General features: G+C 71.6%; 52 protein-coding genes. 23 read left to right on the top strand and 29 right to left on the bottom strand.

Going from position 1 to position 50146, the window contains the following annotated elements; all coding sequences use genetic code 11:
• Positions 1–732: 732 nt before the first annotated feature.
• The 3 genes from ACFWEJ_RS02330 to ACFWEJ_RS02320 all read right to left on the bottom strand — a co-directional run bounded on the left by ACFWEJ_RS02330 (position 733) and on the right by ACFWEJ_RS02320 (position 4048).
• Complete coding sequence (locus tag ACFWEJ_RS02330) at positions 733–861, bottom strand: hypothetical protein (RefSeq protein WP_377227591.1); 129 nt, start codon at positions 859–861, stop codon at positions 733–735.
• A gap of 329 nt (positions 862–1190) precedes the next feature.
• The gene (locus ACFWEJ_RS02325) at positions 1191–2783 is read right to left on the bottom strand and encodes a molybdopterin-dependent oxidoreductase (protein WP_377227590.1); all 1593 of its coding nucleotides are present in this window, start codon (positions 2781–2783) and stop codon (positions 1191–1193) included.
• Between the two features lie 401 nt (positions 2784–3184).
• Positions 3185–4048, bottom strand: coding sequence for a LysR family transcriptional regulator (locus ACFWEJ_RS02320; RefSeq protein WP_377227589.1), 864 nt, complete (start codon positions 4046–4048; stop codon positions 3185–3187).
• 95 nt (positions 4049–4143) lie between these two features.
• On the opposite strand from ACFWEJ_RS02320, the gene ACFWEJ_RS02315 reads away from it, so the two are divergent.
• Entirely contained in the window at positions 4144–4995 is an 852-nt protein-coding gene (locus ACFWEJ_RS02315) for a TIGR03620 family F420-dependent LLM class oxidoreductase (RefSeq protein ID WP_377227588.1), read from the top strand.
• Positions 4996–5410: 415 nt separating this feature from the next.
• Here the strand turns inward: ACFWEJ_RS02315 and ACFWEJ_RS02310 are convergent, their stop codons facing one another.
• Both ACFWEJ_RS02310 and ACFWEJ_RS02305 read right to left on the bottom strand, forming a co-directional pair.
• Complete coding sequence (locus ACFWEJ_RS02310) at positions 5411–6589, bottom strand: Gfo/Idh/MocA family protein (RefSeq protein WP_377227587.1); 1179 nt, start codon at positions 6587–6589, stop codon at positions 5411–5413.
• A complete protein-coding gene (locus ACFWEJ_RS02305; protein WP_377227586.1) occupies positions 6586–7557 on the bottom strand; it encodes an aldo/keto reductase in 972 nt (323 codons plus the stop codon). The genes ACFWEJ_RS02310 and ACFWEJ_RS02305 overlap by 4 nt, the downstream gene beginning before the upstream one ends.
• Positions 7558–7704: 147 nt before the next feature.
• On the opposite strand from ACFWEJ_RS02305, the gene ACFWEJ_RS02300 reads away from it, so the two are divergent.
• A complete protein-coding gene (locus ACFWEJ_RS02300; protein WP_377227585.1) occupies positions 7705–8241 on the top strand; it encodes a MarR family winged helix-turn-helix transcriptional regulator in 537 nt (178 codons plus the stop codon).
• Between the two features lie 216 nt (positions 8242–8457).
• On the opposite strand, the gene ACFWEJ_RS02295 is transcribed toward ACFWEJ_RS02300, so the two are convergent.
• Positions 8458–9366 (bottom strand): alpha/beta fold hydrolase, encoded by a 909-nt coding sequence (locus ACFWEJ_RS02295; RefSeq protein ID WP_377227584.1) that lies wholly within the window; start codon positions 9364–9366, stop codon positions 8458–8460.
• Positions 9367–9428: 62 nt separating this feature from the next.
• Here ACFWEJ_RS02295 and ACFWEJ_RS02290 point away from each other — a divergent pair, with 62 nt between their 5' ends.
• A complete protein-coding gene (locus tag ACFWEJ_RS02290; protein ID WP_377227583.1) occupies positions 9429–10028 on the top strand; it encodes a TetR/AcrR family transcriptional regulator in 600 nt (199 codons plus the stop codon).
• A 1-nt stretch (position 10029) separates the two neighbouring features.
• On the opposite strand, the gene ACFWEJ_RS02285 is transcribed toward ACFWEJ_RS02290, so the two are convergent.
• Positions 10030–10296: a hypothetical protein gene (locus tag ACFWEJ_RS02285; RefSeq protein ID WP_377227582.1), complete on the bottom strand. Its 267-nt coding sequence runs from the start codon at positions 10294–10296 to the stop codon at positions 10030–10032.
• 77 nt (positions 10297–10373) lie between these two features.
• Here ACFWEJ_RS02285 and ACFWEJ_RS02280 point away from each other — a divergent pair, with 77 nt between their 5' ends.
• From ACFWEJ_RS02280 to ACFWEJ_RS02270, 3 genes are all read left to right on the top strand, one after another.
• The gene (locus ACFWEJ_RS02280) at positions 10374–11225 is read left to right on the top strand and encodes an enoyl-CoA hydratase/isomerase family protein (protein WP_377227581.1); all 852 of its coding nucleotides are present in this window, start codon (positions 10374–10376) and stop codon (positions 11223–11225) included.
• A gap of 26 nt (positions 11226–11251) precedes the next feature.
• Positions 11252–11611 (top strand): winged helix-turn-helix transcriptional regulator, encoded by a 360-nt coding sequence (locus ACFWEJ_RS02275; protein WP_377227580.1) that lies wholly within the window; start codon positions 11252–11254, stop codon positions 11609–11611.
• Between the two features lie 66 nt (positions 11612–11677).
• Positions 11678–12178: a winged helix-turn-helix transcriptional regulator gene (locus ACFWEJ_RS02270; RefSeq protein ID WP_377227579.1), complete on the top strand. Its 501-nt coding sequence runs from the start codon at positions 11678–11680 to the stop codon at positions 12176–12178.
• Here the strand turns inward: ACFWEJ_RS02270 and ACFWEJ_RS02265 are convergent.
• The 3 genes from ACFWEJ_RS02265 to ACFWEJ_RS02255 all read right to left on the bottom strand — a co-directional run bounded on the left by ACFWEJ_RS02265 (position 12163) and on the right by ACFWEJ_RS02255 (position 15585).
• The gene (locus tag ACFWEJ_RS02265) at positions 12163–13401 is read right to left on the bottom strand and encodes a low temperature requirement protein A (RefSeq protein ID WP_377227578.1); all 1239 of its coding nucleotides are present in this window, start codon (positions 13399–13401) and stop codon (positions 12163–12165) included. The genes ACFWEJ_RS02270 and ACFWEJ_RS02265 overlap by 16 nt on opposite strands.
• 6 nt (positions 13402–13407) lie before the next feature.
• A complete protein-coding gene (locus ACFWEJ_RS02260) occupies positions 13408–14559 on the bottom strand; it encodes an MFS transporter (RefSeq protein WP_377227577.1) in 1152 nt (383 codons plus the stop codon).
• Positions 14560–14721: 162 nt separating this feature from the next.
• A complete protein-coding gene (locus ACFWEJ_RS02255) occupies positions 14722–15585 on the bottom strand; it encodes an enoyl-CoA hydratase/isomerase family protein (protein ID WP_377227576.1) in 864 nt (287 codons plus the stop codon).
• 66 nt (positions 15586–15651) lie between these two features.
• On the opposite strand from ACFWEJ_RS02255, the gene ACFWEJ_RS02250 reads away from it, so the two are divergent.
• The 6 genes from ACFWEJ_RS02250 (at position 15652) to ACFWEJ_RS02225 (ending at position 21246) form a co-directional block, all read left to right on the top strand.
• The gene (locus ACFWEJ_RS02250; protein ID WP_377227575.1) at positions 15652–16710 is read left to right on the top strand and encodes an aldo/keto reductase; all 1059 of its coding nucleotides are present in this window, start codon (positions 15652–15654) and stop codon (positions 16708–16710) included.
• 15 nt (positions 16711–16725) lie between these two features.
• Positions 16726–18414, top strand: a complete 1689-nt coding sequence (locus ACFWEJ_RS02245; RefSeq protein WP_377227574.1) for an FAD-dependent oxidoreductase — start codon at positions 16726–16728, stop codon at positions 18412–18414.
• A gap of 15 nt (positions 18415–18429) precedes the next feature.
• Entirely contained in the window at positions 18430–18777 is a 348-nt protein-coding gene (locus ACFWEJ_RS02240; protein WP_377227573.1) for a UBP-type zinc finger domain-containing protein, read from the top strand.
• An 82-nt stretch (positions 18778–18859) separates the two neighbouring features.
• On the top strand, positions 18860–19348 hold the full coding sequence (locus tag ACFWEJ_RS02235; RefSeq protein WP_377227572.1) for a winged helix-turn-helix transcriptional regulator: 489 nt from the start codon (positions 18860–18862) through the stop codon (positions 19346–19348).
• 192 nt (positions 19349–19540) lie between these two features.
• Positions 19541–20347, top strand: a complete 807-nt coding sequence (locus ACFWEJ_RS02230) for an alpha/beta hydrolase (RefSeq protein ID WP_377227571.1) — start codon at positions 19541–19543, stop codon at positions 20345–20347.
• A 65-nt stretch (positions 20348–20412) separates the two neighbouring features.
• Positions 20413–21246, top strand: coding sequence for an alpha/beta fold hydrolase (locus ACFWEJ_RS02225; protein ID WP_377227570.1), 834 nt, complete (start codon positions 20413–20415; stop codon positions 21244–21246).
• Positions 21247–21774: 528 nt separating this feature from the next.
• Here the strand turns inward: ACFWEJ_RS02225 and ACFWEJ_RS02220 are convergent.
• On the bottom strand, positions 21775–23601 hold the full coding sequence (locus ACFWEJ_RS02220) for a SigE family RNA polymerase sigma factor (RefSeq protein ID WP_377227569.1): 1827 nt from the start codon (positions 23599–23601) through the stop codon (positions 21775–21777).
• Positions 23602–23865: 264 nt separating this feature from the next.
• On the opposite strand from ACFWEJ_RS02220, the gene ACFWEJ_RS02215 reads away from it, so the two are divergent.
• Positions 23866–24684 carry a hypothetical protein gene (locus ACFWEJ_RS02215; RefSeq protein WP_377227568.1) on the top strand — a complete coding sequence of 273 codons (819 nt, stop codon included), beginning with the start codon at positions 23866–23868 and terminating at the stop codon, positions 24682–24684.
• A gap of 145 nt (positions 24685–24829) precedes the next feature.
• On the top strand, positions 24830–27700 hold the full coding sequence (locus tag ACFWEJ_RS02210) for a BTAD domain-containing putative transcriptional regulator (protein WP_377227567.1): 2871 nt from the start codon (positions 24830–24832) through the stop codon (positions 27698–27700).
• Positions 27701–27716: 16 nt separating this feature from the next.
• Here the strand turns inward: ACFWEJ_RS02210 and ACFWEJ_RS02205 are convergent, their stop codons facing one another.
• The 8 genes from ACFWEJ_RS02205 to ACFWEJ_RS02170 all read right to left on the bottom strand — a co-directional run bounded on the left by ACFWEJ_RS02205 (position 27717) and on the right by ACFWEJ_RS02170 (position 34541).
• Entirely contained in the window at positions 27717–27899 is a 183-nt protein-coding gene (locus ACFWEJ_RS02205; RefSeq protein WP_377227592.1) for a S26 family signal peptidase, read from the bottom strand.
• Positions 27900–28043: 144 nt separating this feature from the next.
• Positions 28044–28526 carry a S26 family signal peptidase gene (locus ACFWEJ_RS02200; RefSeq protein WP_377227566.1) on the bottom strand — a complete coding sequence of 161 codons (483 nt, stop codon included), beginning with the start codon at positions 28524–28526 and terminating at the stop codon, positions 28044–28046.
• Positions 28523–30469, bottom strand: coding sequence for an ABC transporter ATP-binding protein (locus ACFWEJ_RS02195; RefSeq protein ID WP_377227565.1), 1947 nt, complete (start codon positions 30467–30469; stop codon positions 28523–28525). Before ACFWEJ_RS02195 ends, ACFWEJ_RS02200 begins: the two co-directional genes overlap by 4 nt.
• Complete coding sequence (locus tag ACFWEJ_RS02190; protein WP_377227564.1) at positions 30466–31035, bottom strand: TlpA family protein disulfide reductase; 570 nt, start codon at positions 31033–31035, stop codon at positions 30466–30468. The genes ACFWEJ_RS02195 and ACFWEJ_RS02190 overlap by 4 nt, the downstream gene beginning before the upstream one ends.
• A 32-nt stretch (positions 31036–31067) precedes the next feature.
• Positions 31068–31652 (bottom strand): MauE/DoxX family redox-associated membrane protein, encoded by a 585-nt coding sequence (locus ACFWEJ_RS02185; RefSeq protein WP_377227563.1) that lies wholly within the window; start codon positions 31650–31652, stop codon positions 31068–31070.
• An 889-nt stretch (positions 31653–32541) separates the two neighbouring features.
• Complete coding sequence (locus tag ACFWEJ_RS02180; RefSeq protein WP_377227562.1) at positions 32542–32778, bottom strand: hypothetical protein; 237 nt, start codon at positions 32776–32778, stop codon at positions 32542–32544.
• A 36-nt stretch (positions 32779–32814) separates the two neighbouring features.
• Positions 32815–33036, bottom strand: coding sequence for a hypothetical protein (locus ACFWEJ_RS02175; RefSeq protein ID WP_377227561.1), 222 nt, complete (start codon positions 33034–33036; stop codon positions 32815–32817).
• Complete coding sequence (locus ACFWEJ_RS02170) at positions 33033–34541, bottom strand: helix-turn-helix domain-containing protein (protein ID WP_377227560.1); 1509 nt, start codon at positions 34539–34541, stop codon at positions 33033–33035. The genes ACFWEJ_RS02175 and ACFWEJ_RS02170 overlap by 4 nt, the downstream gene beginning before the upstream one ends.
• 462 nt (positions 34542–35003) lie before the next feature.
• Between ACFWEJ_RS02170 and ACFWEJ_RS02165 the strand changes: the two genes are divergently transcribed.
• From ACFWEJ_RS02165 to ACFWEJ_RS02145, 5 genes are all read left to right on the top strand, one after another.
• Positions 35004–35237, top strand: a complete 234-nt coding sequence (locus ACFWEJ_RS02165; protein WP_377227559.1) for a hypothetical protein — start codon at positions 35004–35006, stop codon at positions 35235–35237.
• Between the two features lie 53 nt (positions 35238–35290).
• A complete protein-coding gene (locus ACFWEJ_RS02160; protein ID WP_377227558.1) occupies positions 35291–36055 on the top strand; it encodes a hypothetical protein in 765 nt (254 codons plus the stop codon).
• Between the two features lie 355 nt (positions 36056–36410).
• Positions 36411–36608, top strand: coding sequence for a hypothetical protein (locus ACFWEJ_RS02155; RefSeq protein WP_377227557.1), 198 nt, complete (start codon positions 36411–36413; stop codon positions 36606–36608).
• 103 nt (positions 36609–36711) lie between these two features.
• Complete coding sequence (locus ACFWEJ_RS02150; RefSeq protein ID WP_377227556.1) at positions 36712–37329, top strand: hypothetical protein; 618 nt, start codon at positions 36712–36714, stop codon at positions 37327–37329.
• Positions 37330–37377: 48 nt separating this feature from the next.
• A complete protein-coding gene (locus tag ACFWEJ_RS02145) occupies positions 37378–38157 on the top strand; it encodes an ABC transporter permease (protein WP_377227555.1) in 780 nt (259 codons plus the stop codon).
• Here ACFWEJ_RS02145 and ACFWEJ_RS02140 read toward each other — a convergent pair.
• Genes ACFWEJ_RS02140 through ACFWEJ_RS02115 form a run of 6 tightly spaced genes read right to left on the bottom strand, consistent with a single transcriptional unit; the run spans position 38145 to position 42665 of the window.
• Complete coding sequence (locus ACFWEJ_RS02140) at positions 38145–38474, bottom strand: CHY zinc finger protein (protein ID WP_377227554.1); 330 nt, start codon at positions 38472–38474, stop codon at positions 38145–38147. The genes ACFWEJ_RS02145 and ACFWEJ_RS02140 overlap by 13 nt on opposite strands.
• Positions 38471–39067: an energy-coupling factor transporter transmembrane component T family protein gene (locus ACFWEJ_RS02135; RefSeq protein ID WP_377227553.1), complete on the bottom strand. Its 597-nt coding sequence runs from the start codon at positions 39065–39067 to the stop codon at positions 38471–38473. Before ACFWEJ_RS02135 ends, ACFWEJ_RS02140 begins: the two co-directional genes overlap by 4 nt.
• A complete protein-coding gene (locus ACFWEJ_RS02130; RefSeq protein WP_377227552.1) occupies positions 39061–39747 on the bottom strand; it encodes an energy-coupling factor ABC transporter ATP-binding protein in 687 nt (228 codons plus the stop codon). The genes ACFWEJ_RS02135 and ACFWEJ_RS02130 overlap by 7 nt, the downstream gene beginning before the upstream one ends.
• Positions 39744–40901: a thiolase family protein gene (locus ACFWEJ_RS02125; protein ID WP_377227551.1), complete on the bottom strand. Its 1158-nt coding sequence runs from the start codon at positions 40899–40901 to the stop codon at positions 39744–39746. The genes ACFWEJ_RS02130 and ACFWEJ_RS02125 overlap by 4 nt, the downstream gene beginning before the upstream one ends.
• Positions 40894–42012, bottom strand: a complete 1119-nt coding sequence (locus ACFWEJ_RS02120) for a class I adenylate-forming enzyme family protein (protein ID WP_377227550.1) — start codon at positions 42010–42012, stop codon at positions 40894–40896. The genes ACFWEJ_RS02125 and ACFWEJ_RS02120 overlap by 8 nt, the downstream gene beginning before the upstream one ends.
• Positions 42009–42665, bottom strand: coding sequence for a biotin transporter BioY (locus ACFWEJ_RS02115; protein ID WP_377227549.1), 657 nt, complete (start codon positions 42663–42665; stop codon positions 42009–42011). Before ACFWEJ_RS02115 ends, ACFWEJ_RS02120 begins: the two co-directional genes overlap by 4 nt.
• A 60-nt stretch (positions 42666–42725) precedes the next feature.
• Between ACFWEJ_RS02115 and ACFWEJ_RS02110 the strand changes: the two genes are divergently transcribed.
• Complete coding sequence (locus ACFWEJ_RS02110) at positions 42726–43388, top strand: TetR family transcriptional regulator (RefSeq protein ID WP_377227548.1); 663 nt, start codon at positions 42726–42728, stop codon at positions 43386–43388.
• A 12-nt stretch (positions 43389–43400) separates the two neighbouring features.
• A complete protein-coding gene (locus tag ACFWEJ_RS02105) occupies positions 43401–44135 on the top strand; it encodes a CYTH domain-containing protein (protein ID WP_377227547.1) in 735 nt (244 codons plus the stop codon).
• Between the two features lie 30 nt (positions 44136–44165).
• On the opposite strand, the gene ACFWEJ_RS02100 is transcribed toward ACFWEJ_RS02105, so the two are convergent.
• On the bottom strand, positions 44166–44609 hold the full coding sequence (locus ACFWEJ_RS02100; protein WP_377227546.1) for a hypothetical protein: 444 nt from the start codon (positions 44607–44609) through the stop codon (positions 44166–44168).
• Positions 44610–44773: 164 nt separating this feature from the next.
• On the opposite strand from ACFWEJ_RS02100, the gene ACFWEJ_RS02095 reads away from it, so the two are divergent.
• The gene (locus ACFWEJ_RS02095; protein ID WP_377227545.1) at positions 44774–45718 is read left to right on the top strand and encodes an RNA polymerase sigma factor; all 945 of its coding nucleotides are present in this window, start codon (positions 44774–44776) and stop codon (positions 45716–45718) included.
• Between the two features lie 55 nt (positions 45719–45773).
• The gene (locus tag ACFWEJ_RS02090) at positions 45774–46598 is read left to right on the top strand and encodes a GNAT family N-acetyltransferase (RefSeq protein WP_377227544.1); all 825 of its coding nucleotides are present in this window, start codon (positions 45774–45776) and stop codon (positions 46596–46598) included.
• Positions 46599–46643: 45 nt separating this feature from the next.
• Here ACFWEJ_RS02090 and ACFWEJ_RS02085 read toward each other — a convergent pair whose 3' ends face one another.
• The 3 genes from ACFWEJ_RS02085 to ACFWEJ_RS02075 all read right to left on the bottom strand — a co-directional run.
• On the bottom strand, positions 46644–48203 hold the full coding sequence (locus tag ACFWEJ_RS02085; protein ID WP_377227543.1) for a glycosyltransferase family 39 protein: 1560 nt from the start codon (positions 48201–48203) through the stop codon (positions 46644–46646).
• Between the two features lie 106 nt (positions 48204–48309).
• Complete coding sequence (locus ACFWEJ_RS02080) at positions 48310–49104, bottom strand: energy-coupling factor transporter transmembrane component T family protein (RefSeq protein ID WP_377227542.1); 795 nt, start codon at positions 49102–49104, stop codon at positions 48310–48312.
• On the bottom strand, positions 49101–50146 hold a 1046-nt coding region (locus tag ACFWEJ_RS02075), incomplete at its 5' end, for an energy-coupling factor ABC transporter ATP-binding protein (protein ID WP_377227541.1). The genes ACFWEJ_RS02075 and ACFWEJ_RS02080, both read right to left, overlap by 4 nt.

The following is a 50146-nucleotide window of genomic DNA, read 5'->3' as shown; positions in this document are numbered from 1 at the left end:
CGCCGTGCCGGCGCGCCCAGGGGCCCGCGACAGGGGAACCGGCCCCCGCGCGGGCTCGCTGCGTTCGGTCCGCGCACCCCCATCGCACTCTGGTCGCGCCGACACGGCGCGCCCCCACACATGACGAAGACGGCCTCGGCCAGATCACCGAAACCGTCTCTCGTCGTGCAGCTCGCGCCCGTCGTCGTGCTCCCCGTAGATCGCGGACGGTCACGGCGGCCGGCACCCGTAGCCGGCTACTCGATCGCCCGCCTAGCAACCGCCCGCACGCACTCCCCCGTGCTCACCTGTTCAGTGGTCCAATACTTCTCACGAGACAGGCAGCGACCGGCTCTCGAAGTCTCTTATCACCGCCGAACCGCATCAAGGGCGCTGCGCGTCACTACGTGATGGACTACGTCCACCCTTGATCCGATCCGACGTCGACAAGACGTGGCAGGGAGCCGGGCGATGCCCACCCACGGCCGCCAAGATGTGTGGCCAATCTGTGGCCAACGCCCTGCACGCTATGCACGATCAGGCACGTTCCCAGCAAACAGAAGCGCGAAGAATCGCGGCAGCAACCCGGCGAGTCCACCTGGGGGTCAAGGGGTCGCAGGTTCAAATCCTGTCAGCCCGACAGATCACCCCTCACCTGTTCACGCAGGTGAGGGGCGTTCTTCGTTGCCTTAGAGCCCTCGCTGCGACGAGCGTCGGAACGGGACTTGTCCCCGATCCGTCCCCGATCCGGGTTCATGCCGGCTCGGCGTCGTCGGCAGCCGGCGTAGTCGATACCGCACTGCCGGCCGCCCACCAGGCACCGAACGTGGCGCCGGCGTCGGTCAGCGCTCGGTGGTCCGGGTGCAGGTAGCGGGCGGTCATGGCCGGGTCCTGGTGGCGGCCACCCGTTGGAGCGCGTGCAGCAGTACGCCGCTGTCGGCCATCCAAGTAAGGGCCGTGTGCCGGAGCCCGTGCCGGACGAGGCCGGCGATGCCGAGGTCCTTCACGAGCTGGTCTTAGTTCGTGGCATCCCGAAGCGTCGCGGGGTGGTGCCGCCGCGTCGTCCTTGATCAGCGGCGAGTCGCCCAGCCGACCAACAGCCGTCAGACGTTCGAGCGTCTCCCGGGCCGGCTCGATGATCGGCACGACACGGTTGCGCCGGCCCTTGGTGGACTAACGGAAGGGTCGCGGCTGCGACCCGACCGCCCCGGTCAGTCCACGGTGATCGAGATGGTCTGCCAGCCCGACGCGCCGTTGGGAGCCGGCGGCGCCTTGGCCTCGGTCTGGACCTCTCCGTCCGAGTCCGTGGCGCGCACTGTGAGGCTGTGGTAGCCGGCCTCCAGATCGATCGACGTGTGCCACTGGCGCCAGGTGTCCGGCCCCACGGTCTCGGCGAGCTCGGCGGTGACCCAGTCCCCGCCGTCGGCCCGGACCTCGACCTTGCTGATGCCGGTGTGCTGCGCCCAGGCGACGCCCGCGACGGTGACGGAGCCGGCGGACGCGGGCACGGACAAGCGCGGTACGTCGATGCGCGACGCGATCTTGATCGGCCCCAGTGCGGACCAGCCGCGCGGCGTCCAGTAGCCCTCGTCGGCGTCGAAGGTGGTGACCTCCAGCGAGGTGACCCACTTCGTGGCCGAGACGTACCCGTACAGGCCGGGCACGACCAGCCGCGCGGGGAAGCCGTGCTCCAGGGGTAGCGGCTCGCCGTTCATACCGATAGCCAGCAGGCACTCGCGGTCGGGGTCCTGGAGCACATCCAGCGGCGTGCCCGCGGTGAAGCCGTCGTCGCTCGTGGAGAGCACCATGTCGGCACCCGCGCGGGGCTTGGCCCGCTCCAGCAGCGCGCGGATCGGGTAGCCGAGCCAAAGAGCGTTACCGACCAGGTCGCCACCCACGGCATTGCTCACGCACGAGAGAGTCACGTAGTGCTCCTCCATCGGCAGCTCCATGAGCTCGTCCCAGGTGAGTGTGAACGGCTCGTCCACCAGACCACGGACCTCCAGTGACCAGTCCTGCGGGTTCACCTGCGGCACGATCAGCGCGGTGTCGATGCGGTAGAAGTCCGCGTTCGGGGTGACGTACGGCGCCAGGTCGTCGAGCTTCAGGTCAGCCCCGGCGGGCACCGGGGGCGCCGTCGTGCGCGCTGCGGGCAGGCGGAGCTTCTCGCGCACGGCGCTGATCGCGGTCGAGCCCATCGACAGCACGCGCGAGCCGGCCAGCGCGAGCACCACGACACCCACGGTGATGCCCGACACGGCCAGGAAGCCACGCCGGTTCACGGCGCCGCCCGGAGTGTCACCCGCCGAGACCGCGCCGCGGGCCGGCACAGGCCGCAGCCGCGCCACGGCGGCACGCAGCAGGAGCACCGCGGCGCCCAGCCCGATGGCGCTGGGCAGTGCCCACAGCGGCGTCGCGCTCGGGCGCAGCACCGCGACCAGGACCCCGACGACGCCGACGACTCCCATCAGGACAGCGCCCGCCGGCGGGCGGCGCAGCTCCAGCCCGCCCGCGAGCGCCGCCCCCAGTGCCAGCACCACACCCATCGTGGCGAGCAGGACGGCCTTGTCGTTGGTGCCGAACCACTCCACGGCAACGTCCTTGAGCCCTGGGGGCACGGCGTCGACCACGGCGGCGCCGCCTGCGAAGAGCGTGCTGGCACCGGGTGCGACGACGGCGGCGACGAGCTCCGCGACGGCGAGTCCCGCACCGCCCGCAAGCACGCCCGCGAGCGCGGCCCAGCCCACGCCGCCCGAAGAGCGCTCGACCGAAGGCGCCGCGGGGCTCTCAATGGCCTGTGTCATGCGCTGATCCTGGTTCGGCTTGCGGCGTCGTTGAGCTGAGTGAGCTCAGCAGTGAGCTCGTTGCTCTCTGCCGCGCCGGCCGGCGCGGCTACCGACGGCAGACCCACCAGGGCCGCTGTCGCAGCCAAGGGAGCGATTCCTGACGTACGCATGACAGATCCTCCGTTGTGATGGCGGCAGGCTGCCGCCTGAGTAGGACCTAGAGGGTTCGGAGCGGTAGACGATCAGGATCGGTCAGAGTTGGTTGCCCAGCCTCATGCGCTGACCGTCCTGTCGCGACCATCACCGGTCTGAGCCTGGATCTCGACTCCGACGACCCGTCGATCGTCGCAGGCGCCTCCGCAGCTCTCGAAGCTCGCCGTCGAGGTACTCCAGCGGCTCCCGACCGGGCCGTTATGCAGTCAGTCGCCGAAAGCTTGCTGGTAGGCCGACGCGCACCTGTGCGGAAGGTCGGTCGGTATCACCACGCTGCCGACGACGTGCTGCTGTGGCTCGAAAGGTAGCGCCCGCACCCGTGTGGACCCGATCTCCTGGGCGTGGTCAGCAGGCAGGACCATCCAGCTCCGCGCATGGGAGCCGACCTCCACCACCGTGCTCCGCGCAGTCCCCGTCGGGCGCCCGCACCGGGAGTGCATCGCTCGAGGACCCCAGGCGAGGGCCGCTGGTTTTTCGTGAATCTCCAGGTCGTAGTCCTGGAAGGGGATCCTGAGGTCGGCGGGCGCAAGATCGTCCGGCCCGACGCTCTCCTGCTGAGCGACGGGATGTTTCGCGGACACGATCGCAAGCAACGCCTCCGTCCAGGCGGGCACCACGCGCAGCCCGGGCGCCGAGGTCATTCCGCGCACCAGGGCCACGTCGACCTCACCATCGCGCACTGCGTTCAGCCGCGCCGCCAGGGGCAGGTCCAGCAGGACGACGTCCGACCCCGGAACCTGCTCCCGCAGCTGGTCGATGCCGCGCTCCAGGCGAGCGCCGATCCCTGCCGCGACGCCGATGCGCATCACTCCCACCGGTGACTCCGCCACGGCCCGGACCTGGTCGGCCGCGCGGAGTGCCTCGCGGGCGGCGTCGAGGACGCGGCGCCCGGCGGCGGTCAGGCGCACCGCGCGTGGGGACCGCTCCAGCAGGCGGGTACCCAGTTCTCGCTCCAGCCGCGCGATCTGTCTGCTCACGGCAGGTTGTGCGATGTGCAACCGGTCGGCGGCCCGGCCGAAGTGCAGTTCCTCGGCGACGACGACGAAGTACCGCAGTGCGCGTAGTTCCACAGGTTGCTCCCTTGACCTGCGACGATGCCGCTGGGTAATCGCCCGCGGACGTTCTGGCCGTTGCTCACCATACGACGCCCTGCTGGAGTCGAGCCATGAACATCGAACTGGGCCTGCTCGGAGCCCACCTGCGTGAGCACGAGGTCACACCCGACGACGCCGCCACGCTCGAACAGGCCGGCTACGGCACGCTGTGGCTGGATGCCTCTCCCCCGGCGGACCTCACCTTCGTGGAGTCGCTGCTCAACGCCACCACGGCGCTGACGGTCGGCACCAGCGTCGTCAACGTGTGGGACGCCGATGCAGACACCCTCGCCGCGTCGTTCCACAGGATCAGGACCAGGCACGGTGACCGGTTGCTGCTCGGTATCGGCATCGGCCATCGCGAGCTGCACACCGAGTGGGCCTCGCCGTACGACACCCTCGCGTCGTTCACCGACCAGCTGGTCCTGGCCGGTGTCCCGGCCGAACGGATCGTCCTGGCAGCGCTCGGCCCGAGAATGCTGGGCCTGGCTCGTGATCGCACCGCCGGCACGCTCCCGTGCCTGGTAACTCCCGAGCACACCCGGCTCGCGCGAGCAACGCTCGGCCCGGGCAAGCTGGTGCTCCCCGGGCACTTCGCCTTGGTGGAGCCCGATGCCGACAAGGCCCGTGCCGTCGCACGATCCGGCCCTCCCGGAAACGCGGGCCGCGTCGCTAACTATGCGGCCAACCTTCGCCGGCTCGGTTTCGCCGACGCCGACCTGGCAGGCGTCGGCAGCGACCGCCTCATCGACGCTCTGGTCGCGCACGGCGGCCCTGCGGCCACCGCAGGAGCCCTGCTTGCGCACCTCGACGCCGGGGCCGATCACGTGGGTGTCTACCCGCTCGGTGACGACCTGATGGGCACGCTGGTCGAGGTCGCCGGCGCGGTAACGGCCGTCCGATCTGGCCCTACCGAAGCATGATGGGTACCTGTTTCACACCAGTCCGACGCGCTTGAACGCTCCGCCACGGCCAGACGCCGGCCTTGGCAATCCAGTCAGCGCAACGCGACAGATTCCGCTGCTCACCCTCGGGCGGCGCGGCCGGGTTCTTTGCGCGTCCAGGCGAAACGGGGCAGCCGAGGCGACGAGCTGACGGCCATCAACGGCAGGCTCCAGGAACTCACCCGGAGCCGCGACACCCTCAGCGACTATCTGGAACGCACACGCCACGGGGCACTGCTGCCGGGCGCGACAGCCCGCTGAGACTCGTCTGGTGGCGGGAGTTCGGGTGGTCGCGCCTCGACCTGCTCGATCTCCCTCATGGCTCCGGCGCCAGGTACGACCTGGTGTCCGCGCGGGCCGCTGCGGACACCAGGACTTGTTCCTGCTGGCACGCCTACTGTCGGACGCCGGTTCGTGCGGCTTGCTCGACCCGGGCGACCAGGCGGCTGTTATGGGCGGCGTGTGCGAACCCAGGCGTGTGGTGGGTGCCGTTGGCGATGTCGCGCGCGAGGCTCGCGTACACCTCCCCCACGTTGATTGAGGCACCGGTCCAGATCTCGGCTGCGGCTGGTCCGGTTCCCGTGGCGACGGGGCGGTCGGGCGCTTCGAAGTCGACGTTCGAGGTCAGCGTGAGGTCGCCGACCTGGACGCCGGCGGGGTGGTCGCCGGTCAGCTTCAGCCAGCCGTCGGCGCCTCGGACCTCGAGGCTGAACCGGGCGTCGGGTACGGGCATGCCCGCCAAGACCTGCACTCCCACCGGGGTGCCGGATGAGGTCTTGAGGATCGCGTCGAGGTGGTCCGGTACCTCACGGGTGGTGGTCGTGCCGGTGTCGACCAGCTTCACCTCCGGCCAGAGCAGCTCCGTGCGCGCATCGATCTCGGTGATGTCACCGAGGACCGTCTCGATCACGTCCAGGACATGGCCCACCGCGATCGTCATGAAGCCTGCGCCGGCGTCCGCCTTGTCGAAGTACTCGTAGGCGCTCACCGATTCCGGGCCGTTCCCGAAGGTCGTCGCGGTGACCCGGGCCGACAGCAGCCGCCCGAGCCGGCCCTGCGCGATGATCTCGGCCGCCCGGCGCACCGATGGGTTGAGGCCGCCCTGCAGTCCTATCGCCGTGTGCAGCGAGCCGGCTGCCGCCGCCATCTCCTCGGCTTCGGTGACGCTCGCGCCCAGCGGGGACTCCGAGTAGACGGCCTTGCCCGCCGCGAGGGCGGCAAGCACCAGCTCACGGTGCGCCGGAACCTTGACGGCGACGGTGACGAGATCGATCGACGGGTCGTCGATCAGCTCGTACGGGTCGGCGTACCAACGCTCGGCACCGAACAGCTCGGCGGCATCTCGTGCGCTCTCCTCCCGCCGGGTAGCGACCGCCGCCAGCACGAGCTGCGACTGGGCCGCCAGCGCGGGGATGTGCGACGCCCCGGCCCAGCTCGCCCTCGTATCCGCGCCGATGATTCCGACACGAATCAGGTTGCCTGCCATGGTGCTGCTCCATTCGTCTGCTGCTCGGTCTTCTGCGGTTGAGGCGCGGTGCCGTGCCGTTCGGCTCGTTGCCGAGTCGCTCTTCACCGGTCGATGGCGGCCATGCCGCCCCGGTCGTGGCGGTCGCCGGACGCGGGGGTCAGGTTGTTCAGCCGTCCGATCTGGTCCGGGGTGAGTCGGATCCGGTCGGCGGCGATGTTCTCCTCGAGGCGCTCGACGCGTCGGGTGCCTGGGATGGGGTTGATGTCCTCGCCCTGGGCCAGGAGCCAGGCCAGGGCGATCTGGGCAGGGGTGGCTCCGGCCTCGGTCGCCACGGCCCGGACCTCGTCGAGGATGCGTAGGTTGCGTTCGAGGTTGCCGCCGGTGAAGCGCGGGTTGGTACGACGCCAGTCGTCGGGGTCCAGACCCTCCAAGGAGCGGATGTTCCCGGTCAGGAAGCCGTGACCCAGCGGGGAGTACGGCACCAGTCCGATTCCCAGCTCGCGCAGCACCGGGAGCACCTCGGCCTCGGGGTCCCGCGTCCAGAGCGAGTACTCGCTCTGGACGGCGGCCACCGGGTGGACCGCGTGTGCGCGGCGGATGGTGGCGGGGCCGGCCTCGGACAGGCCGATGTAGCGGACCTTGCCCTGGTTCACCAGGTCGGCCAGGGCGTCGACGGTGTCCTCGATCGGGGTGTCCGGATCGGCTCGGTGCTGGTAGTACAGGTCGATGTGGTCGGTGCCCAGGCGCCGCAACGACCCCTCGACGGCGAGCCGGATGTTCTCCGGCGTACTGTCCGCCCCTGGCCGGCCCGTGTGGGAGACCAGGCCGAACTTGGTGGCGAGCACCACCTCGTCCCGCCGGCCTCCGACTGCCCGACCCAGCAGGGCTTCGTTGGCGCCTGTCCCGTACGCCTCGGCGGTGTCCAGGTGGGTGACGCCGAGGTCCAGAGCGCGCTGAACGGTGCGGACGGAGTCCTCCTCGGACTCGTCCTTGCCCGTGTAGAAGGCGGACATACCCATGACTCCCAGACCGAGGCGCGAGACCTCGAGCCCGCCGAGCGACGTGGTCTGCATCGGATGTTCCTCTCGTGGATCGGTTCGTCAGGCCCACTGCCGGTATGTCGACCCAACAAGAACTTGACGCATCAAGATGAACTTGATGCGTCAAGTTCTACCTGCTGGAACTTGATGCGTCAATAACGGTCGCCGTAGGCTGGCCGCATGGCGAAGACAGCGGATGCCGGCGCCGAGCCGCGATGGCTGAACGGTGACGAACTGGCGGCATGGCTGGCCAACTCCGCGATCATGATCAGCCTGCCTGCCGCCCTGGACGCGCGGATGCAACGCGAGTCCCAGATGACGTTCTTCGAGTACATGGTGCTGTCGGTCCTCTCGGAGGAGCCGGACCGGACCATGCAGATGAGTGCACTGGCCGTGCGCACCTCGGCGTCGTTGTCGCGGCTGTCGCACGTCGTCGGACGACTGGAGAGACGAGGGCTGCTCGCCAGGTCCCGGATACCCGGTGCGGGGCGCCGCACCAACACCACCCTGACCGACGCCGGCTACGACGTCGTCGTCGCGGCTGCGCCCGGACACGTCGCGGCAGTCCGCGAATACCTGATCGACTCGCTCGAACCGCGCGACCTGATGGCCTTGAAACGCATCGGCGCGGCAGTGGACGCCGCGATCAATAGCGGACGAACCGCCTCCGCACGTGCGACGACGGCCGACACCGACGTGCCCGAGTCCCGGGTGTGATGTCCAGAGAGGCTGTTCCTGGAGATCACACCTAGCTCGACGTTCGCGATGCCCGCTGGACGCTCGAGGGTCTGAGCCCACCGACCAGGCTCCCGGGGCGCAGCGGCCCACCGCGGCCCACCGCGGGCCAGGAACGGGGCTTGCCTACCAGGAATCGGTTCTGGAGCGGGTCCTTCTCGTGGTGATCTTTCTGAGCGCGCCCAGGGGGCGACGTCCTCACGCGGCTTCTGCGAACCAGTCGAGCGTGAGGCCGGCGACTTCAGCCGGGGCGTCGTCGGTGATGAAGTGCGCCGCATCGTCGACGTAGGCGAACTCGGCACGGTCCGCGTACCGCTCCGGACGGCGGCAGACGCGCCCCATGACCTCCTCGGTCCAGGGACGGTCGCTGCGGCCGAACACGAAGAGTGTCGGCACCGTGAGCCGTCGGCGGCGGTAGACGCCGCGCATCAGGCGCATGGCCTCGGGCAGGATCATGCCGCGGGTGAGCGGACGCACCGCACCGTCGATGTCGGACCGGCGCATCGGAGCGAGGTGGGCCTCGACGGTTGCCTCCGACATCGGGCGAGCGACGTACGCCGCAGAGAAGAGGGCGCCCAGCGATGCGCCGGGGCGGTGCCAGATGAACGGGGGCAGGTGCCGGAAGCCGGGGAGGACCTTCGGGCTGAACGTCATGAAGCCAGGTGGGACGGCGAGCTCGACTGCGGTCCGGACGCGATCCGGGTGGTCGTAGGTCAGCTGCATGGCGGTGATGGCGCCCATGTCGTGCGAGACGAGGTGGGCCTGCTCGATGTGCAGGGTGTCGAACAGGGTCAGCAGGTCGCGCAGCCGGGTCTCGCGTTCGACCCGTGGATCGTCGGCAACGGTCCAGCCGGCTCCGCGCAGGTCGGGGCACAGGACGCGGTAGCCGCGCGCTGCGAGGACCGGGGCTACGGCGTGCCACTGCCACCAGTGCTGGGGGAACCCGTGCAACAGCACCACCGGCTCGCCCTCTCCGATGGCGGCGACATGTGAGCGCAGGCCGGGCGTATCGACGACGAGATGGTCGAAGCCGGAAGCCTCTGGCAGGGGCGGTGACCACCCCGAGGCAGCGACTGAACGACTGGGGCGAGGCTCGGGCGCGGACATGACGAGACCTTTCGGGCGGTGCACTACTATGTTCATAGTAGAACTCTTGAGATGGGGTGTCCATGCCCGCGGCGACCCGGGAGCGCGCGCTCGAGGCGGCCGTGGAGCTGCTCGGCGCCGATGGCCTGCGCGCGCTCAGCCATGCCCGGGTCGACGCCCGGGCAGGCCTCCCCCCGGGGTCGACCTCGAACTGGTTCCGTACCCGCCGGGCCCTGCTCGGCGGAGTGGTCGACTGGATCGCCGAGCACGAGCGCGCGGACTTCGACCCGGCCGCACTGGCTGGGGTCACGGGACCCGACGGGCTGATCGAAGGCTTGTGCGCCCTGCTCGAACGACAGACCGGCCCGTTCGCCGCCCGCACCCGCGCGCGGTACGCCCTCTTCCTCGATCTCGCCGGCGATCCTGAGCTGAGCGAGCCGCTGCGTCGGCAGCGCCGTGATTTCGAACGGTGGACCGAACAGATCGTGAGCGAGGCCGGCATCGTCGACCCCGTGCCTGCGGCCCGGGCCCTCATGGCGCTCGGCGAGGGGTTGCTCCTGCACCGGCTCACCGTCGACCCCACCCTTGACCTGCGCCCCGCCGTCGCACGCGCCGTGCGCGGCCTCGCCATGGCGCCCGGGTCGAATCGGCGCGGTGCCGATCTCGCGCACGACGAGCCGTGACCTACACCAGGCGCCGTTCGACGAGGGCGTAGTGCACGCGCATCTGCTTGCCGGCAACCAACGGCAGCCGCTCGAGGACTGCCGCTGCGAACTCCGCATCCTCAGCGCTCAGCATGATCGTCACCTCGGTGCGGCCCTCGTGCAGGTAGGCGGCATCCACAACCCCTGTCCGGCCCAGCTCTGCAAGGGCCGCGTTCTCCGCCGTCACCATCTCTGCCGTGAGCAGGTCGGGGCGGTCGATCCTGCCCGTCGCGATCATCATCGCCATCTCGCCGTTCCTCTCGTCGATGCGTTCACCCTACACCCTGCCTTGCGTTTTAATAGTTAGGTGGTTACGGTGCGCGCATGACTTACGAGCAGCTCCGCGTGACGCGGACATCTCCGGCCCTGTGGCGCGTGGCCTTCGACGCGCCTCCCCTCAACTTGATCGGGCCGCGGATGGTCATCGAGCTCCGCGAGCTGCTCGACGAGCTCGAGTCGGACCCACTGGTCTCTGTGGTGATCTTCGAGTCCGCGATCGAGGACTACTTCCTCGCCCACTGGGACATCACGGCCGACCCCGAGCTGGTCAGCTCGCTACCCGCGGGCCCGACCGGGTACCACCCGTGGCTGGACATCCTGATCCGACTGAGCAAGGTTCCCGCGATCACGATCAGCGCCATCCGCGGTCGAGCCAGAGGCGCCGGAAGCGAGTTCGTACTCGCCACCGACATCCGGTTCGCCAGCCGCGAGAACGCCGTCCTGGGCCAGTTCGAGGTCGGCACCGGTGCGGTGCCGGGCGGCGGAACGCCATCGCGCCTGCCGCGGCTGATCGGCCGGGGCCGCGCGCTGGAGATCCTCGTCAGCGCCGGCGACTACGACGGGGAGCTGGCCGAACGATACGGGTACGTCAACCGCACGCTGCCTGACGCGGAGCTCGGCGAGTTCGTCACCGCCTTCGCCGAGCGAGTGTCCACGTTCGATCTTCGCGCCGTTCAGGAGGTCAAGGCATTCGTGAATGCGGCCTCCCTGGCTCCCGACGAGGAGTTCCCGCCGCAGATGGACGCGTTCTGGGCCTCGGCGAGCCGCCCGGAGTCCCAAGCTCGCGCCGGGCAGCTGTTCGCACGGGGTCTGCAGCAGGCGTCCGAGACCGAGCTCAACCTGGGTGACGCGCTCGGACAGCTCGACGTTCCCGAGCAACCTCCGCGCGTCCGATGACGCGCTCGACAGAAACGGTGGACCTGATGAAAGACGAGATGGTGGACCGGATGAAGACTGACCGCACCGCTCCCCCGGTCGGGGAAGGGTCCTGCTCGTTCTCGCGCACGGTGGACATGGTCAAGGAGCGCTGGACGTTCCTCGTGCTCCGTGAGGCACTGACAGCCGGCGCCACCAGGTTCGAGGACTTCCTTCAGATCCCTGGCCTCAGCACGCGAACCCTCGCTGAACGACTCGACATGCTCGTGGCCGCCAGGGTCATGGACGAGCATCACGCAACGCCTGAGGGCACTGACCTCTTCAGCTACCACCTCAGTGAGCAGGGCATGCAGCTCGTGATCATCCTGCGCGCGCTCGGCGACTGGGCCGACAGGTTCGAACGCTGACCGGCCAGGACGGGGCCCGACCCCCAGGGGTGGCTTTCATCCAGAAACCCAGCCTAGACTTCTTGCATGAGTAGTTCCACGAGTACACGTCCAGCGATCACGACGCCTGCCGAGGACGCGTTCTGCTCTATCGAACGCACCCTTGCCATCGTGGGCGAGCGGTGGACGTTCCTGATCCTGCGCGAGTCGCTGACCAACGGCGCGACGCGCTTCGACGAGTTCACCGAGGTGCTGGGGATCGCCCCGAACATCCTGACCGCCCGGCTCAAGACGCTGGTGGAGTCAGGGGTCCTGGAGAAGCGTGAGTACCGGGTCAAGGGTTCGCGTCCGCGCATGAGCTACCACCCCACCGAGGCCGGCAAGCAGCTGCTCGTCGTCCTCGGTGCGCTGGGGCAGTGGGGTGACGACTACATCCCGCCGGCGTGCGGGGTGACCCAGACCCGCGAGACGGTGCACGGTCACAAGAAGCTCCGGGTGGGGTTCGTCGAGGACCCGTCGGTGCTGAAGGATGTCGACGAGGTCGAGTTCGTCCGCACCCCCGCACACCCGCTCTACGACGCCGCCTGATCGGACGGCGGCGGAACCTTGGCCGCACGCCGTCTCCAGAGTCGCTCGTCCCCGATGACGACCAGGAGCAGTACCGCGGTACTGAGCAGGGCCGCCTCGATCCTGGTGGGATCGATCACGTGGGCCAGCCCGAGCCCGTACGTGACCACCAGAGCGGCGATCCCGGCGACGTGCGTGGGTATCCAGCCTGCCTGGACTCCGATGGACAGCTTGAAGGCGAGCAGCCCCGCCAGGTAGACGGCGGTGCCGAACGTCATCAAGGTCTGCACCGCCAGGTCGGCATGCTCGCCCGGTGCCTCCAACGCGAGCTCCGAACCATGCGTGGAGAGCACCAGTCCGATCACGAGCACCGCGTGCAGGTAGGTGTACGAGGTGCGGGCGACCGTTCCGGTGGTCTCGTGACCGGCGATATACCGCTGGCCGCGATCCTGACCGTGTGCGAAGTAGAGGAACCACATCGCCACGGCGTTGGCGAACGCGGACAACGCGGCGAGGACGACCGGCGCGCTCAGTCCGTCACCGGTCAGCCCACGGCCGACGACGAGGATCGACTCACCGAGCACGATGATGATGAACAGCGCGGAACGTTCGGAGAAGTGGCCACCACGGATGCGCCACGCATCCCACCGGGAACGACCGCGGGCAGGGATCCAGAACAAGGACCACGGGCCCGTGTACTCGATCACGACCGCCACCGCCCAGGCAGTGAGCCTCAGCCACGGGTCGTCGGCGAAGATCCCGGCGACCCAGAACACCCCCGAGGCGCTGGACCAGATCAGGATGCGAGCCTGCCCTCCAGCGATGGCCGGTGCTGCCCGGCGGGTGGCTCCGAGCACGCCGAGGGTGCGGGTGAAGCCGTAGATCAGATAGGCGGTGACGAAGAGCGCTGCTCGGTCCTCGAACGCGGACGGGATCGCGATGCTCATGACGAGCCCCGTTGCCGTGAGGACCAGGAGCAGCCAGAGCACACGCCGCCGGCCGGGATCGAGCCAGTTGGTGGCCCAGGCCGTGTAGACCCAGACCCACCAGACCGCGAGCGTGACGACCAGGCCCTCGAGCATGCCGAGCAGTGTCGGGTGCTCGCCGAGAACCTCTGAGATCTGGGTGATCGCGAACGCGAAGACGAGGTCGAAGAACAGCTCGACATAGGTGACCCGCTCCGCCTCCTCGCCGTCACGGCGCAGAAGTCCGACGAAGGCGCGCGCATCGGTGTCGCCCCTCATCGGTGGCTACTCCTTCAGGCTCTGGGTGTAGCGGCTGACGACGAGGAAGCCCGTGAGGGATGCTGCGATGGTCAGGCAGCAGAACCCGATGGCGGCAGGGCCTGTGCCGAACGTGCCGAGCACGATGCCGGCGATGATGACCGGGATGCCGAAGGTCAGATAGCTGACGACGTACATGGCTGAGAACACGCCTGCGCGGTCGTCGGGTTCGGCGGTCTGGATGACGAGTCGGATGTAGCCGGAGAAGCCGACGCCTGCCCCGACTCCGGCGATCACGGCCCCGGCGGCGAACAGCCACACGTCGACGGTCGCGACGGCGACCCCCTCGATCGCGGCTCCGGCGACGAGGGCGACCGCGGAGACCTGAGCGCTCTGCATAGCGGTGAACGAGCGCGTGAGCACGACGGAGATCGCGCCGGATCCGGTCAGCAGCGCGATGATGCCGCCGTTGACGATGCCGCTGTGGATGTCGAACACGTCGCGGTTGATCTGTGGGAGCAGACCGAGGACCAGCGAGGTCGTCAGCCACACGCCGATGTTCAGGAACGAGCTGGCCAGGAACGCGGCACGCGACTGAGCAGGCACGTGCAGCCGGGGCAGCAACGACCGTACGGCTCCCGGGTGGCGCGGGATCGTCTCCGGAGCGATCAGGACGAGAGCAAGGCCGACCAGCAGGATCGCGATCAGCGTGGTGAACACGACCGGGATGGGTGCGTCGACGGCCTGGATGATCAGCCCGGAGGCGAGCGATCCCGCAGCGAGACCGGCAAGCGGCGTGATGCTCCCGACGGTCGCCCCCAGCTGGCGGTTGCGCTTCGGCGACAGGTCGGCGAGGGCAGCGGAGACCGTGGAGGTCGCGACGCCGGTGGCGAAGCCTTGGATGGCGCGGGCCAGCAGGACGTGACTGATGTCGGTGGCGGTCAGCAGCAGGCCCAGGGCGATGACCTCGGCGATCACGGCGCCGATCAGGACAGGCCGACGGCCCAGGTAGTCGGAGACAGAGCCGACCGTCAGGAGCGCGATCAGGAGTGTGAAGGCGTAGATCGAGAATGCCAGGCTGAGCAGCCAGGAGTCGAAGTGCCAGGCCGCCTGGTAAAGGACGTAGATCGGCGATGGTGCGGCGGATGCGGCCACGAACGCCACGGACACCCATGCCATGCCGAAGAACGCGACTCGGCGCCGCTGGTCGGTGAACGGCCGTGTCGGACGATGGGTCAGGGTGGATGCGCTGGGTGTTGACACGGCGGTGGTTCCGTCCTTGCAGCAGGTGGAGGTCATGAAGAAGGGCCGACGGGTGGTTCCCGTCGGCCCTTCTGCGAACTAGGCCAGTTCGGCGTTGGCCTTCTGGGCGATCGGCGCGATCTGTTCGCCGAGGTGGTGCTCGACGTCGGTGTCCTGCTGGAGCCCGTGCTCGACGAGTGCCTTTGTCACCGCCTGGAAGGACGGCGTCGAGGCGGCGAACCAGAACGCGTCCGACTGGGGCGGGAACTTGGCGTCGGCGGGCAGGGTGTCGGCGTTCACGGCCGCCTTGATCTCGCGGATCACGCGCGGGTCCCACCGGGACACGCGTGTGGCCCAGGCCGCGACGAACTCCTCGAACTCGGAGTCGTCGACGGCGCGGTTGACGTACCCGTACCGCTCGGCGAGGTCGCCGTCGAAGTCGGAGCCGGACAGCAGGATCTCGAAGCTGCGGGCGCGTCCGACCAGCGGGCTCAGCCGCGCCTGGGCGCCGCCGCCGGCCAGGGCGGCGAAGCCGACCTCCATCTGACCGAGGATCGCCTTCTGGCGGCTGGCGAACCGGATGTCGGTGGCCAGGACGAACTCGCTGCCGGCGCCGCGAGCGATCCCGCGGATGGCACTGACGGTGACCGCCGGCAGCTTGCTCAGCCGCACCAGAACGTCGGGCCAGGCTGCGAAGCCCGTGGGGCTGGGCAGCGACTCGGCCTCGGCGGGGTTCGCCAGGAGGTCGTAGTGGGCGAGGTAGAAGTCGGGGTTCGCGCTGTCGAAGACCACGACGTTGACGCCGGGGTCGGTCTCGAGCTCGGTGAGCAGCTCCTTGAGCTCGCGGATCATGTCCGGGCCGATGACGTTCACCGGCGGGTTGGTAAAGGTCACGCGCCAGAACGTCTCCGATTCTGCGGTGAGTGTGAACTGCTTGGGCTGGAACTCGTCGATGAAGGCCATGCTGGTACGCTAAACGTCTGGCTACTATTTTGCAAGCCAGAGTCATCGAGTGGACGGGGAAGCCAGATGCGTTACACCACCTTGGGCGCCGACAGCGGACTTCGGGTATCCGAGTTCGCGCTGGGCACGAGCAACTTCGGGACGAAGTGGGCCACAGGCGCCGACAAGCAGGTCTCGCAGCAAATCTTCGACGGTTTCGCCGAGGCGGGCGGCACCTTTGTCGACACCGCCGACACCTACCAGCAGGGCGAGTCGGAGACCTACCTGGCGGACTTCCTGGCCGCCGACCGCGATCACTTCGTCGTGGCCAGCAAGTTCACCTACGGGAGCTCGGGCCAGACCGGGGTCAGCAAGACGGGCAACAGCCGCAAGAGCATCATCCGGTCGCTCGAGGCCACCCTGACCCGGCTCGGCACCGACTACCTGGACCTTTACTGGGCGCACAGCCCTGACCTCGTCACTCCGATCGAGGAGATCACCAGCACGCTCGACGACCTGATCCGCGCCGGCAAGATCCTGCACGGAGGCCTGTCGAACTTCCCCGCGTGGCAGGTGGCGCAGGCTGTCGCCGCCACGCGCGCGCTGGGCCGCAGGCCGATCGTCGCCGCTCAGCTCGAGTACAGCCTCGCCGCGCGCGACGGCGAGAGGGAACTCATCCCCATGGCCGAGGGGCTGGGCATCGGCGCCGCTCTCTACTCGCCGCTGGGCGGCGGGCTGCTGACCGGCAAGTACCGCTCCAGCACAGAAGGGCGGTTGTCGACGCTGAAGTCGATCATCCAGCGCGAGGACAGCGCTCAGAAGACCGCAGTGGTGGACGCGCTCCTGGACATCAGCGCCGAGACCGGCACGCCCGCTGCGGTCCTCGCGATCGCCTGGCTCCGCGCCCGGAACGCGCGATCCCGGACCTCACTTGTCACGATCATCGGACCGCGCACCACCGACCAGCTCGACTCCTACCTCCAGGCGCTCGACCTGGAGCTGACCGCGGACCAGTACGCACGTCTGGACAAGGCGAGCGCGCCAGTGCTCGGCATTCCGCACGACGTGGTCAGGACGAGGTTGAACGCGGTGCTGGGCGATGCCCTGGCGCAGTTCACCCTTCCCGATGGCCGCCCGCTCACGTAACCGAGGACCGAGACGATGACGAACTCCTCCGACGACCACACCTCGGCCCGGTTCACCCCCGAGCAGCTGGAGCGGCTGAAGACCTACGGCACGCCTCACCGAGCAGCCGCCGGACAGACTCTCTACCGGCCCGGGCAGACCGGCTATGACCTCATCCTGGTTGAGTCGGGACGTGCGGAAGTGGTGCGCGAGGGCATGGATGGCACAACACCGCAGGTCGTCGCCCGTGAGGGGGCCGGCGGCATCCTGGGCGAGCTGAGCCTGCTGAGCAGGCAGGCCGTCTACCTCACCGCCCGGATGACGGCCGCCGGCACGATCTACCGCATCAACCCGCACGAGCTGCGCCGACTGATGTCCGCCGACACGGAGCTGTCCGCGATCCTGTTGTCGACCTTCATGGCCCGTCGACGCGAGCTGCAGGCCAGCGCCGCACGCTCACTGGACCTCATCGGCGACGACCGGACCGCAGCCGGGCTCGCGCTGCGCACGTACGCCGCTCGCCTTGACCTCCCCCATCATTGGATCCACTCCCACTCCCCCGAGGCAGTCTCCGCGATGGCCGAGGTCGAGGCCGACCCCTCCGACCTGCCGCTGGCGATCACGACGGCAGGCGTGATCGGCCGGGCCACCCCGGGACTGCTCGCCGAACGCCTCGGGCTCAGCTACCGGATCAACGACCAGGACACGTCGGTGGATCTGGTCGTGGTCGGCGCCGGTCCCGCCGGTCTCGCCGCGACCGTGTACGGCGCGTCCGAAGGACTGACGACGACAGTCCTGGACGCCGTCGGACCAGGCGGGCAGGCAGCAGCCAGCTCCAGGATCGAGAACTATCTCGGGTTCCCTGAGGGGCTCAGCGGACGCGACCTGCTCGGCCGCGCCCACGTCCAGGCACTGAAGTTCGGCGCCAGCGTCTACAGCCCGTGCCAGGTCGACTCGGTCATCCGCACGGCCACGGGCTACTCGATCACGCTGCACGACGGCGCCCGGATCGCGGCTCGCGTCATCATCGCCGCCACCGGAGCGCGCTACCGCACCCTCCCGATCAGCCGATGGCACGACTTCGAAGGGGCGGGCATCTACTACGCCGCCACCGAGCTCGAGACGCGGCGGCTGGCCGGCCTGCCCGTCGCGGTGGTCGGCGGCGCAAACTCAGCCGGGCAAGCGGCGATCTTTCTCGCGTCCAAGGGATGCACGGTCGACCTCGTGATCCGTGGCACCGACGTCCGTTCCGGCATGTCCGCCTATCTCGTGGACCGGATCCTGGCCACCCCGGCCATCACGGTCCGCACGGGCACCCAGGTCACCGCCCTCCACGGCGCCACGTTCCTCACCGCGGTGGACTACACCCTCACCTCCGGCGAGGTCGCTCGCGAGCAGCCGGCCTCCGCGCTGTTCTGCTTCATCGGCGCAGCGCCGGCCTCGGAATGGCTCGACGTCGCCGCCCAGGACGAGAACGGATTCGTCTACACCGACTCCGATGTGGCCGGCGACGACCTCGGACCCGTCTGGTCCGAGCTGGGGCGGCGCCCCCTTCCGTTCGAGACCAGCTCACCAGGCCTGTTCGCCGTCGGCGACGTGCGCCATGGTTCGATGAAACGAGTGGCCGCAGCCGTCGGAGAGGGCGCCAGCGCCGTCGCCTCGGCACACGCCGCGCTCGCGCACGACACCCCTGCCCATTCGCTCACCACCACCCCGACCAGCTGACGAGGTAACCACCCCATGACAAGCACCGGAATCGATGCCACAGCCACCCCCAGCGGTGCAGGCTGCCTCGAATGCGACCACGACGACGGGTGGTGGCTGCACCTCAGGCGATGCGCACAGTGCGGGCACATCGGCTGTTGCGACAACTCCCCCTCGCAGCATGCCACCAAGCACGCCGAGGCAACCGGGCACACCATCATCCAGAGCTACGAACCAGGCGAGGACTGGTTCTGGGACTACTCCACACAGGAGTACACGGACGGCCCCCGGCTCACGGTCCCCCGCCACCACCCGCTCGATCAGCCGGTACCAGGCCCCGCGAGCCGCGTCCCCGACAACTGGCAGTCCCTGCTGCACCCCTAGCTCCCCCGCGTCCAGCGCGCCGCGCCGCGCCGCGTGGATCATCCCTGACTAGCACGTGGCAAGTCAGGAGTAGTGTCACCACATGGCGATGCACCTGAGCAGCACACTCAGCGATGAGGGCGACTGGCGTGGACGGCTGTGCCCCATCGACAACGCGGCGAGCGTCATCGGCTCGCGCCCGACTCTGCTGATCGTGCGAGAGGCCTTCTACGGCACCACACGGTTCGACGACTTCGTCACCCACACCCGACTCACCACAGCGGTGGTCTCGTCCCGGCTCAAGCTGCTGGTCGAGAACAGCGTCCTCGAACCACGGCCCTACCGGGAGCCGCGCAAGCGCACCAGGAACGAGTACGTGCTGACCGAGCACGGCAGCGCACTGTTGCCACTCGTGCTGGCCCTCATGCAGTGGGGGTCGGACCACGTCCTGCACGGCGGGCCCGTGCGAGCCAACGACACCATCACCGGCAAGAGGCTCGTGGTCGGCCCCCGCGACAACGAGGGATCGCCGATCACCGCCGACCGCGTGGCGATCACCCCGAACTCGGCCTGGCAGGGTCAGGCCGACTAGCCCCCGAACCCGCAACGAGCGACAGCGGGAGACCGCACCAACGACCGAACCCCGCGCCCGGCACGCGTCCACGCCGAGCGCGGGGTTCGCTGCGCCGTGGATCGACCAGGCCCTCGCGGGTGGACATCAGGAACCCGGAAGGGTAACTTGCATTTTGCAAGCCAGATTCTGCCACTGATCAGAGGACCCATCATGTCGGCCACTGCACCACGAACCGTGCTCTTCATCCCGGGTCTCTGGATCCACAGCTCTTCCTGGGGACCGTGGGCCCACCTGTACGAGCAGGCCGGCTTCACCCCCGTCGTCGAAGGCTGGCCAGGCGAGGGCGCGACGCCCGACGCGACGCGTCGCACCCCTGCGGCACTCAACGACGTGGGCCTCGACCGCGTCACCGACCACTACGCCCAGCTGATCGAGCAGCTGCCCGACGCTCCCCTGGTCGTCGGCCACTCCTTCGGTGGGGTCGTCGCACAGAAGCTCCTCGCCCGCGGCCTCGCCTCACAAGCCGTCGCAGTTGACCCGGGGCCCATCAAGGGCGTCACCAAGCTTCCGTTCGCCCAGATCCGCTCGGCGCTTCCCGTCGTCAAGAGCAAGAAGAACCGCGCCCGGACCGTCGCCCTGACGCGAAGCCAGTTCCGGTTCGGGTTCGGCAACGCGATCTCCCGCACCGAGTCTGACGAGCTGTTCGCCAAATGGACCATCCCCGGACCGGGCCGGCCCCTGTTCGAGGCCACCGAGGCCAACAAGACGCCCCAGTCCCCCGCCGAGGTGAACACCAGGCTGGCCGACCGCGGCCCGCTGCTGATCATCGGCGGCGGCAAGGACCACACCGTGCCCGAGGCCGTCACCCGGCAGGAGTTCGAGCTCTACGACACGCCGGCAGCGACCGACTACAAGGCCTTCGCCGACCGCGGCCACTCGCTCGTCTTCGACTCGGGCTGGAAGCAGATCGCCACCTACACCCTCGACTGGGTGCACACCCACAGCGTCAAGGCCTGACCTTCACCCAGGTCCCCGCCACACGGCACACATCCCGATCAAGACCCCATAGCTCGGAGAGAACAATGAGAAACATCTTCCGTCGGTCACCACGCAGGTCGGCACTCGCGATCGTCACCCTCGTCATGCTGCTGACGGGCGGCGGCGGACTCGCCACCGCCCAGACCCTGACGGCCCGAGACACCGCGACCAAGCCGACCGTGGTCCTGGTGCACGGCGCGTGGGCCGACGCCGGCGGGTTCGCCGACGTCGAGACGGCACTGCACGTCGCGGGCTACCCCGTGCTCGAGTTCGCCAACCCCCTGCGCTCGCTCAGCTCGGACTCCGCGGCGCTCGGCGCCTACCTCCAGCAGCGCACCGACGGCCCGGTGATCCTGGTCGGCCACTCCTACGGTGGCGCGGTCATCACCGACGCCGCCCTGACCGACCCGGACGTCAAGGCCCTGGTCTACATCGACGCCTTCGTCCCGGACGCCGGGGAGAGCCTCACCGACCTCCTCGGACGGCAGGGCCCTGTCAACCCGACGCAGCTGTTCGACGTGGTCGCCAACCCCGGCGCACCCGAGGGTGACGTAGACCTGTATCTCAAGGACGCCGTATTCCCCGTGGCCTTCGCAAACGGCCTGCCGCGCATCACCCAGGCCCAGCTCCTGGCCTCGCAGCGACCGATCGCCGCTGCAGCCCTTGCCGAGCCGTCGACCCAGCCCGCCTGGAAGTCGCTCCCGTCCTGGTACGTCCTGGGCACCAATGACCAGATCGTCTCCCCGGAGCTGCAGCGGTTCATGGCCGAACGGGCCGGCGCCAAGATCACGACGGTCGGTACCGGCCACCTGGCCATGATCGCCCGCCCCGACGTCGTCACCGCCACGATCCTGCGGGCAGACCGGGCCACCCGCTGACCTGCGGACGCGACGATCAGAGCCCGGCGGCGAGCCTCCTGAGGGGGCCGCCGCCGGGCCTGTCGCTGTCCCGCTGTCTGCTCTACGGGCGGGCTCGTCGCGTCGAACGAGCGTTGCCAAGTCGGTGAGCAGGTTCAAACATCCGCCCGAGACCCCAGGCCGACGACTGCCCCGTTCAAGCTCCCGGTAGCCGCGCCCGCGCCACCAAGCGGCCTCCACCTGCACTGCGCTGGAAGGATGCCACCCGGCGCGACTCGCCGTGACCAAACCCGAACGCCACGTCCTGCTCGAACGCGCGGAAGCCGTGGGCGGAGCCCTCGAGCTCCTGCTACAGCCGGAGGCTCGCCACCGCGGGTCGTTTTGCTGTGATGACGAGGATGGACACGGCCCCCACGAGAGCAACCCCGAGAACGATCGCGGCCACGTGCGGTGCGGTCTCGCTCGCGGGACTTCGAACGGCTCACACCTGCTCGTGACAGGTAGGCGGTCCGACGCCGGGCGTCGACCGGTCCTGGTCGGCCCCGGACGTCAGCGCCCGACCTCCACGACCCGCGCCAGGTGCTGCCGCAGGGCGGACCCCCCGGACTCCAGGCTGGCCCACGACAGCCACTCCCCCGCCACGGCGACCTCGACCACCTGGCCCTCCAGCCGGTACGCCCGGCCGTCGAGAAGCAGATACCCGGTCCCCACGTTGTCCCGCGTGCTCGTCCACGCCACCGCCCGGCCGTCGACGTCGATCCCCCCTGCCTCCCCGTCCAGCTCGACCAGCGTCATGGCCCCCGTCTCCCGGTCGAACACGTGCAGGTCACCCGCCACGCCCCACGCCAGCAGGGCGTCCGACGCCGCCAGCTCCGTCACCGTCTCGAGCGGGTAGCCGGCTGCCGGCGCAAATCCCACGGGCACCTGCCGGACGCCGTCGTCGCTACGATCGGCCAGCTTGATGCCGGTGCGGACATTGTTCGCCGCCCACACGACCCCGTCCGGCGTGACGGCGAACGCGGTAGGGCCGGTGGCCAGGATCTCGGTCGCTCCGGTCGCCAGCGGGACCTGGACCTGCTCGATCTCGCCCTGGTCTGCGAGGCGCTGCAGGTACAGGGACGCGCTGCTCAGCGCGATCCGGTACCCCACCGGCACCGGTTCGCCGGACGACTCCATGAGCGTGCGCACCTCGGGGTTCCGCACGTCGTCGACGACGCGGACCGCCCAGGGCGACGACTCGCTCTCGCGGTTCCCCACCTCCAGCCAGGCAACCCTGTTGCCCTGCCGCGCGACGGCGGAGATCTCGGCGCGGTGGCCGTCGACGGTGCCGTTCACGGCCACGGGGCGGACCTCGCCCCCGGCAGTCCGCAGCTCCAGCGCCATCTCCGGGTCGAGGTCTTCCGGGCCCGGGGCCACCTCGGTGAGCGTGATGACCGAGCCGTCCGCCGCCAGCGTGTCCGTCAGAGCGCCACCCACGGACGACTCGCCCACCATGACGACGGCTCCCTCCTCCACGGCGTCGGGCGCGGACCCCACCTCGACCCTGGACACGCACCGCCCCTCCAGCCAGGGCCGGACATCCTGGTCCGACGTCCCTGCCGGGCAGTCACCGAGCCGTGGGCCGGCGTCGCCGTCGGGCCGCTCCAGGCCCACGAGCGAGCGGAACCACTCGCTGCCCGGCAGCGCGACCGGGCCCACGCCGGGGAGCGAGATCGGGCCGGCCAGGAAGAACGCCACCAGGAGCGCCGCCACGCCACCGAGCACTCCCTGCGCGGTGCGCCGCCTGTGCAGGGCGGCCCGGCTCTCGCCGAGCGTCTCCGCCGCGTCACGGTGCGGCACGGGGATGTCCGCCAGGTCCGTGCGCTCCAGGATGGCGCGCAGGTTCTCCAGTCCACGTGCGTTCGCCGACTTCACCGTCCCCACCGACCTCCCCAGCTCATCGGCGACCTGCGCCTCGGACAGATCAAGCAGGTGCCGCATGACCACCACCCGGCGCTGCTGCAGCGGGAGCTGCGCCAGCGCGTGCACCAGCTCGGCCCGGACCGCGACGCGGGCGGCGTGGTCCGGGGTGTCGGGAAGCCGGATCGCGTCGTCGCCGGGCAGAACGGTGCGGCTGCTGCGGCGCCAGGTGTCGGTGCGCAGGTTGACGAGGACACGGCGGGCGTAGGCGCGCGGCTCGGTGTGCACCCGGTGCCACGACCGGTAGACACGCTCGAACGTGCCCTGGACCAGGTCCTCGGCCCGGTCCGGGTCGCCGCACAACAGGAACGCCGTGCGGAAGAGGTACGGGCGGGCGTCACCGACGAACGCGACGAACTCCTGGTCCTTGGTACGGACCACACGGACCTCGGCCCGCTCCGGTGTGTGGATGCTCATGTTCCCCATGACGCGTCCCCTCGCGGAAAGGTTCAGCCGAAACCCCGGACATCGCGGCCGACGACCCGGATCCTAGGCCGACGGCCAGTTCGCCGGCGAGCTGTTGGGGCCCGTCGCGCACAGGATCCCGCCAGTTTCGGAGCGCCCGACCGCCGGTCCGGCTATGGTCGGAAGCGCCTCGCGGCCGCCGGATGACGCAGGTCCGTGGCGTGCCGCCCAGGGCAGGTCTCTTCGTCGGCGGGTGTCTTTCTGGGGGTGGTCACCTTGAACGTCAGGGCTACTGCAAGGTCGGATACGGGGACGCAGGCATTCCCCAACCTCGACTTCTCCGCGTTCTCCGATGCCGGCAGGCTCTCGTGGCAGCGGAACCAGCGGGTCTTCGAGGCGCTGGCGCGCCTGGAGATCGAACGCTCCCGGGTGGCGAGCCTGGTGGAGCGCAACCGGCCGGTCGCGGCGCGCGTCTTCGGCCGGGGCACGCGGGGGATCAACGAGACCATGGCGCGGGCCGCGGGAACCTGGCGGACGCTCGAGTCGGTCCGGCACTCCGGCACCGTGCAGCAGCTCGCGACGAGCCTCCCGAACAACGCGCACTTCGTGGAGCACGGCCTGCGGATGGTCAGCGTGTGGAACCACTCCGGGGTCGATCCCGAGGCCCGCCTCATGCTGTCCGGCGAGGATCCCGCGCTGTACTACTTCGGCTTCGCCCCGGTGCAGATGAAGATCATCGACGGGACCAGCGTCCTGCTGGACGGTCCCAGCCTCCGCGGCGATCGGACCGTCATCGAGGTGCGGGACGACGCGTGCCTGCGGGCCGCCCGTTCCTACTGGGACGCCGTGGTGGCGACCATGTACCCGTGCGACGCGGAGACGGCCGCACTCGTCGACCTGTCCGTGCGGCAGCGCCGCATCGTCACCCTGATGATCACCAGCTCGTCCGACGACCAGATCGCGCGGAAGCTCGGCGTGAGCGTCCGGACCGTCCGGGCCGACATCGCCGCGGTCCTCGACCTCCTCGACGCGCCCACGAGGTTCGTCGCCGGCCTGCGGCTCCGCGAGCGCCTCGGCATGTCGGGCCTGCGGTAGACGAACAACGGGCCCGGTTCGTTGCCCCGTCATCGGTGCAGGTTGCTGCAACCGGCCTCCTGGCTCCTGTGGCACGCTCCGGCGCGGCGGCGCCCCGGCGGCCCGGGGCACGACGAAGCCGCAGCGCGGTCGAAGGGAGTCTCGGATGCGAGTCAGGGTCCTCGGTCCGGTCGAGGTGTCCGACGGCGAGGTGTGGTCGCCGGTGGCGGCTGCCCGCTGCCGCGCGGTGCTGGGCACGCTCGTCGCGCACGGGCCGCAGAGCGTCCCGGTCGAGAGCATCGTGCAGGACGTGTGGGGCGACACCCCGCCCAGGTCCGCCGTCACGCAGACCTACGGGTACGTGCACCGGCTGCGCCAGATGCTCGGGGACCGCGACGGCACGGCCCTGCGGCGGTCCGACGTCGGCTACCTCCTGGTCGAGCAACACGCGGGCGTCGACGCCCGGCGTTTCGAGGCGGCCGTCACCGACGGGTTGCGGACGTTCGAGGACGGCGGCTTCGAGCAGTCCGCGGACCTCTTCGAGCGGGCCCTCGGCTGGTGGCGGGGCGACCCGTTCGGCGGCGCACCGCCGGGCGGCTCCGCCGTCGAGCTGACCCATCGGCTGACGAGCCTGCGGACGACCGCCGTCGAGCACGCTTTCCAGGCGCAGATCAACCTGGGCCGGCACCGGGCGGTCGTCGAGGAGATCGAGGCGCAGATCGCCGAGTCGCCCTTCCGGGAACCGCTGTGGCGGCAGCTTCTCGTCGCCCTGTACCGCAGCGGTCGGGCCGCCGAGGCCCTCCAGCAGTACGACCGCCTGCGCCGCACCTTCACGGAGGAGCTCGGTACGGATCCCAGCCCGGCCACCCGCGCGATCCACCAGCAGATCCTCGACGAGACGCTGCCGATGACCGAGACGTCCTCCCAGGTGTCGGCGGCGGTCGCGGTCGGGGCGGAGCCCGTCGCCCCCGCCGAGGCCGCGCGGCCTGTGCGTCAGCTCCCGCCGGAGGTGGCGGACTTCTGCGGGCGCACGGGCGAGACCGCGGCCGCGGTCCGCGCCGTCACGTCGCACGACCGGCCCGGCTCGCCCGTCGTCCTCGTGCTGCACGGCGCGCCCGGGGCGGGCAAGTCGAGCCTGGCCCTGCACGTGGCGCGCCTGGTCCAGGCCGAGTACCCCGACGCGCAGTTCCATCTCGGCCTGGCCGGGACGTCGAGCAACCCCCGCGGCCCCGACGAGCTCCTGGCGGCGATGCTGCGCGCCCTCGGCGGCTTCGGGCACCCGTTGCCGACCGCCCTCGACGACTGCGCCGCGCTGCTCCGCTCGCAGCTCGCCGAACGGCGCACGCTCGTCGTGCTCGACGACGCGGCGTCCGCCGAGCAGGTCCTCCCGCTCCTGCCGCCGGACGGCCGGTCGGCCGTCATCGTGACCAGTCGTGGAATGCTCGCGGATCTGCCCGGCGCCCGGCACGTCCACGTCGACGTGCTCACCGTCGACGACGCGGAGGCGCTGCTGGCACGGATCGTGGGCGGCGACCGGGTGGCGCGGGAGCCGGCCGAAGCCCAGGCCATCGTGCGGCTGTGCGGTCTGCTGCCGTTGCCGATCCGCATCGCAGGGGCCAAGCTCCTGAGCCGCCCGGCCTGGCCCCTGAGCCGGCTGCGCGAACGACTGGAGGACGAGACCCGAAGGCTGAGCGAGCTGAGCATCGGCGGCCTCGACCTCCGCGCGAGCCTGGACGTCTCGCTGCGTTCCCTCTCGGCGGACGCCGCTCTGGCCTTTGCCCTCTTCGGCCTCCTCGGCCCCGGCGACCTCCCGGGCTGGGTGCTGGGCGCGCTCCTGGACACCGACGCCTGGGAGCCCGTGGCCGAGGAGCTCCTGGACGCCGCCCTCCTCCAGCAGGTCCGCCTCGACGACATCGGCCAGCCCCGGTACCAGATGCACGACCTGCTGCGGGTCTACGCGCGGCAGCAGGCGAGCGACTACGGCGCCGGCACCTGCCGGCAGGCGGTACGGCGGACCGTCGGAAGCTGGACCCTCCTGGTCGACAGGCTGCGCCGGAACCGGCCGCACAGCCTCTTCGACCCCGTGGACGCGCCCCGGTCCGCCGCCCCCGAGGCGTTCCCGCCGTGGCTCCCGTACGACGAGGAGAATCCTCCGTCCCACGCCATGGGGACCGCGTGGACGGCGATCGAACGCCAGTCGCTCCTGGACGCGGTGCGGCTCGCGTGCGTGCACGACCTGACCGCCGAGGCCGGGCGCCTGGCCCTCCTGCTGGGCCCCCTGTACGACCAGCACGCGCTGTACGAGGACTGGCGGACGAGCCACCAGACCGTGCTCGACCGCCCCGACGTCGACGACCTCGCGGCCGCCGCCCTGCGACGCGGCCTCGGCCAGGTCAACATCTACACCGGCGACTTCGAGGCCGCCGCCGGGTTCCTCCGGGACGCGCGACGCACCTACCAGGGACACGGTCACGACCTCGGCGCCGCGCTGGCGCTCGCCAGCCTCGCGAGCGTGCACCGCTGCCGGGGAGAGCACGACGCCGCCGAGGCGGCGCTGCGTGAGTCCCTCGACGTCGTCGCGGCCGCCGGAGACACGCCGAAGGAGGCACTGTTCCGGGGCGCGCTGGGCCGGATCCTCACCACCCAGGGCAGGCTCGCCGAGGCCCGTACGTGGCTCGCCGACGCCGCGGCCCTGGCCCACGGCATCGGTGACACCCACCGCGAGGCCGTCGTCCTGCGCGACCTCGGCACCCTGGAGCTGGCCGACGGCGAGCCCGCCGTCGCCCTGCGCACGCTCGAACAGGCCACGCAGATCTTCTGGGACCTGAGCGACGAGCGCTGCGCGGCCAAGACCCTGCTCGAGACGGCCCCGGTGCTCGTCGCGCTGTCCGAGCGCGAGCGAGCGCTGGCGTCCCTGGCCGAGGCCACCGCGTACTTCCGCCGCCACGGCCTGCACGACGACGAGGCCCGCTCGGAGAAGCTGCTGGCCGAGGTCACCGAGGCGGGTCCGGTCATGGGCCCTCGCACGGCCCGGTGAGCAGCGCCGTGAGCGGTCACGACATCCGCCGCGCGACCCGGCCCAGTACCTGGTGCTCGGGACAGGGACCCCACCGCCGGGAGTCGGACCCGCGCGGGTTGTCGCTCAGGAGCACGACGTGGCCCGACGGCACCGTACCCGTACGACATCGCGTCGTTCGCCGAGGCCGAGACTTACGTGACGACGTACGGGTACACAGCGACCCAGGTGGAATCCCTGGTCAGGGCCCTGTACCGCGAGACGGACCCGTCCGGCCGGCTCCCGGTCCCCATCCCGGAGGGCACCGGCGGATTCCTGTATCCGTACGGCCACGGCCTGTCCTGGTGACGGCCGCCGGCCGACGTCAGCCGCCCATGGACCGTGTCACGCGGCCCATGACCTGGTGGTCGGGGCAGGGCCCCCACCGGCGGGAGTCGACGCCGCGGGGGTTGTCACTGAGCAGGACGATGTGGCCCGCGGGCACGCGCCCCTCTCCCCTGTCCCAGGGGGCCGGGTCGATGCCGTCGGGCCATGGTTCGCCGCCGGTCGCCGCCACACGTTTGATCAGCCAGCGCCTGCCCAGTGGCAGGCCCGACCGCTGCGCGGGCGCCGTCGTCGGCCATCCGTGCGTCACATCGGGCTTGCGCACGACGACGACGTCACCGCGGGCGGGCGCGCGCCCACCGCGCCGCACGAGCACACGGTCACCGGGCTCGTACGTGGGATGCATGCTCGTGCCGTCGACGGCGACGACGACGTAGTGGTGTCGCAGGTGCCGGTACCCGGCCGACCCGGCAAGCACCGCTCCGGCCAGCGCGAGCGCAAGGTCCACGGCCGTCCCTGTCATGCGGACACTCCTTCCCCGGCCGGGACCGGGTCCTGGTAGCCGGTCGCCTGCAGCGTGAACAGGCGGGCGTACTCGCCGCCCGCCCGCATGAGTTCGTCGTGCGTGCCCTGCTCGGCGACGACGCCGCCGGCCAGGACCACGATCTGCTGCGCGTCCCGGACCGCACCGAGCCGGTGCGAGACCAGCAGGGTCGCGGTCCCGGTCCGCAGGGTGCCCAGCAGCTCGCGGACCTCGTTCTCGGCCTGCGGGTCGAGGCCCGACGTCGGCTCGTCGAGCACCAGCAGGTCGCGGCCGGACCGCATGAGCGAGCGAGCAAGCGCGAGGCGCTGCCACTGACCGCCGGACAGCGTGGTGCCCACCGACGTCGTGTCGTCGCCGACCTCGTCGTCGTTCCAGAACGCCCGGGACAACATCGTGTCGTACCCGTGCTGCAGCCCGGCCACGATCCGGTCCGCACCCGCTGCACGCGCCGCGGCGTGCACGCGGGCGTCGTCGTCCAGGTGCTCGAGCGCGCCGAGCGCGATGTTCTCGCGTGCGGACAGCTCGTACTGCACGAAGTCCTGGAAGACGGCGCTGACCCGGGAGCGCAGGCCGTCGACGTCGTACCCACGGATGTCGGTACCGTCCCACAGGATCATGCCGCGGGACGGGTCGTACATGCGCATCAGCAGCTTGACCAGCGTGCTCTTGCCCGCGCCGTTCAGGCCGACGACGGCGACGGAACCGCGCACCGGGATCGTCATGCTCACGCCGCGCAGCACCCAGGGGCCGTCGTCGGTGTAGCGGAACCAGACGTCCTCGAGGCGGATCTCGTGCTCAAGCGGGCGGGCGGGGACAGGGGCGGCGGGGGCGATCAGATCCTGCGGGGTGGCGAGGACGTCGTCGTAGTGCGCCACGAGCAGCAGCGTCGAGTGGATGCGAGCGAGGCACATGACCAGGCCGGCGGCCGCACCCTGGACTGCCCCGGTCGCACCGACGAACGCGGAGACGTCGCCGGCGGTGAAGTCGCCGCGCAGCGCGCCGAGCACCACCCAGACGAGACCACCGCCGGAGACGACGGCGCCCGCGACCATGAGCGGGGCGTGCGCGAGGAAGGCCTTGCGGTCGAGGCGCTCCTCGGCGGCGTTGATCGCGCGCAGCTCCCGGTTCATGCGGCCGGTGAGGAAGCGCCCGGCGCCGAAGATCCGCACCTCGGCAGCCGCGACGGGATGCATCATGAGGTCCTGGTAGAAGGCCAGGCGCCGCGAACGCGGGCTGACGCGCCACAGCACGTCGGCACGTTCCCGGTTGAGGACGAGCTGCACGATCAACCCCGGCACCGCGGCGACCACGACGAGCACGGCGACCACGGGACTGATCATGACCAGCACACCGAGGGTAGTCGCGATCGTGATCACGCCGCGGACCGACCCGAACAACGAGTCGATGACCTCGTCGGGCGCGTCGGATGCGGACGTCTGGGCCATGCTGAGCCGGTCGCGGAAAGCCGGGTCCTCGAAGTGGCGCAACCCGGACAGCCGTGCGACGGTCGTGAACAGGCGAGACGTGACCAGCAGGGTGACGGCGCGGCGGATCCGGCCGTTCACGTACTGGCTGACGTGCGACATCAGCGCGCCCGCGAGGGTCATGACCGCGAGGCCCACCACGATCAGGACAGGACGGTCCCCCAGCGGCTGCGGCACGCCGGGCGCGTCGGAACCGAGCTGGAGGACGTCGAGCAGCCACTTGGTGGCGAGCACGCCGCCGGCGGGGAGCAGCGCGTCGGTCAGCGTGACGAGTACGAGGACCGCGAGAGCACCGGGCGCCGCCTGGGCCCCCAGGGCGGCGACCCGGAAGGCGCGGACGGTGCCGGAGCCGATCGCGGTCAGCGCGCGGTGACCGCGGCGGGGCCGGGTGTCGCCGCCTGATACGGCGTCGCGCCCGGCGCCGTCGTCGTCCCTCATGCCGGCACGAGGACGGTGTCCAGGTCGCTGACCTCGACCCCCGAGCGCTTGACCTGCCCGGACCCGTCCACGAGGACGAACGCCGGGTAGCCGCCGGCCTCGAACGGCAGATCGATCCCGTCGCGCCGGTGCACGACGACGGTCACCGTGTCGCCGAGCGTGGCCAGGTACTCCTCGCGCTTCTCCGCCTTGCCGTGCTCGTCGTCGTGCACGACGAACGCGATGACCTGGTGCGGGGTGAAACCCTCGCGGCGGGTCATGTCGACGAGCGGCTGTAGTTCCTTGGCGCAGGTGCTGCAGCTGGTGTCGAAGAAGGCGTAGACGGCGGTGTCGCCGTATCGGTCCTCGTAGGAGATCTCCTCGCCGGTGGTGGTCGTGGCGGAGAAGGGGCGGATGGAGGCGCCGGCCTTGACCTCGTCCAGGTCGGGGAATGTGGGCTTGCCGTGCGCGTGCCCGGCGTCAGCTGCTGGTGCGGTACGGACGCGGCGCGCGATCGCCGCGGTCAGCACGAGGTTGAACACTGTCAGGACGCCGAGCAGGACGACGGCGGCGGTGAGGACTGCCATGGGAGGCTCCGTTCTCCGGTGGTCAGGGTGGTTCAGCGGGTAGGAACGCGCGTGCCGGAACGGCGCGGGTCCAGAGGGGCGAACACGTCGACGACGTCGTCGAAGAAATAGGTGAGTGCGGTGACCGCGGCAGCGCCGACGACGGCCAGTGCGGCGGAGCCCAGGTCCGGAAGCGGGTCGGCGACGGCGTCGGATGCGGCCACCAGGCCACCGACCGCCAGCACCGTGAGCGCGACGTTGCGGACGACGTGCGGCCAGCCGAGCGACGTCGTGCTCCTGCCGAAGCACGAGCACGTGACCGCGGCGCCGGTCGCGGAGTAGAGAGCGATGCCCGTGAAGCCGGTGAACATCAGCGCCGCGGCGGCCAGCGCGGGAGCGGCGACAGGTGCGAGGGGCGGGGCGATCGCCACGAGGAGCGCAACGGCCAGCAGGATCTCGACGCCGATGTGGAGCGAGGACACCACGTCCACGGGCAGACGGCCGAGCAGACCGGGCACCCGGTCCAACAGTGCCTTCCAGGTCTCCCGATTGGCATCGCCGCGCACCTTCGCGACGCCGGACGCGAGCAGAACGCCGGCAACGGCCAGCTGCAGGAACAGTGCGAGGGTGACGAGCAAGGGTGAACTCCGCGGAAGTAGTGATCACATCGAGTCGGGGGGACTGCCGCCATGCGCCGTCGCCTGGCGGCAGCTGGGCCAGCAGCCGCAGGAGTAGTACGCCCAGCTGGTACAGGGCGAGCTGCAGCCCACCGGGCAGTCCGTGAACAGCCGTGGCCTCACCAAGACACCGGAGGGGCCACGGCTGCTCTGCACATCGGCCGTGGGTACGACCGATCGACCTCAGCAGACGGCGCTGCAGCTGATGTTCCTCCAGGCGGTGCACGTGCCGGCCTTCTCGCAGGTGGAGCCGCTGTAACACGTGCGGGCCTGGTGGAGGATCCCGGAGGTCCCGCTCGACGTGGAGCACCGTGTATAGCATCGGTATTGAGTCGAGGAGGTGCAGAGGGCCTCGGCCACCTCCTGAGGCGCGACCTTCTGCAGCATCGCCTCACCAACCCGCGCGAACAAGTTGCTCATGGTTCCCTTTCTCTCCGTGAATGCTGATGACGCCATTAATCCAGCCTGTCGCCCGGGCCACCAGGAACGGCAACCGGCAAATTCACCGGCAGAACGGCCGCGGCTCACAGCAAGACCGGTGGAGCAACGATCCACGGGTCAGTCGTCACCTGTCGGTCGGCACGACAGAAGGATTCTCAGACGCAGCAACCGACGTTGGCCCAAGAGGTACATGCGGTGTGGCAGTTCGTGGTCTGCTGGTAGCAGTAGCGCTTCTGCCACCTGTGCGAGCCTGTCTCGCATACGGTCGTGTTACAGCGGTACTGGTAGTAACCGGAACACGCGGCCTCGGCCGTCTCGTTCCGGGCCGCCTTCCGGAGGATTGCGTCACCGAACTGCACAAACAGGTTGCTCATGATGCTCCTACTCTCCGCGATTGCTGACGAATTCATTAGGCCAGCCCGCCGTCCGCACCGCCAGGAACCGTCAGCGGCAAATTCACCGGCATGTCCGCACGCCCCGCCTCGCCGTCGTCGTCCAGGCTGATCTCCCAGGCGAACTCCCGTAGCAGGCGATGCATCTCGTACCGGCGGGGCGCGGTTCCTCCAGCAGGTGCAGTCCCGGCCGCCGTCTTCGGCGCCACCTCCTGGAGGACCACGTCACCGAGCTGCGTGAACAGATTGCTCATTCCACTCCTTCTTTCGTCAGGGTCTTGCGCCGGCGTTCAGCAGCAGCCGTTGTCCGCCCAGGCGGTGCAGCTGGGCGGGCAGGAACCTGTGTAGCAGGCGCGCCGCTGACGGTTGCCCGTCGTCTGCGGCTGGGCGCGACACCTTTCGCTGGACTCGCACCGGTACTGGTAGTTGGTGATGCAGACGGCCTCAGCCGTCTGCTCCGGGGCGATCTTCTGGAGGATCGCGTCACCGAACTGCTTGACGAGGTTGCTCATCCCGCTCCTTCTTTCTCCGGCATTGCGAACGGCACCATTCGATCCAGCCGACGGCCATGGCGACCAGGAAGTTCGACCGGCAGCTCCACCGGCAATCGCGACGGCCGGAGCGGTGGCGAGCTCGCCGTCGGCCGACGGCCGACGACGGGGAGCGGCTCGATGTCCGCTTCGAGGTCCGCCTCCCGGACGAACTCCCGCACCAGGTCGTGCATCGCATACCGGTCCGGTAGCGGCTCTTCGAGCAGGTGCGCCGAGGTCAGCTCAGCAAGCACACGATGGGCGGCCCGGGGCGTCAGGCTCCAGGACGCGGTCAAGGCGGCTCTGGCCATCCGTCCCTCCGGAAGCGCGCTCGCGAGGTGGAGGCATTGCGCGGCCTGCGGGGTGAGCCGCCGGTACGGCTCGGCGAAGACGGTGCGCAGGTCGCATCCGGCGTCGTCGGCGGTGTGGAAGGCGTCGAGCGGCACCGGCTCGGCCAGCCACGCATCGAGCGCGGCCTGCGCCTGCGCGGCGGGGCGACGAACCAGGCGGTCGCTCGCGATACGCAGCGCGAGCGGCAGGCCGGCGCAGCGCCGCACGATCGCGTCGACCGCTCCGGGGGCGCCGCGCAGATGCGCGGGTCCCAGCAGGTTCCGGACCAGCTCGGCGGCGTCGTCGTCCGCAAGGGGTCCGACGGCGACGTGACGCGCCCCGTCCCGGATGCTCAGCCCGCGCAGCTGGTACCTGCTGGTGACGAGGGCCGCGCAGGCGCCGGGTCCGGGGAGGAGTGGCCGGACCTGCTCGGCGGAGCCCGCGTCGTCCAGCACGACGAGCATCCGCCGCCCGGCGAGAGTACGGCGCAGGAGCGCGGCGCGGTTCTCGGCCGACGACTGCGCACCCAGGTTCGCGATCCCGAGGTCGCTGAGGATCCGGTCGACGACGGCCTCGGTCGGGTGCGGCCGTCCGGCGCGAGAACCGTGCAGGTCCACGTACAGGACGCCGTCGGCGAACGACCACAGGCGCGTGTGGGCCCAGGCAAGGGCGAGAGCGGTCTTGCCGGCGCCGGCAAGACCGTCGAGGACGGCCAGCCGCGGGGTGCCAACGTCACCGGTCAGCGCGGCGTCGAGCTCGGCGAGCTCGACGGCCCTGCCGGTGAACGGGGACGGCCGCGCCGGCAGCTGCAGCGGGACGACGAGGTCCGGCGCCTCCGCGGCCGGAGGCAGGTCCGGGGACGGCGCCGCCCAGGAGCTGGCTCGCGGGGTCGTCCCGGGCGCCTCGGGCTGGTCCTGGGCCGCGGCGCACTGTCGGGGACGGTAGGACTCGACAAGGTCGGACAGCTGGGCGTCGCCCAGGCCGAGGCCCGTCCCGATCGCGCGCAAGGTACTCGTGCGCGGTCTGGTCACGGCACCGCGCTCAAGGTTGCTGACCGAGCGGACGGACAGGCCCGCGCGCTCCGCCAGCTCCTCCTGCGTGAGCCCCGCTCTGCGGCGAAGCCGCGAGAGCGGCCCGTCGTCCACCACCCCGGTCACCACGAGATCAGTGGTCGTTCACGGAGGTGTTGGTCACGGCACTGCTTCGCGTTCGCATGGCGTTCCTTCCGGTCCGGTGACCTGCCAGTGTTCACAGGCCACCTACATCGGTCCTGCACCGGACCTATGCCGACGGCCTGTCGCGCCCAGCCATCGACCAGGAAGTGTTGCCGGGCACACGAAGTGCCTCCGCAACTGCCGGTCGATTGCCGGAGCAAATTCCTGGTCCTCCTGATCGGGCGCTGTCTTAGACAGCCGGGTCCGCACACCCAGGAGGGAGGCCAGTCATGACGATCGTCGTTCGTAAGGTCGAGCCGGTGAAGGCGACCCAGTACCCGACGCCGCCCGGCAACAGCCGAGCAGCACTCCCGCACCAGGGGCCGGCCCCGCACGTCTCGCGTGCGTCGGGGCCGGCCCTCGGCACATCACGACCGATCGGTACACGACGACGGGGAGACCGCGATGATCACGCTGAAGTACTGCCGGTGGGAACGGTCCGACGGGGTCTTGACCCTCATGGCCGACCAGAGCCGGACCATCGAGCTCGACGACCCGACCGGGGACGTCGGGACCCTGCTCGCCGCCCTCCGCGAGGGCACCGAGGACGCCGCCGCGCTGACGACCCTGCTGCGTGAGTCCGGTCATGACACCGGACCGCCTGGACGGTCTACGCCATCGCGGCGCTGTTCTCCCTGATCACGCTCGCCGTGCGGCCGGACCTGCGCCCGCCCTCGACGGACGCGATAATCGTGGCGGACTTCGGGATCAGCGCGCTCGTCCTGCTGCCGGTGGGCTGGTCGGTCACCGCCCTGCACGAGTACTGGCACTGGCTCGCGGTGCGGGCACTGGGCCGGCAGTCGAGGTTCGGGATCGACGTCCGGTACGGGGTCCTCCTCGTGTTCGAGACGGACCTGACGCAGATCTGGAGCGTCGAGCGGCGCCGACGCTACGGGCCCCAGCTGGCCGGGATGGCCGTCCAGGGCGTGCTGCTGGCTGTGACGCTGCTCGCCGAGGTGCTGTGGCGGGACGCGCCGTTCCTGCGGCTGCTCGTGCTGCTCAACCTGGCGACGCTGTTCTGGCAGGCCATGATCTTCCTGCGCTCCGACCTGTACGCCGTCCTGGTGACCGCCACGGGGTGCACCAACCTCTGGGAGACCACCCAGTTGCGCGCGAAGGCGATGTTCCGCCTGATCAGCCCATCGGAACGGCGCGCCCTGGAGGAAGCCTCCCCGGCTGACCGTCGGGTGAGCCGATGGTTCGTCCACGTGTGGCTCATCGGACCGGTGTTCGCCGCCGGCTATCTGGTCTGGTACCTCCTGCCCTGGATCGGCCAGGCGGCCGATTGGACCGCAGCGGGGCTCACCACGTCCCCGGCTTCCGGGACGTTTTGGTGGACCGTCGCCTCCGCCGTCGCGCTGTTCGGTCCGCTTGTCCTCACGGCCGCCGTCGCGGCGAAAGCCGGGATCAGGGCGCTGCGGGCGCAGAGGGCCCGCAGACAGCAGGCGACGACCTAGCTCGCCGGCCCGCACTCCCTCTCTGCCGCATGGGCGCCGGCCCTCCCCGACGTCGACGCCGTGCTCCAGGACGACTGTGCTGCACCCGTGTGCAGCACAGTCCGTCAGGTTATCGGCGCGCGTGATTCCGGTGGACTCACGCTCGGTTCCTCGAGGATGTGGTCGGGCTCGTCGTCGGTGAGGTCGGACAGGTTCGTCGTGAGAGCACGCCCCCTGTTGGGACAGTCTGCGGCGCATCGCGCTCTCCAGGGTTGACCGTGTCCCAGGGTCACGGACTTCACTGGTGCTGGAAGGCGGTCTTCACTGGTCCGGGAGGCGATGAAGGCAGAGACCCTGCACGACGAAAGGACCCACGATGCCCAGCACCATGTCGCTGCCAGGCTGCGACGAGCAGCTGCGCGACGCCCTGGACGACGCGATCCGCGCGAGGACAGTCACTGACGCGGAAGCGGACACGTACCTGTGGCTTCTTCAGGCGAACCCGGGCCGGTACGAGACCTTCGGTGACCTCATCGAGGTCGTTCGCCAGGTGCTGACCAGCCCGCCGGCCTGACGAGCGCACCCCACGTACTTGACTGTGCCCTTGCGACATGGTCTGGAGTAGCGCTCGGCCGTCCGATCCGGCGGCCCTGTCGACCACTTCATGGAGCATGAGCATGCGACTCTTCCGGCACGCCCTCCAGACCATCCAGACGAATCGCCGCGCGTATCTCGCCCTGAACGCGATCCTGTACGGCTCGGTCCTCGCCGGCTTCGGGGCGGGCCTGCTCTTTCCCGACCTGACGGCCGCGCAGACGGAGTCCTTCCAGAGCAGCGACTCGGCCGACCTGATCCGGTCCCTGCTCGAGAGCCCCTGGCTGTTCGCCCTCGTGATCCTCGCCAACAACGTCCTGCGAGCCGGCCTGCTCAACCTCGTCCTGCCGTCGATGATCGTGCCGTTCGCGGGAATCGTCTGGTACGTCTACGTCCTGTTCACGGTCGGCCTGATGCTCGCACCGGCCGACCGGGAAGGCTGGCTGACGCTCGTCCCGCACTCGCTCACCGTGGTCATGGAGGTCCAGGCCTACGTGCTGCTCTCGCTCGGTGTCTACCTCCTGGGCAGGGCGTGGATCCAGCCGCGGACCGTCGGTGCCGGGAACCGTCGGCAGGCCTACGTGCACGGGCTGCGTCAGCTCGGCGTGCTGAGCCTGCCGGCGCTCGCGCTGCTCGTGGTGTTCGCGCTCTACGAGGCGTTCTCCGTCGTCTACCTCGTGCCTCTGCTGACGGAGGGCTGAGCGCGCAGGCACCGCCTCGGCCGGGTGCTCGCGCGGCATGCTGGTCCCATGGACCCGGTAGCCGTCGTCGTCGCAGTGTCCGTGCTGGCCGCGCTGGCCTTCGCGATCGTGGCCGTCCTGCGCCTGGAGTCACCGTGGTTGCAGCCGATCGCGATCGGGCGGGCGGTGCTGCAGCTCGGGCTGCTGAGCCTCGTCCTGACGGGGGTGCTGGCCGACGGCGTGTGGGTAGGCGTCTTCCTGGCCGTGATGGTCGGGGCCGCGACGGCGGTCGTGCTGCGCCGGGCGCGGCTCCCCTGGCGCGACGCGCCGCGCCTCGCCGGCGTGCTGCTGGTCGCCGCGGCCGTGCCGATGACGGTGGTGTTCGCCACCGGTGCGCTGCCGCTGGAGCCGCGCTACCTCCTGGCGGTCGGTGGGATCGTGGTGGGCAGCACCATGACCGTCAGCTCCCTGATGGGCCGGTCGCTGGCCGCCGCGCTGGTCACCGGCCGCGACGAGATCGAGGGATGGCTCGCCCTGGGCGCCACGCCCCGGACGGCCGCCCTGCGCGCCGTGCGCACGGCGGCGTCCACCGCGCTGATCCCCTCGACCGACCAGACCCGCACCACGGGCATCGTCACCCTGCCCGGCGCGTTCGTCGGCGCGGTCTTCGCCGGCTCTCCCCCGCTGGAGGCGGCCGGCTTCCAGCTGATCGTGCTGGCCAGCATCCTGGCCGCCGGCGCGATCTGCGTCGCGGCCCTGGGCTGGCTGCTCGGCGCGCCCACCCAGCTGCCGGACGGCGGCGCGGACGCCGGCACGGCCGCGCGTCCGGGGCGGCACTACTCGAAGTAGGTCGGGTAGTGCGCCACGCAGCGCGGGTTGAACGCGGCGCTGCAGCGCGGGCACGACGGCGCCCCGCGGTACCCGTCGATGGTGAGCTCCGTCCGGCACACCCCGCAGAGCACGGCGCGCTCGTGGCCCGATCCCGCGGGCCACGGGCGCGAGCCATGGTCGGCGGTCTCGTCGTGGCAGAGGTGGCACGGGTAGTAGCGGCCGCAGCAGGCGAACCGGATCGCGATCACGTCGAGCTCCGTGCGGTAGTGCACGCAGCGCGTCTGGTCGTCCACCGTCGGCCCGTGCACCGCCGGGCCATGCACCGCCGGGCTCATCGCACGCCCCGGGCGGTCAGCGCGTCGCCGAGCGCGTCGGCGTGCTTGAGCGCGACCACCAGGAGCGGCATCGCGAAGAGCCGCAGGCTCCGCCCGCCGCCCCGGGCCCGCTGCGCCTCGCGGACCTCGCGCTCGATCCGCGCGAGCACGGGCAGGGTGCTCACCGTCACCGCCACCGTCAGAGCCGCCCGGTCGGGATCGATCCGCAGGAGCGCCAGCGGTTTCAGCGCCCGCTCGAGCACCTCGAGCAGCTCGCCGAGCGGCGTGGTCGACGTGAGCAGCCCGCTGATCACCACGGCCGCGGTCACCCGGGCGACGTTCGCGACGGCCTCCTCGGGGCCGGCGAACACGAGCTGCCCGGCGGCGATCACCACGATCATCCACCGCACGACGACGAGCTGCCGGACGAGCTCGCGCATCCCCGCTCCCCGCACGGCGTAGCAGCCGACGCAGACGACCGCGGTGACCGCGGCGCCCCACCAGCTTGCGGGGAGCAGGCACACGCCGAGCACGACGAGCAGCAGCACGACGGCCTTGGGCCCCGCCGGCATCCGGTGCCAGGGGCCGTCGCCCGGCCGGTACAGGGTCAGCACGCGAGCTCCTGCTCGTAGGCCGCGACGATCGCGTCGGGGGCTCCGACGGCGGCGATCGTGCCGTCCTGCACCAGGACCGCCGTGTCGCACCGTTGGGCCAGGGCGAGGTCGTGCGTCACCAGGAGCAGCCGGTGGTCGCCGTCGGCGAAGAGGTGGTCGGCGACCCGCCGGGCGTTGCGCGCGTCCAGGTACGCCGTCGGCTCGTCGGCGATCACGAGGTCGGGGCGGCGCACGAAGGCGCCGCACAGCGCGAGGAGCTGCTTCTGCCCGCCGGACAGGTCGTGCGACGCACGGTCCGCGACCTCGTCGAGGCCGAACCGGCGCAGGGCCTCGTCGACCCGCCGGTCCCGCTCCTGCCGGGGCAGCTTCTCGGGACGCAACGAGAACGCGACGTCCTCCGTCACGGTCGGCATGACGATCTGGGTGTCCGGGTTGCTGAACACGACGGCGACGCGACGGCGCAGCCGGGCGGCGTCGCGGGCCGGGTCGAGGCCGAGCACGCGGACCGTCCCACTCGTGGCGTGGGCCAGCCCGCCGACGAGCCGCGCGAGCGTGGACTTGCCCGACCCGTTCTCGCCGACGACGGCGACGGTGCGCGCGTCGAGCGAGCACGTCACGCCGCGCAGCACGTCCGTGTCCCCCAGGCGCACGTGGACGTCGTCCAGGTCGAGGTAGCTCATCGGACCACCTCGACGACGGCGGCGACGCCCATCCCGCCCCCCACCGAGGCGGCGGCCACGCCGAGGGTTCCGGCCGGCGCACCCGCGCGGACCAGCCGGCTGAACAGCCGCACCATGGCGACCGCGCCGCTGGCGCCCCACGGGTGACCGAGCGCGAGCGCCCCGCCGTCGGCGCAGACCCGCGGGTCGTCGTCGGCGAGACCGATCCGGTCGAGCACCGCCAGCGACTGCGCCGCGAAGGCCTCGACGATCTCCACCGCGGCGACGTCGCCGATCCCGGCGTCGGCGGCATCGAGCGCCGCGAGCACGGCCGGGGCCGCTCCGATCCCCGGCAGCGCCGGGTCGCAGCCGACGACCGCGTGGCCGCGGACCACGAGGCCGGCGGCATCGCCCCGGAGGCGGTGGGGCACGATCGCGACGGTCGCGGCGCCGTCGCTGATCCGCGTCGACGTCCCCGCGGTGACGGTGCCGCCCGGGAAGAGGGGGCGCAGACGGGGCAGCAGGGGTTCGGCCACGCCGATCGAGTCGTCGGCGAGCACACCGCGCAGGGGCACCAGCTCTGCGTCGAACCGTCCGGCGTCGCGGGCCGCGCGGGCCCGCTCGTGGCTGCGGGCCGCGTGCGCGTCCTGCCGCTCCCGGGTGATCGCGTCGGCCCGGGCGAGGTCCTCGGCCGCCTCGACCATGTCCGGGTCGGGCCAGCCCACCGGTGCGAACGGGGCCCGGTCGTAGGACACGCCGTCTGCCGACCTGGTCGGGGCGGTCGACGCGCTCTCGACGCCGCCGGCGATCCGCGGCCGGTCGTCGCCGGCGCGGATCGCGGTCACCGCGTCCAGGACGGCGGCCAACCCGCTGCCGCACTGCCGGTCCACGGTCACGCCCGGCACGCCGACGCCGAGCCCGGCGGCGAGCGCCGAGACGCGGGCGGGATTGCCGCCAGGACCCATGCAGTTGCCGAGCACGACGTCGGCGACGTCGAGCGCCCGGCCGGTGGCGGACTCGGCGTCGGCCAGGGTGGCGCGCAGGACGGGGCCCGTGAGCTGCTCGGCCCTGACCTGGGCGAACGCCCGGCTACGGGTGCCGATGGGGGTGCGTCGCGCGGCGACGACGACGGGCAGCTCGGACACGCGCTGCCCGGACACGTACTGCTCAGACAAGCCGGCTCACCTCGCCCGTGCCGACCTGGCGCAGCACCTCGGCGCGGGCCGGCTTGCCGGACGCCGTGCGCGGCAGCCGCCCCGCGAACCACACGCGGGGCCGGTGGGCGGGCGCAAACCGGGTCTCGGCCAGGGAGCGCAGCCGGCCCGCCGTGGGCGCCGGGGCGCCGTCGGCGGGCTCGACCATCGCGGCGACGAGCGCGCCGACCCGGGGCGTGGGGAGCCCGAAGACGACGGCGTCGGCGACCCCGGGGAGCGTCCGGAGGCCCGCCTCGACCTCGTCGGGGACGACGGTGGCGGACGCGGTGAGGATGGCGGCGTCCGCCCGCCCGCGCACGGTCAGGGTTCCGTCGTCGTCCAGGGTGGCGAGGTCGCCGACGGTGCTCCAGGCACCGTCGGTGCGCAGGGGGCCGGGCTCACCGAGGTAGCCGAGCGCGGCGTAGGGCGAGCGGGCCCACAGCTCGCCGTCCCGCACGTCGATCTCCACCCCGGGGAAGGCCCGCAGGCCACTGCCGTCGTCGACCGCGACGAAGGAGAGCTCCGCCGCCCCGTAGTACGCGACGACGCGGATGCCGCGGGACTCCGCGTCCGCGCGCAGTCGCGCGTCGAGGTGGGAGCCGCCGACCAGGGCCGTCCGCAGGCGCGGGGCGGCGCCGGCGTCGAGCAGGGCGCGCAGCGCGTGGGGCGTGCCGTGGAAGAGGGTGGCCTGCTCGGCGCCCCGTCCGCCGGGGAAGACCGGCCGCGGCCCCCCGCCGAGGGCGTGCGCCAGGGAGAACAGCGTGAGGGACGACGCCGGCGGGGCGGGCAGCAGGATCTCTTCTTTGGGCCCCTGGCCGGCGAGCAGCGCGGACACCGCGGCGAACGACCGCTCCCACGACGCGGCGGTGCGCAGCACGACGCGCGGGGTCCCGCTCGTCCCGGAGGTCAGGGCGGCCCAGGCCGCGCCGTCGAGGACGGGGGCGTCGGCGGTGAGGTCGCGCACGGCGGACCACTGCGCCGCGGGCCACCGGTCGTCGCCGACGAGGGGGACGTCGCCTTCGTCGCGCACCGCGCGGATGCTGTCGAGGAGCTCGCCGGGCGCACCCCGCAGCACCCTGATGCGTGCGGTCATCGGGTCGCGTCCGGTGCCGGGGAGTCGGGGGCCGGGGCGTCCGGGGCCGCGACACCGTCACGCCGCGGCGGGAGCCACGTGCGGCGGAACGCACGCGGGTACGCGCGCAGCAGGGTCGTGACGGTCAGGGTCGCGAGCGTCGCCTTGACCAGGTCACCGGGGAGGAACACGAGGCTGGTGAGCGCGGTCTCTCCCAGGGACAGCCGGGTCACCAGGCTCTGCACGGGGATGCCGAACGCGTAGACGACCACGATGCCGCCGACGACCGTGGCGACCGCCGTCCGCCAGACGGCCGGCCTCCGGGCGGAGGAGTGCACGATCAGGCCCGTCACGAACGCCCCGGCGACCCAGCCGGCCAGGTATCCCGCGGACGGTCCGACGAAGACGCCGAGGCCGCCCCGCCCGCCGGCGAGCAGCGGGAGCCCGACCGCGACGAGGGCGAGCAGCACGACCATGGACAGCGCACCCAGCCGCGGGCCGAGGACGGCGCCGGCGAGCATGACACCGAACGTCTGCGCCGTGATCGGTACGGCGCCGAGGACGCTGAAGCTGCCCGGCAGACCGAGCGCGGCGACGACGGCGACGAAGACGGCCAGGCGCGCCATGTCCCTCGCGTCGAGGGCCCACGGTCGTGATCTGTGGTCGATGGACATTCACTCACCTCCTACCTGAACGCTGTTCACCTGAACAGCGTTCGACAATATAGTGACCTCATGGCCGTTTCGGGAAGCTCGCGTCGACGAAGCCGCGACGACGTCGCCGAGACGGCGTTGCACCTCCTGGACGAGTACGGTCTGCCCGACCTGACCATGCGACACCTGGCGACCGCGCTCGGCGTGCAGCCGAGCGCCCTGTACTGGCACTTCCCGAACAAGCAGGCGCTGCTCGCGGCCGTCAGCGAGCGGATCCTCGCGCCGATGGCCGAGATACCGAGCGACAGGACGTCCATGCACGAGGCCGTGCGCGTGGTCGGGACGAGGATGCGCGAGTGCCTGCTGGCGCACCGGGACGGCTCCGAGCTGGTGTCGAGCTCGCTCGCCCTCGGACTGGTGAGCTCACCCGTGCGGCCGCACCTGCTCGACGCCGCTCGTGTCCATGGCGTGCCCGACGCGCTGGCCGAGGTGGCCGCCGAAGCGGTCATGCACTTCGTGGTCGGCTTCACCTTTCACGAGCAGCAGCGCCTGGCCGCGGACCAGCTCGGGCTGCTGACGGAGACCGACGCCTCGACCCTGGAGGGGGACCGCGTGGGCGCCCCCGTCGTCGGCGACTTCGCCGAGGCGCTGACGATGATCGCGCACGGCCTCGAGGTGTCGATCGCCCAGTACAGGGAAGTGGAGAAGATCAAGCGGGACGAATTTTCGCGCACGGCCGGATGAGAAGAGGTCGCGTTGCGCGAGTGTGAGATCAAGTTTCAGATCCACGACGCGTCGAGCGCTCTGGACCTCACGGAACGGCTGCTCGACCTCGACGGCACCGCGTACACCGGCTCCCGCGAGGAGCTCGACTGCGTCGTCGACACGGAGGACCATGCGATGCGGGCCGCGGGAGTGCTGCTGCGGCACAGGGTCGTGCGCCGCAAGGACGGCGTGAGCGAGCTGATCACCCTGAAGACCGCGCGTCCGGAGACGGCTGCCGGGAAGCGGCGGTTCCAGGACCACGAGGAGATCGAGTTCGAGGCGGACGGCTCCGAGAGAGCGGCTCGGACGTCGTTCCACATCGGCGACGAGGTTCGCCGGCTGTCGGGGGTGAGCGTCGAGGTACCGCGTTCGCCGGTCGGCACGCGCGCATGGTTGACCACGCTCCGCGCCCAGATCGGGTCGCTTCGTGTTCGGGCCCTGCTCGAGAAGCGTCGCTCGGTCTTCAAGGGAGAGGGCTGGGAGGTGTGCCTCGACCGCTTTCCGTCACCCATGGGCTCCTTCGCCGAGATCGAGGCGACGGATCCGGGCACGCTCCTCAGGGTTGCCGGGCTGCTTCACCTCGATCCGGATGCGGCCGAGACCCGGACGTACGGAAAGATCCTGGGTGAGCGGAACGCGCGACGGCCTCCCGCTTTGAGGCGAGTCGCCCTGTTCGACGACAGCTGGGGCGACCTGGCGGACGTCCTGGAGCTCCCCGCCCGATGAATGGGGCCCAACCCGTCGCACGCAGAGCCGTCAGGCGGGCACCGTGGGGTCGACATCGATCCACAGATACAGGTGTTTCTGCTCCGCCTGGGCGCTGCGCGCAAGTGACGTGAGCTCCCGGAGAAGCGCGCCGGTCGCAGCCCCGGTGAGCCTCTCCAGGCGCACCTCGTCCGTCCTGGACCACCGGGACGCCGCGATGAGCCCGCGCACCCCTGACTGCCGGGCCAACGCGTCCCGGGCCTGATCGCCGAGCGGTAGGACCACTCGCTGCCCCTGCTCGAAGACGGCGACCGGGTCGGGCGCGGAACGCATCACCGACCTGTGGTCACGGCCCGTGAGCATCGCCTCGAGCCTCCAGAGGCCGACCGGCCCCGGATCACACACCACCCCCGAGTCGGGTCCGGTATGCAGCCGGCCGACGGCTTGGACGTCGTCGGCCTCAGCAAAGACCACTTGTCGCACCAGGGATCCCACGAATGCCCTCCTTCAGACAACGAACAGGCGCCAGACAGGCCCTCGCAGGCTACGGGCTGCTCCCCGTCGGGATCGCACAGGAGGATGCGTGGGCTCAGATCAACCGGCGGCACGTGGGTCAGCGAGCGCAACACGCCCACGAGCACTGCCCTATCATCGGCCGCGTGCTGAAGACCCACCCTCCCGGCGCCCCGTCCGACGGGGACCTGGTCCGCGCCGCGCGGGCCGGCGAGACGAGTGCGGTCGGCCTCCTGCTGGCCCGGCACCGGCCCGCCATGCTCGCGGTCGCGACCGGCGTGCTCGGTCACGTCCCCGACGCCGAGGACGCCGTCCAGGAGGCCGCGCTCGTGGCCCTGCTGCGGATCGACGACCTGCGGGACGTCGACGCGGCAGGGCCGTGGCTCCGGTCCGTCGTGCGCAACGCGTGCAGGATGCGGCGGCGGGCGCGGTCCGACCTGCTGCCCCTGGACGAGCAGCACGCGGACCGGCTCCCGAGCGTCGAGCCGGACCCCGCGGACCTGCTGGACCGGTACGCCAGCCGCGACTGGTTGTGGGCCGCCCTCGGCGAGCTGCCCACGGACCTGCGGCTGACCCTCGTGCTGCGGCACCTCGGCGGGCTGCCCGCCTACCGCGACATCGCGACGACCCTCCAGATCCCCGTCGGCACGGTCCGCAGCCGGCTCTCCGAGGCCCGACGGCGCCTGGGGACCGCGCTGCTCGCCACCGCCGAGGCCGCGCACGACGACGTCGCCGCCGTGACCCGCGCCCGGCGCGGCGAGGCCGCCGAGCTGCTGGCGGCGGCCGACCGCGGCGAGCTCGGCTCGGTGCTGGGCGAGGGCTGGTCGCCGCTCGTGGAGTCGACGTGGCCACGCGGGCACACCACGACGGGCCACGACTACATCGTGCGGGCCCTGGCGGCGGACGTCGCCGACGGCGTGCACCATCGGCTCGCCGACGTCGTGGCCGGTCATGACCTCGCCCTGTGGGAGATCGAGCTGCTCAACCCGCCCGAGGACCCGGACCACTGCCCGCCCGGCGCGCTGTGGGTGCTGCGCCTGGAGGACGGCCTGGTCCGCCGGGCCCACCTGTTCCACCGCCCGCGGGAGTGACGCACGTCACTCCCCTCGCGCCGAACTTCCGGGCGCCGGCGAGCATCGTGCAGGTGTGAACACACGGACGACGGACCCGACCGAGCTCGCCGAGAGCGTCGAGGCCGAGATGATGTACCGCTACGAGACGAACGCCCCGGACCTCGCCCAGGAGGGGCTGGGGATCGCGACGACCAGGATGGGCGGCGGAGTGGTGCTGTCCGCCCGCGTCGACCCGTTCGACTACTGGAGCAAGGCGCTCGGGTTCGGGTTCGCGGAGCCCGTCACGCACGACCTGGTCGACCGGGTCGTCGCCTTCTACCGCGAGCAGGGCACGCCCACCGCCGTCCTCCAGGTGGCGCCGTCGGTGCTGCCGCCCGACTGGGCGCAGATCCAGGAGGCGCACGGGCTGCAGGCGGCGGGGTCGTGGCTGAAGCTGGCGGCGCCGATCGGCGACGTCCGGGCCGAGGCCCGCACCGACCTGCGGGTGGGTCCGGTCGGCGAGGCTGACGCGCACGAGTGGGCCTCCGTCGTCTCCCGGGCCTTCGGCATGGAGATTCCCGCCATGGTCGCGATGCTCGCCGAGAGCGTGCGGCACCCGGCCGCCACCCCGTTCGCCGCCTGGGACGGCGACACGATCGTGGCCGGCGCGAACCTCTACGTGCACGGCACGGTCGCCTCGCTGAACTCCGGTGCGACGCTGCCCGACCACCGCGGCCGCGGCGCCCAGTCGGCACTGATCGCCGCACGCCTGGCCGCCGCGCGGGCTGCCGGCGCCGGCTGGGTGGTCGCCGAGACCGGCGCGCCCGCACCGGGCGAGGTGAACCAGTCGCTGGCCAACCTGCAGCGCGCCGGCCTGCAGGTCCGCTACGCACGCCAGAACTGGCGCTGGCGCGCCTGACACCGAGGCCGGGCACCCGGGCCGGCCCGCCCGGGTCGCCCCGGGTCAGTCCAGGTGCCGCAGCTCCGGCCACAGGGCGGCCCAGCCGCCCACGGGGCTACGGCACTCCAGGATCGACACGCCCTGCTCCTCGTTGTCGACGTCCACGCCGTTGTCGAGCCGCCCCCGGACCGCGCACTCCTCGAACCGCTGGTCCCAGGCGCCGGGTGCCTCGGTGAGGACCAGGGCGACGGTCGAGGACGCCGGGGGCGGCCCGTACTCCCACAGCTGGTTGTGCCCCGAGTACACGGCGGGCAGCCCGAGCTCGGGACCGTACCGGTCCACGGCCCCGGCCTCGCCGTAGTTCTGCGTCAGGACGACGGTCCGGTCGCGGTCCTCGGCGGGGAGCGCCGCGTGCACGTCGGCGACCTGCCGTACGTACTCGGGCCAGCCGACGGCGTCCTGCGCGGCGGAGTTGATGTCGGCGATCGGCGTCCTGCCCAGGGCCGCCACGGGCACCAGCGGCAGGCTGATGACCAGGCAGATCACCGCGTTCACCGCCACCGTCACGACGACCGTCCGCTGCCAGCCGGACCGGGCCCACTCGGCGACCGGCACGCACCCCGCGGCGAACAGCACGGAGAGCAGGCCCGTCGCGTAGTACGTCTGGGACCCGGCCAGGTAGGTGAACGCGAGCAGCGCCGGGTAGGCGACCACCAGGAAGCGCAGCAGGGGCCGACGGCGCCACAGCCACACCAGCCCCACAAGCCACACCAGGGCCAGCGGCACGCCGAGCGTGATCAGCTGGAACAGCCACATCTCGCTGCGCACGTCGGCGGCGTTGTTCTCGCCCAGCGCCGCGCCCATCGCGAGCTGCGGCCAGCCGTTCGTGGCCTGGAAGATCAGGTTCGGCAGGCCCACGAGCAGCGCGACGACGGCGCCGGCCCACGGCCACGGTGTCGCGAGCGGCCACCGGGCCGGGGCGGCCGACCCGCGCAGCATCCGCCACGGCCAGCCGACGACCAGCCCCAGCAGGATCGCGCCGAGCAGCGCCACCACCAGCAGCTTGTTGTACAGCGCGACGCCGGTGACCAGTCCGGCGGCGAGCCACCAGCGGGGGTCGCGCAGCACGGCCCGGATCACGCACAGCAGCACCGCCGGCCACATGAGCAGGTCCAGGCTGGAGGTGAGCAGCGTGTGCCCGAACGCCACGGGGATCGCCGCCGTGCCGTAACCCCAGGCGGCCAGCGCCTGCGCTCCCGCGCGCCCACCCAGCTCACGCGCGACGAGCGCGATCACGACGATCGCGGCCAGGTGCGCGAGCGTCGCCGGGACGCGCATGACCAGCAGCGTGTCGCCGAACAGCTCGGCGAAGGTCCGCGCCAGCCACGGCGTCAGGGGCGGCTGGTCCACGTACCCCCAGGCCGGCTCCAGCATGCGGAAGTACAGCTCGTCGCGGTGATACCCGTACTGGGTGCTGGTCACGGTCAGCAGCACGCCGAGCACCAGCACCGCGGCGCCCACCGGGCGCCACGCCACGGCGGGCAGCGGGCCGGTGGGCCGGACCTCGGCCGCGGCGTCGGCCGGGCCGCGGTGCGAGTCGGGTGGTGCGGACGCGTCCGCCATGGTCGGGAGCGTACCGACGGCGCCGGGCGGCGCGCCAGGAAACGCCGCGCCGGGAACCTGCCTGGCCAGAGCGTCGCCGGGCGAGCAGAACCGGCCGAACCGCCCGTCAGAGCCGGAGGTCCACCACCGCGGCCGCCACCCACGCGGCCAGCACCACCAGCACGAGCACGACGTCGGCCCGGCCGATCGGCACGGGACGCCACACGGTGCGGGGGCGCTCGCCGAGGCCCCGGGACTCCAGCGCGAGCGCGATGCGTTCCGCCGACCGGATCGAGGTGACCAGCAGCGCGAAAGCCGCCCGACCGGCGTCGGGCAGACCGAAGCGGGGACGACCGCGCCGCAGGGGCGCGCGCACCGCCTGAGCCGCCCGGATGGTGGCCCACCGCGCGGGCATCGCCGTGAGCATGCGGTGGCCCGCCAGCACCGGGTAGGCGTACCGGGGGCTGAGGCGGGCGTGCTGCACCAGGCTCACCATCAGGTCGCGGGGCGGTGTGGAGGCCAGGAACCCGATCGTGAGCACGCCGATGACGAGGCCGCGCAGCGCGAGGGCGACGCCGACCGTCAGCCCCTCGACGCTGACGGGCGCTCCCGACACGAGCGGGGTGCCCGGCCGGCTGAGGCCGTTGACGGCGACCAGCCCCACGCCGAACACGACGAACGGCACCTGGCCCAGCACCAGGGTGCGCGGCGGGACGCGGGCGGCGACCCCGACCGCGACGACCGCGAGCGCCCAGAGGCCGAGCAGCGGGCGCGGGTCGAGGAAGCCGAGGGTGGCGAGCGAGGCGGCCAGCAGGATCGCCGCCTTGACCGTGGGGTTGCGGCGGCCCAGGTAAGGGGTGGCGGCCGTGGCCGGGTCGGTCGGGCGCGTTCCGGTCTCGGCGCGCGGCTCGACGGCCGTCATGTCGCCGCACCCAGCGCGAGGGCCCTGTCGTCCAGGGCGCGCAGCACTCCGACCAGATCCTGCGCGTCGCGCACCTCGCCGGCCAGCGCCCGGAGCAGGGCGGGTGGGCGCAGTCCCGCGCGCGCGAGCAGCGGCTGGTCGCGGAGCAGGTCGAGCGGGGTGGTGTCGGCCAGCAGGGTGGCGTCGGCGAGCACGAGCACGCGGTCGGCGTAGCCCGCGACGGCGCGCAGGTCGTGGCTGGAGAACAGGACGCCGCGGCCGTCCGCCGCGGCGTCGCGCAGCGCGCGGAGCACGCCTACGGAGGCGTGCCGGTCCAGGCCGAAGCCGGGCTCGTCGGCGAGCAGGAACGGGTGCTCGTGCACGAGCATCGCGGCGAGGCTCAGGCGGCGCTTCTGCCCGCCTGAGAGCCGGTACGGGTTGTGGTCGGCGAGCCGGGTGAGCCCGAAGCGGGCCAGCGCCTGCTCGACCCGGGGCGCGGCGTCGGGCGGCAGGCCGTGCGCCACCTCCTGGCGCACCGTCGTGGCGGTGAGCTGGTGCTCCGGGTTCTGGAACACGAGCCCGGCCCGGGGGCCGTCCACGCTGCCGGCGGCCGGCCGGTCGAGGCCCGCGAGGCAGGTCAGCAGCGTGGACTTGCCGCTGCCGTTGGCCCCGACCAGCGCCGTGATGGTCCCCGGGCGGAGCTCCAGGTCCACCCCGCGCAGCACCTCGCGACGCCGTGCCCGGGGACCGCGCGCGACGGCGAGACCGCGGGCGCGGAGGGTGGGGCCGCCGTGCGGGGCGCGACGGGGCGGGACGCCGGGCACGGTCGTGTCGTCGGGCGCGGTCGTGTCGTCGGGCACGGTCACGTCGTCGGGCATGGTCACGTCGTCGGGCGCGGGCCCGCCGTCGGACGCTGACTCGCCGTCGGACGCTGACTCGCCGTCGGACGCTGACCGGGCACCCGGCCCGCGGGCGTCCCGGCCGAGCTCCCGCAGCAGCCGCGCCGCGAGCGACCCGCCCGCGAGGTGCGCTTCTACCCAGTCATTGGGCCCGGAATCAGGCC

Origin of the sequence: Promicromonospora sp. NPDC060204, assembly GCF_042728455.1 — a bacterium.
In the GTDB taxonomy this organism is placed as follows: domain Bacteria; phylum Actinomycetota; class Actinomycetes; order Actinomycetales; family Cellulomonadaceae; genus Promicromonospora.
Note: the sequence above shows the minus strand (reverse complement) of the source record. Positions and strands in the feature narration are given on the sequence as shown.

Bases quoted from the DNA above. Each gene is read 5' to 3' on its own strand.
- ACFWEJ_RS02140 (WP_377227554.1), bottom strand. From the start codon at position 38,474: ATGAGCCCGGCGGTGCATGGCCCGGCGGTGCACGGGCCGACGGTGGAC.
- ACFWEJ_RS02255 (WP_377227576.1), bottom strand. From the start codon at position 15,585: ATGGCCTTCATCGACGAGTTCCAGCCCAAGCAGTTCACACTCACCGCA.
- ACFWEJ_RS02080 (WP_377227542.1), bottom strand. From the start codon at position 49,104: ATGACGGCCGTCGAGCCGCGCGCCGAGACCGGAACGCGCCCGACCGAC.
- ACFWEJ_RS02235 (WP_377227572.1), top strand. From the start codon at position 18,860: ATGGCGATGCACCTGAGCAGCACACTCAGCGATGAGGGCGACTGGCGT.
- ACFWEJ_RS02330 (WP_377227591.1), bottom strand. From the start codon at position 861: ATGACCGCCCGCTACCTGCACCCGGACCACCGAGCGCTGACCGACGCC.
- ACFWEJ_RS02200 (WP_377227566.1), bottom strand. From the start codon at position 28,526: ATGACAGGGACGGCCGTGGACCTTGCGCTCGCGCTGGCCGGAGCGGTG.
- ACFWEJ_RS02260 (WP_377227577.1), bottom strand. From the start codon at position 14,559: ATGGCATGGGTGTCCGTGGCGTTCGTGGCCGCATCCGCCGCACCATCG.
- ACFWEJ_RS02155 (WP_377227557.1), top strand. From the start codon at position 36,411: ATGCCCAGCACCATGTCGCTGCCAGGCTGCGACGAGCAGCTGCGCGAC.
- ACFWEJ_RS02225 (WP_377227570.1), top strand. From the start codon at position 20,413: ATGAGAAACATCTTCCGTCGGTCACCACGCAGGTCGGCACTCGCGATC.
- ACFWEJ_RS02270 (WP_377227579.1), top strand. From the start codon at position 11,678: ATGAGTAGTTCCACGAGTACACGTCCAGCGATCACGACGCCTGCCGAG.
- ACFWEJ_RS02240 (WP_377227573.1), top strand. From the start codon at position 18,430: ATGACAAGCACCGGAATCGATGCCACAGCCACCCCCAGCGGTGCAGGC.
- ACFWEJ_RS02120 (WP_377227550.1), bottom strand. From the start codon at position 42,012: ATGACCGCACGCATCAGGGTGCTGCGGGGTGCGCCCGGCGAGCTCCTC.
- ACFWEJ_RS02275 (WP_377227580.1), top strand. From the start codon at position 11,252: ATGAAAGACGAGATGGTGGACCGGATGAAGACTGACCGCACCGCTCCC.
- ACFWEJ_RS02265 (WP_377227578.1), bottom strand. From the start codon at position 13,401: ATGAGGGGCGACACCGATGCGCGCGCCTTCGTCGGACTTCTGCGCCGT.
- ACFWEJ_RS02130 (WP_377227552.1), bottom strand. From the start codon at position 39,747: ATGAGCTACCTCGACCTGGACGACGTCCACGTGCGCCTGGGGGACACG.
- ACFWEJ_RS02230 (WP_377227571.1), top strand. From the start codon at position 19,541: ATGTCGGCCACTGCACCACGAACCGTGCTCTTCATCCCGGGTCTCTGG.
- ACFWEJ_RS02245 (WP_377227574.1), top strand. From the start codon at position 16,726: ATGACGAACTCCTCCGACGACCACACCTCGGCCCGGTTCACCCCCGAG.
- ACFWEJ_RS02285 (WP_377227582.1), bottom strand. From the start codon at position 10,296: ATGGCGATGATGATCGCGACGGGCAGGATCGACCGCCCCGACCTGCTC.
- ACFWEJ_RS02315 (WP_377227588.1), top strand. From the start codon at position 4,144: ATGAACATCGAACTGGGCCTGCTCGGAGCCCACCTGCGTGAGCACGAG.
- ACFWEJ_RS02190 (WP_377227564.1), bottom strand. From the start codon at position 31,035: ATGGCAGTCCTCACCGCCGCCGTCGTCCTGCTCGGCGTCCTGACAGTG.
- ACFWEJ_RS02180 (WP_377227562.1), bottom strand. From the start codon at position 32,778: ATGAGCAATCTGTTCACGCAGCTCGGTGACGTGGTCCTCCAGGAGGTG.
- ACFWEJ_RS02085 (WP_377227543.1), bottom strand. From the start codon at position 48,203: ATGGCGGACGCGTCCGCACCACCCGACTCGCACCGCGGCCCGGCCGAC.
- ACFWEJ_RS02280 (WP_377227581.1), top strand. From the start codon at position 10,374: ATGACTTACGAGCAGCTCCGCGTGACGCGGACATCTCCGGCCCTGTGG.
- ACFWEJ_RS02250 (WP_377227575.1), top strand. From the start codon at position 15,652: ATGCGTTACACCACCTTGGGCGCCGACAGCGGACTTCGGGTATCCGAG.
- ACFWEJ_RS02220 (WP_377227569.1), bottom strand. From the start codon at position 23,601: ATGAGCATCCACACACCGGAGCGGGCCGAGGTCCGTGTGGTCCGTACC.
- ACFWEJ_RS02115 (WP_377227549.1), bottom strand. From the start codon at position 42,665: ATGTCCATCGACCACAGATCACGACCGTGGGCCCTCGACGCGAGGGAC.
- ACFWEJ_RS02110 (WP_377227548.1), top strand. From the start codon at position 42,726: ATGGCCGTTTCGGGAAGCTCGCGTCGACGAAGCCGCGACGACGTCGCC.
- ACFWEJ_RS02290 (WP_377227583.1), top strand. From the start codon at position 9,429: ATGCCCGCGGCGACCCGGGAGCGCGCGCTCGAGGCGGCCGTGGAGCTG.
- ACFWEJ_RS02175 (WP_377227561.1), bottom strand. From the start codon at position 33,036: ATGAGCAACCTCGTCAAGCAGTTCGGTGACGCGATCCTCCAGAAGATC.
- ACFWEJ_RS02300 (WP_377227585.1), top strand. From the start codon at position 7,705: ATGGCGAAGACAGCGGATGCCGGCGCCGAGCCGCGATGGCTGAACGGT.
- ACFWEJ_RS02145 (WP_377227555.1), top strand. From the start codon at position 37,378: ATGGACCCGGTAGCCGTCGTCGTCGCAGTGTCCGTGCTGGCCGCGCTG.
- ACFWEJ_RS02195 (WP_377227565.1), bottom strand. From the start codon at position 30,469: ATGAGGGACGACGACGGCGCCGGGCGCGACGCCGTATCAGGCGGCGAC.
- ACFWEJ_RS02150 (WP_377227556.1), top strand. From the start codon at position 36,712: ATGCGACTCTTCCGGCACGCCCTCCAGACCATCCAGACGAATCGCCGC.
- ACFWEJ_RS02325 (WP_377227590.1), bottom strand. From the start codon at position 2,783: ATGACACAGGCCATTGAGAGCCCCGCGGCGCCTTCGGTCGAGCGCTCT.
- ACFWEJ_RS02165 (WP_377227559.1), top strand. From the start codon at position 35,004: ATGATCACGCTGAAGTACTGCCGGTGGGAACGGTCCGACGGGGTCTTG.
- ACFWEJ_RS02305 (WP_377227586.1), bottom strand. From the start codon at position 7,557: ATGCAGACCACGTCGCTCGGCGGGCTCGAGGTCTCGCGCCTCGGTCTG.
- ACFWEJ_RS02295 (WP_377227584.1), bottom strand. From the start codon at position 9,366: ATGTCCGCGCCCGAGCCTCGCCCCAGTCGTTCAGTCGCTGCCTCGGGG.
- ACFWEJ_RS02210 (WP_377227567.1), top strand. From the start codon at position 24,830: ATGCGAGTCAGGGTCCTCGGTCCGGTCGAGGTGTCCGACGGCGAGGTG.